Origin of the sequence: uncultured Xylophilus sp., from assembly GCA_913776965.1 — a bacterium.
Classification (GTDB): Bacteria; Pseudomonadota; Gammaproteobacteria; order Burkholderiales; family Burkholderiaceae_C; genus Xylophilus.
In genome coordinates this window covers 55,082-111,837 of record CAJYQL010000109.1, presented here as the reverse complement: position 1 = coordinate 111,837, position 56,756 = coordinate 55,082, and the positions used below count along the sequence as shown (strand labels likewise).

Here is a 56,756-nt window from a genome sequence, read left to right as displayed (position 1 = left end):
CGGCGGCGTAGAGCGCGTCGCGCTGCGCGAGCAGCCAGTCTGCGGGTAGCGGGTGGTCTGTGCCCATGTCGGGCCAGAGCGCGGCCCAGGGAGCGATCGCGCCGTCCACCGCGCCAGCACCGTCGGCAAGGGTGAATTCGACCCGCCGCTGCAGCGCCGCATGGAGCGCTTTCTGCGTCTGCGAGCGGCCGTGCTCGGCCACCAGCTCCTGGAAGTCGGCATGCAGCGCGTCGTCGGCCAGCACCGCGCCGTGGAAGCGCCGCCAGACCCGCGCGACCGCCTCGCTGTCGTCCTCGAGCAGGTCGTAGCTGGTCGGCAGGCCGAGCTGCTCCAGCACTGCGATCGGCGCGGTGCGCAGCAGCGCCGCGAACCAACTGTGGAAGGTGCGGACCTGCACCGGCCGGCCGGCCGCGAACAGCATTTGCTGCAGATTCGATAGCTGCTTGCGCAGGCCGGGCGTGCCCGCAGGGCCTGCAGAGGCCTCGATCTCCGCCTGCGGCACGCCGCGGTCGCGCAGCGCCGACGCCAGCGCCTCGGGCGTCAGCGTGGCGAAGTCGGCCAGCCATTCCTGCAGCCGCTGCCGCATCTCGCCCGCCGCCTTTTTTGTGAAGGTGATCGCCAGGATCTCGTGGGGTGCACAGCCGGCCAGCAGCGCCCGCACGATGCGCGACACCAGCATCCAGGTCTTGCCGGCGCCGGCGCAGGCCTCCACCGCGACACTGCGCCGCGGATCGCAGGCGATCGCATAGAAGCGCTCGCGCGGCACCCGCCGGCCGTTGTGTTCGTAGGCCAGATCGTTCACGGCACGCTCCACCAGTCCTTGCGGCACAGACCGCGGGCAGCACACCAGTCGCACACCGGCCCCTCGCCCAGCGCCGGCAGCACGTCGCCCGCCCCGATCCGCGCGAAGTCGCCGAGGATGCCCTCGACCAGCGCGTCGCGCGCCTCGACCACATCTTCCTGCGGCACGTCGGTGGTCAGGCCCTTCTCGCCGATGTTCAGGTAGGCGGCCTGCAGCGCGTCGTCCTCCAGCAGCGCGGCATAGAAGGCGAGCTGGGTGTCCTCGCCCCGGCGGCGCAGCCGGTCGCGGGTGGTCTGCAGGCCTTCGGTCTTGTAGTCGATGACCAGGGGCTGCGGCGCAGCGCCAGCGCCGGCCGGCACGGTGTCCATTCGGTCGATCTGGCCGATCAGCGTCATCCGGCCCAGCGGCTGCTCGCGCCAGGCCTCGGCCCAGGCGAAGCGCGCCCCGCCGGCCTCGTGGCCGGCCAGCCAGGCGAGGTAGCCGTCGCGGGTGGCGGGCCAGGTGGCGGCGAACGGCAAAAAATCCTCCTGCGCCAGGCCGCGCAGGTGCGAGGCAGTCGCGGCGGCGGCATCGAGCCGGTCGCGGCGTTCGGCCGCGTCGTCGGTCGGCGCCTCGGCCAGGGCCTCGTGGAAGGTGCGCAGCACGTCGTGCAGCCAGAGGCCGAAGTCGCGCTTGTCGATCTCCGCGTCCAGCTCGTCGGCCTCGCGCAGGCCGAGCTGGCGCAGCGCGAAGAAGCGGTAGGGGCACTTGCGCAGATCCTCGTAGGCGCTGGCCGAAAGCTGGTCGACCGGCAACCCGTCGCCGCGCGGCTGCGGGGGCCGGACCGGCTGCACCGCCACCTGCCGCAGCGCGCGCGGATCGTCCGCCGCGCAGACGGCGCCGGGGCGTGCTTGCAGTGCCTGCACCAGCGGGCTGGGCAGCAGCGGCTCGCCGCCTTCGTCGCCGGCACGCCAGAGGACATCGACCTGCGGCCCGCGCAGTGCCTCGTCCCAGGCGGCGGCCGTGGCCGCCTGCAGCGCTTCGCGGGTCGGCAGCCCGAGGGCGACACGCTGCGCGCCCGACCAGTTGCCGGCCGGCTCGGGCGAGGCCGGCAGTCGCAGTTCGTCGCAGCCGGGCAGCACGACCGCCCCGAAGCGCCGTGCCAGCAGTTGCGGCAGCGGCACCACGACCACGTCGGCATCGGCGGTCGGGCCGTCCATCTCCGGAGTGAAGTTCGCGGCCTCCAGCACCTGACGCGCCCACTGGGTGAAGGCGGCGAGGCCGAGTCGCCGGGCGGCCCAGGGCGAGGCTTCGAGCTGCTGCGCAAAGGCCTCCTGCGCGGCCGGCTCGAGCCGCAGCACGGCGATGACCCGCTTGCCCGCAGGGTCCTCCGCCAGGCTGTCCCATGCGCCGCCCGCCTGCAGCAGCGCGCGCAGACCGGCCAGCCATTCCGGCAGCGGACGGGCGCGCTGCATCGCTTCGCGCAGGGTGGCGATGTCGTCGGCCAGCCCGCGCAGGCCGGCCGGGTCGGCGGTACCCTCGCGCGGGGCCCGCCAGCCGCTCCAGTCGCGTACACCGTCGCGCCGCAGCGCCGCTTCCAGGGCCTGCACCCGTGCAGCGCCGAACGTCTCGGCGGCGGGCTTGAGCCAGTCGAGCACGTCGTCGGCCGACGCGGTGCGCGGGCAGGCCCGCAGGGCGCTGGCGACCAGCGCGGCCGCCCGGGTGGTCGACAGTTTCCAGCCGCTCTCGTCGCGCAGCACCAGGCCGCGCGCCCGCAGCATGGCGCCGATCCGCCGGGTGAGCGCCCGGTCGTTCGCCACCAGCGCGACCGGGCGGCGGCCGGCTTCGGCATGGGCCAGCACGCAGGCGGCGGCGCGCTCGGCTTCGTCCTCGGCATCGGCGACGGACTGCAGTCGGGCAGGCGGCGTGCCGCCGGTCGCTGCCGGCGTACGCAGCGCGATCCGGCCGACCGGCAGGCCGGCAGACTCCCAGTGGCGGGCCAGCGCCTCCGCGAGCGGATCGGCCTCCAGTCCCTCGCCCACGACCAGGCAGCGCACGCCGCTGGCGCGGGCCGCATCGGTGAACAGCACGTCGGTCGCGCAGGACGATGCCAGCGCCCAGGCCAGCGCCACCCGCGCGGTCGCGGCCTCTAGCTGCAGCACCGCCGCATCGGTGCCGGCGCCGATCGCCTCGACTGCGGCAGCGCCCCAGACCTCGCGCTCTGCCGGCGGGACGGCAGCCATCGCGCGGTGCAGCTGGCAGGCAGCGTCGGCCAACGGCCCGGCAAGCGTCTCGGCATGCCGGCGCAGCACCGGCACTTGGTCCAACAGCGCCCGCGCCTGCAGCAGGTCGCAGGCGGTGTCGCCGACGACGCAGCCCGCCGTCGCGTCGTCCGGCGGCGCCAGGCTGCGCGCCCAGCCGGCGCAGGTCTCGAACCGCGGCGCAAAGCCGGAGGGCCGGCGCCGTGACCAAGCGCGCCGCGCCTCCGCCAGCAGGGCAGGAAACGGCAGCAGCACCACCGCCTCGCTGGCCACCACGCCGAGCTGTGCGAGCAGGGCTTCCAGCCGGGCCATCGGGCCGTCGTCCGCCTCCAGCCAGGGCCTGCCGGCAGCGTCGCCGCCATGGGTTTTGGCTATGCCGGACATAGCAGGCATGACCCTTCTCTACACTTGGGTTCTGTCACAATGGCCGCCACTTTAGCGGCTCCCCATCCCATACAAGGAAGACTCCATGGCCAGCGATCTCATCAAACACATCTCGGATGCCTCCTTCGATGCCGACGTGCTCCAGGCCGACAAGCCGGTGCTGGTGGACTACTGGGCCGAATGGTGCGGCCCGTGCCGGCAGATCGCGCCGATCCTCGACGAAGTCTCGGCCACCTATCAGGACAAGCTGCAGATCGCCAAGATGAACGTCGACGAGAACCGCGAGATTCCGGCCAAGTTCGGCATCCGCGGCATCCCGACGCTGATGCTGTTCAAGAACGGCCAGCTCGCTGCGCAGAAGGTCGGCGCACTCAACAAGGCGCAGCTGACCGCCTTCCTGGACCAGCAACTCGCCTGATCCGTTTCCGCCGGGGCCTGCTGCAGGGCCCGGCACCGCGCCGCCGCCCGCATCCGCGGCCCGGCGGCGCACCGGCAGCGCTTTTTTTGCTGTCATAATCCCCCGCAGACTCGCCGGCGCGCACCACCCCATGCCCGCCCGGTTCGACACCCCGGCTCGCGAGGCCTCCTCGCCCTGCCCCCTCCCCCCTGGATTTTTCTCTCTTTGTGAACTCCGCGCAGGAGTAGTCCTATGCACCTAAACGAACTCAAGGCACTGCACGTGTCCGAAGTCCTCAAGCAGGCGGAAGAACTCGAGATCGAGAACACCGGCCGCATGCGCAAGCAGGAGCTGATGTTCGCGATCATCAAGAAGCGTGCACGGGCGGGGGAACAGGTCTTCGCCGACGGCGTGCTCGAGATCCTGCCCGATGGCTTCGGCTTCCTGCGCAGCCCCGACACCAGCTTCACCGCCAGCACCGACGACATCTACATCTCGCCGAGCCAGGTGCGCCGCTTCAACCTGCACACCGGCGACATGGTCGAGGGAGAGGTCCGCACGCCGAAGGACGGCGAGCGCTATTTCGCGCTGACCAAGCTTGACGCGGTGAACGGCGGTCCGCCCGAGCAGAACAAGCACAAGGTCATGTTCGAGAACCTGACCCCGCTGTTCCCCAAGGAGCAGATGAAGCTCGAGCGCGACATGAAGGGCGACGAGAACATCACCGGCCGGATCATCGACATCATCGCCCCCATCGGCCGCGGCCAACGCGCGCTGATCGTCGCGCCGCCCAAGAGCGGCAAGACGGTGATGATGCAGCACATCGCCCATGCGATCACCGCCAACAACCCCGACGTACACCTGATGGTCCTGCTGGTGGACGAGCGGCCCGAGGAAGTGACCGAGATGCAGCGCACCGTCAAGGGCGAGATCATCGCGTCCACCTTCGACGAGCCCGCCGCGCGCCACGTGCACGTGGCCGAGATGGTGATCGAGCGCGCCAAGCGCCTGGTCGAGCTGAAGAAGGACGTGGTGATCCTGCTGGACTCGATCACCCGCCTGGCCCGGGCCTACAACAACGTCGTGCCGTCGTCCGGCAAGGTGCTGTCGGGCGGTGTCGATTCCAACGCGCTGCAGCGGCCCAAGCGCTTCTTCGGCGCGGCCCGCAAGGTCGAGGAAGGCGGCTCGCTGACCATCATCGCCACCGCGCTGGTCGACACCGGCAGCCGCATGGACGAGGTGATCTTCGAGGAGTTCAAGGGCACCGGCAACAGCGAGGTGCACCTGAACCGTCGCCTCTACGAGAAGCGCGTGTTCCCGGCCATCGAGCTCAACAAGAGCGGCACCCGGCGCGAGGAGTTGCTGCTGCCGCCGGAGATCCTGCAGAAGACCCGCATCCTGCGGCAGTTCATGTACAACATGGACGAGATCGAGAGCATGGAGCTGATGATCAAGAACATGAAGGCGACCAAGACCAACGTCGACTTCTTCGACATGATGCGCCGCGGCGGCTGATCGCCCGCTCGCCGGCGCACGCATGACGGAACGCCCCGCACCGCGGGGCGTTCCGCTTTTCAGCCCACGGCGAAGCGGCGGTCGAGCGCGCTGCAGCCCATGCCCTCGCCTTTGCGCACCCGGATCTGCCCCGGAATGCGCTCCTTCAGCGCCTCGACGTGGCTGATGATGCCGATGGTCTTGCCGCCGGCATGCAGGTGGTCCAGCGCATCGAGCGCGATCTCCAGCGTCTCCGCATCGAGGGTGCCGAAGCCCTCGTCGAGGAACAGCGAATCGATCCGGGTCTTGTGGCTGACCAGATCCGACAGCGCCAGCGCGAGCGCCAGGCTGACGAGGAAACTCTCGCCGCCCGACAGCGTGCGGGTATCGCGTGCGATGTCGGCCTGCCAGGTATCGACCACCTCCAGTTCCAGTTCGCCGAGCGACCGGCGGGCCAGCCGGTAGCGGCCGTGCAGCCGGCCGAGCTGGCGGTTGGCCAGATGCAACAGATGGTCCAGCGTGAGGCCCTGCGCGAACTTGCGGTACTTGGCGCCGTCGGCCGAGCCGATCAGGCCGTTGAGGTGCTGCCACAGGTCCACGTCCGCCGACTGCGCCGCGATCTCCGCCTGCAGGGCCTGCAGGCCCGCGCGCCGGGCCGTGTCCTCGGCCAGCCGGCTGTCGATCCCGCCTTGGCGCTGCGCTGCGGCGGTGAGTTCACCGTCGAGCTGCGCCAGCTGTGCGTCGATGGTCTCTGCGTCGCGCTGCGTGGCGGGGCTCGCCAGCAGGAGGTCGACAGCGGCCTGCGCCGCACGGTGCAGCGCGTCGGCGTCGCCGACGGCGCGGTCTAGCGCCTGCAGCTTTGCCTGCAGGCGGTCGCGTTCGGCCTCCTCGATGCAGGCGGTCTGGAAAGCCGCGGCATCGGCGAATCCGCTGGACGTTAGGGCTGCCTGCCAACCCCGCTGTGCCGTAAGGGCGGCACGGCAGGCGTCGGCCTGCTGCGGCTCCAGCGTTCGCAGGGCCCCATCGCAGGCCGTGACCTCGCGCTCCGCGGCCTGCCAGGCGGCAGCGGCGTCGGCGTCGGCGTAGTCCGCAGCAGACGCAAAGGGCTCCGCAGCGGCCTCCTGCGACGGCACCGGCAACCCGGCATCGCGGCAGCGCGCGGCCCAGGCCACGGCCGCCTGATCGGCCGCATCGGCAGACTGCCGCAGCGTGACCGCTTCGGCCCGCAAGGCGTCGTGGCGTGCCTGCAGGGCCTGCCAGGCGCGGTAGTCAGCGGCACGGGCGTCGATCCACGCGCGGCTGTCGGCCGGCACCGTGGTGGACCAACCCTGCAGTGCAATGAGGAGGGCCGCCTCTGCCTGCGCATGGTCGGCCTGCAGACGCGCCGCCTGCGACGACCAGGCGTCGCCCGCGCTGCGCTGGGCGGCGAGCGCCTGTGCGCAGTCGGCCTGGCGCTCGCGCGCTGCATGGTGCAGCGCGACGGCGCGGCGGCTTTCGGCCTGGGCCTGGGTACAGGCGTCCTGCGCATGGGTCCAGGCGCTCCAGTGATGCCGCGCGGCCGCCAGCGCCTGCGCATCGGCCGCCTCCGCGTCGCGCAGCGCGGCATCGTGCCGCCGGTCGGCCGGCCAGGCCATCGTCTCGGCAGCCGTCGCCCAGGCTGCGTGCAGGTCCCGCAGTGCCGTACCGATGTCGGCCCGTTGTGCAGACAGCTGTTCGCGCTGGGCAGCCAGCCGGTTCGACAGGTCGCGCTGCGCGTGGCCCTCCGCCTCGGCCGCATCGCGCCGGGCGCGCAGCGCCTCCAGTGCCAACTCGGTCGCGGAGACGTCCAGCGCCTCGTAGGCGGCGATGGCCGGGTGGGTATGCGAGCCGCAAAGCGGACAGGCCTCGCCCGGCTGGAGGGCGTGCCGATGGCTTTCCAGGTCGCGGATGCGCTGCTCCTGCCGCAACAGCGTTTCCTTGTCCCGCACCTGCTGCTGCAGGGCCTGGAACTGCTGGCGCAGCAGCTGCAGCCATTCATCGGCCGTCTGCCCATGCTGCGCTGCCTCGGCGAGGGCGGTGTCTACATGCGCCGCGCGTGCCTCGTGTTGCCCGATCTCGCGGCACAGGCGCCGCAACTGCCCCCAGCCGTGGCCGCGGGCGACCAGCTGCAGCTCGGCCGAGCGCAGTTGCTCGGCATCGCGACCGGCTGCCAGCTGCCGCAGGGCCGCATCGGCTGCTTCCTCGACGGCGCGGGCCCGCTCAGCAGCCGCACCTGCTGCCGCGGTGCCGTCCGCGAGCACCTGCAACTCGGTCTGGCCGGCAGCGATCGCACGGTCGGCCTCGTCGCGCCGCGCCTGCAGTTCGGCCTGCGCCGCAAGACGCTCGGCGCGGCCCTGGAACGCCGCACGCCATCCGGCGAGTTGCTCGCCGAGGGCGGCGTGGTGCGCCCGCGCCGTGCGCTCGGCCTCCACGGCGGCGCAGGCGTCGTGGCATTGCTGCAGCGCCGCGGCCTGTTGCCGGGCCACGGCGGCAGATGCTGCGGCAGCCCGAGACAGCGCCGCATCGGCCCGCTCGCGCGCCTGCCGGCGCCGATCCCGCATATGCGCCAGCCGCGCAGTGCCGTCGGCCTCGGCCGCCGTCGCCGCCTGCCACGCGGCATGCACCGGCCGCAGCCGCTCTGCCGGACCGCTGGCCGCGAGGCGTGTCCGCTCCGGTGCGGCATCCTCCCAGGCCCGTCGCGCTTCCGCGGATTGCCGTTCTGCGGCGGTGCGACGGGCCAGCGCGCCGTCACGCGCCTCCAGCCACTGCCGCTCCGCCATCAGGCCGCGGCGCTCGTCCTGCCACTGCACGATGCGTGCTCCCAGCGCCGCGGATTCCGTCACCAGCGCGTCGCGGGCGGCATCGTCGAGGAAATCGATACCGCCGGCTCGTGCGCGCAACTGGTCGAGCACAACCCGCGCATCGCGGGTGCGTTCGTAGACCTGCTGCGAGATCCGCCCATACACATCGGTGCCGGTCAGTTCCTCGAGCAACTCGGCCCGCTCGCCGGCACTGGCCTTGAGGAAGGCCGCGAAGCCTCCCTGCGCCAGCAGCATCGATTTGGTGAACCGGCCAAAATCCAGGCCGGTGAGCGCCTCGGTCTGGCGCAGCTTGTCCTGCACCCGGTCCGTCAGGATGGTGCCGTCGCCTGCGGCCAGTTCGACCTTCGCGGGCTGCAGGGCGCCATCGGCGCGGTCGCGCGCGCGGCGCTGGCTCCAGAACGCGCGGTAGCGTGCGCCCCGGACCTCGAATTCCACTTCGGCGAGGCAATCCGCGGTGTGCCGGCTCATCAGCTCGTTGCCGGCCTGGGACACCGCACCGATCCGCGGCGTCTGGTGGTAGAGCGCCAAGCAGATCGCATCGAGCAGCGTGGTCTTGCCGGCGCCGGTCGGGCCGGTGATCGCGAACAGGCCGCTGCCGGCGAAGGGTGCGGCCGTGAAGTCGATGCGCCACTCGCCCCGCAGCGAATTCAGGTTCTTCAGCCGCAGGCTCAGGATGCGCATGCGCCGCCCTCCGCGTCGAGGCCGGCCCGCACCGCGCGGTGGCATGCCCGCAGGCGTTCGACCAGGCCCGGGTCCAGCGTTTCGACGGCCAGCCGGCGGTCGAACACCTGGTCCGGGTCGAGGTCGTCCAGCGTCGCGCCGGGCGCCGCGTCCAGCCGGCCGGCGGCGGTGCCGCGCGCACGCCGCACCCGCAGCAGCTCCACCGGGAGGCCGTCGGCCAGCGCGGCGACGCGCTGCGGCAGGTCCGGCAGATAGTCGTCGGTCGCGACCTCGACATCGATCCACACGGGGCCGGGTGCGCCGGCGGCCGCCACGGCCGCCTGCAATGCGGCCGGCAGCTCGGCTAGCGTGCCGCGTACGGTCGCGAGCGCCTGGAAGCACGGGACCGGCACCGGCGTCACCGCCTGGAGACCGGCGAGGTCGAAGTCCACCACCAGCACCTCCTTCACCTGCCGCGCCTCGTCGAACCCGAGCGGAATCGGCGAGCCGCTGTAGCGGATGTGTTCCAGGCCGCCGACCTTCTGCGGCCGGTGGATGTGGCCGAGCGCGATGTAGTCGGCCGGCGGAAAGGCGGTGGTCGGGAAGGCCTCGAGCGCGCCGACGTAGATCTCGCGCACCGCCTCGCTGGCGCTCGCACCGACGGTGGTCAGGTGGCCGGTGGCGACGATCGGCAGGCCGCCGTGCGCGGCGCTCTGCTCCACTGCGAGCGCATGCAACTGCGCGTAATGGTCGCGGATCGCGTCCTGCAGCGCGCGCTGCTTGTCCTCGGCGCTGTCGCCGGCACGGCTGAGCAGCAGATCGCGGGCGCGCAGGAAGGGCACGGCACACAGCATCGCCCCCGGCGATCCATCGCGGCGGCGCAGCAGCAGGACCTGCTCGGCCAGCGGCTCCGCCCGGGCGGGCACGACATGGGTGCCGAGCCGGCGCAGCAGCCGGCGGTTCTCGCCCAGCATCGCGACCGAATCGTGGTTGCCGCCCAGCACCACCAGCGTCGCGCTGGCATCGTGCACCAGTTCCACGCAGTGGTTGTAGAGCTCCCGCGCATGGCTCGGCGGTGCGCCGGTGTCGAAGATGTCGCCGGCGACCACGACGGCGTCGACCGACCGGTCCAGCACCGTGGCGACGAGCCAGTCGACGAACGCCCGGTGCTCGGCCTGGCGGGACTTGCCCATGAAATGCTGGCCCAGGTGCCAGTCGGAGGTGTGCAGCAGGCGCAAGGCGGAAACTCAGTGGCGGCAATCGGTCATTTTCGCCGCCCTGTGCGATAATCGCAGGCTTTTTCAGCGGAAAGTGCGTCGCAATGGGTGCGGCGTGGCTGCCGCAGCAGACCCCAAGGAAGACGGCCATGGCCAAAGAAGGCATTCACCCCAACTACCGCGAAGTGCTCTTCGTGGACCTGTCCAACGGTTTCAAGTTCGTGACCCGCTCCTGCGTGAACACTAAAGAAACCGCCAAGGCCGACGACGGCCGCGAGCTGCCGCTCTTCAAGCTCGATACCTCCAGCGAATCGCACCCCTTCTACACCGGCACCCAGAAGTCGGTGGACAACATGGGCGGCCGCGTGGAGCGTTTCCGCAACCGTTTCGGCAAGACCGCCGCCAAGTAAACGGTCCGCGGCGCGCGCCCGGCAGGGCGCTGCAGCCCGACAAAAGGCAGCCCGGGCATCCCCGCGCTGCCTTTTTGCTTTCTCCGTCTATCCTTCCGCGCGACGCCTTCCGACCTCCGTGAACCGCCCCACCCCCGCCATCGTCGCCCAGAGTGCCGTACGCCGCCTGCCGCGCTGGGCGCTCGTGCTGTTCTGCACCGCCTACGTGCTGGCCGGCTTCGTGGGGCGCGGGCCGTGGAAGAACGCGGACATCTCGGCCTTCGGCTACATGCTGGAACTGGCGCAGGGCCGCACCGACTGGCTGCAGCCGGTGCTCGGCGGTCTGCCGCCCGAGACCGAAGGGCTGCTGGCCTACTGGCTCGGCGCCTGGGCGCTCCGGATCGCGCCGTCGTGGGTCTCGTCCGACCTCGCGGCGCGGGTACCGTTCGGCCTGCTGCTGGTGCTGACCCTCGCCGCGACCTGGTATGCGGTCTACAGCCTGGCCCGCAGTCCGCGCGCGCAGCCGGTGGCCTTCGCTTTCGGCGGCGAAGCGCAGCCGCGGGACTATGCCCGGGCGATCGCCGACGGCGGGCTGCTGGCGCTGATCGCCTGTCTGGGACTCGCGCAGCTGTCGCACGAGGGCACCGCCTACCTGACGCAGCTCGCCTTCACGACGCTGGCCTTCTTCGCACTGGCGGTGGCGCCCTACCGGATGCGGCTGGCCACGGCGTCGCTGGTGACGGGACTGGCCGGCCTGTCGCTCTCCGGTGCGCCGACGCTCGCGCTGCTGTTCGGCACCGGGGGTGCGTTGCTGGCCGCTGCCGAATCCCGGCAGGACCTGGAATCCGCGCCGATCCTGCGGCGCTGGGCGATGCTTGCTGCCGCGGTCACCCTGGCCGTCGCGGCCCTCGCCGCGGGTCTGCACCTGTGGCACTGGCGGATCGATCCGCCCACCGGCGGCGAATGGCGCAGCGTCGGCCGCCTGCTGCTCTGGTTCACCTGGCCCGCCTGGCCGTTGGTGCTGTGGACGCTCTGGCGCTGGCGCCGGCAGCTGGCCAGCCGCGAACTGCATCGCCACCTGCTGCTGCCGGCCGGGTTCGCCGCGGTCGCGGTGCTGGCGACCCTGACCACCACGCCGGCAGACCGGGCCCTGCTGCTGGCGCTGCCGGCGCTCGCCACGCTGGCCGCCTTCGCACTGCCGACGCTCGGCCGCAGCGTCGCCGCCCTGGTGGACTGGTTCACCCTGCTGTTCTTCACCGGCGCGGCGGTGATCGTGTGGATCATCTACATCGCCATGCACACCGGCTGGCCCCGCCAGCCGGCGGCCAACGTGGCCAAGCTGGCGCCCGGCTTCGTGGCGGAGTTTTCGCCCTGGCTGCTGGCCATCGCCCTGGCCGCGACGCTTGCCTGGGGACTGCTGGTGCGCTGGCGGGTCGGCCGGCAGCAGCATGCCCTGTGGAAGAGCGTGGTCCTGCCCGCCGGCGGTGCCGGCCTCGCTTGGCTGCTGCTGATGACGCTCTGGCTGCCGCTGCTCGACTACGCCCGCAGCTATGCGCCGCAGGTGCAGCGGGTCGTCGCCGCGATGGACGGACCCACGCCGTCCTGCGTCGAATTCACCGGCTTCAGCCGGGCCCAGGTGGCCGCCTTCCAATACCACGGCGGCCTGCGGCTGCAGCCTGCGCGCCGCGAGCCGGCCTGCAGTTGGCTGCTGGTCGACGTCGGCGCCCCGGGCCCGGCGCTCGAAGCCCAGGCCGATCCCGCCGCCTGGACCCTGGTCGCCACGGTGGCGCGGCCGGCCGACCGCAAGGACACGGTCCAGCTCTACCGCGCCCGGCCGGCGGCGTCCGCCCGGCCCGCGGGACGATGACATGACCGCCGCAGCGTCCCCGGCCGACGGCTGGCGCGGCGAATTCCCGGCCATCGCCCGCCACGCGGTGACGGTGCTGGCCGGCCAGCTGGCCGTGATGGCCTTCGGCGTGACCGACACGGTCATGGCGGGTCGCCATTCGGAAACCTCGCTGGCGGCACTGTCGGTCGGCTCGGCGATCTTCGTCAGCGTGTACGTCGCGCTGATGGGCGTGTTCCAGGCACTGCTGCCGGTCTGGGCCGAGCAGCGTGGCGCCGACCGGCCGCAGGACGTGGGCCGGTCGGTGCGGCAGTCGCTCTACCTGTGGCTGGTCCTGTCGCTGCTGGGCATGGCGGTGCTGTCCTCCCCCGGTCCGCTGCTGCGCTGGGCGTCGGTGCCGCTGGCGCTGCAGGCCGAGGTCGGGCGCTATCTGGGTGTGCTGGCCTGGGCACTGCCGGCCGCACTGCTGTTCCGCATCTTCAGCACGCTGAACCAGAGCCTGGGCCATCCGCGGCTCGTCACCTGGCTGCAGATCGGGTCGCTGGGTCTGAAGATTCCGCTGTCGGCCTGGTTCGCGCTCGGCGGTCCCGGCGTCGCGCCGATGGGTGCGGTCGGTTGCGCCGTGGCGACGCTGCTGGTGCACCAGGTGATGCTGGTGATCGCCGTCTGCCTGGTGCGCTCGCAGGCCCGCTACCGGCCCTACGCGCTCTGGCAGCCGCTGGAGCGGCCGGATGGCGCACAGCTGAAGCTCTTCCTGCGGCTCGGCGTGCCGGCCGGAATGGCGATCCTGGTGGAGGTGACTTCCTTCACGCTGATGGCCCTGTTCATCGCCCGCCAGGGCACGCTGCCGACCGCCGGGCATCAGATCGCGACCAGCATCGCCGCCCTGCTCTACATGGTGCCGCTGTCGCTCGGCATCGCCGCCAGCGCCCGTGTCGGCTACTGGTTGGGCGCGGGTGCGGCCGCACGGGCGCGGATGGCGGTTTCGGCCGGTTTTGTGCTGCTGGCGCTCTCCGCATCTACGCTCGCAGCTATTATTTTCATAGCAAGAGGTGTACTGCCGGGCTTCTACACCGGGAACCCGGCGGTCGCCACGGTGGCCTCCGGGCTGCTCGCCTGGGTCGCGGTGTACCACCTGGCCGATGCGCTGCAGTGCTTCTGCGTCTTCGTGCTGCGCTGCTACCGGATCACCTTCTCGGCCCTCGCGGTCTACGGGGTGATGCTGTGGGGCGTGGGACTCGGCGGCGGCTATGCGCTGGCCTACCGCGGCGTCGCCGGTATGGCCGCCCAGCCGGCGCCCGAAACGTTCTGGATGTCCAGTGCCGCCGCGCTCTGGGTGACGGCCGCCGTGTTCGTCGTCATGGTGCGCTGGGCGGTCCGCCGGCGCACCTGACGCCCCCCTTGCGGCTTCAGGCCGGTGCCGCGAGCGGCGCGGCCTTGCCGGCCGCCGCGGCATTGTCGGCGCGGACGCGGCTGGCAGGAAACACCAGCGCGAAGCGCGAGCCGACGCCCGGCACGCTGTCGATCAGCAGCCGCCCGCCGTGGCGCTGCAGCACATGCTTGACGATCGCCAGGCCCAGACCGGTGCCGCCGGTCTCGCGCGACCGGCTGCGGTCCACCCGGTAGAAGCGCTCGGTGAGCCGCGGAATGTGCTCGGGCGCGATGCCGGGGCCGGTGTCCTCGACGACGAATTCACCTTCGCCGGCGCTGCCGCGGACCGGGTCGCCGCCGTCCAGCAGCGTCCAGCGGATGCGGATCGTGCCGCCGGCGGGCGTGTAGCGCACCGCGTTGCCGACCAGGTTGGACATCGCGCTCTGCAGTTCGTGCTGCGACCCGGCCAGCGCGCCCGCCGCCGCCATCTGCGCAGCCGACGGGAATTCCAGCACATGCCGGCGCCCCAGCAGTTCGGACAGCGCCCGGCCCTCCTGCTCGCAGTGCGCGAGCAGCGCCTGCACCGGCACCCACTCGGCCCGGCCGGGGGGCGGACTGCCTTCCAGCCGCGACAGCGTCAGCAGGTCGTTGACCACGTTCTGCATGCGGCCTGCCTGCTGCGCCATTAGGCCGAGGTAGTGGTGCCGCTCGCCCTCGTCGAGCGGCAGCGTCTGCAGGGTTTCGACGAATCCGGTCAGCACCGTGAGCGGCGTGCGGATCTCGTGCGAGACGTTGGCGACGAAGTCGCGCCGCATCGCATCGGCCTGCTCCATCGCGGTCACGTCGCGCGACAGCAGCAGCGTGCGGCCGGTGCCGTAGGGATTGAGCTTGACCGACAGCGTGAACGGCCGGCCCGGCGTGTGCCGGCGGCCGGGCATCTGTATGTCGTGGCCGAAATCGCGGCCCGACCAGTAGGTCGCGAATGCCGGGTCGCGCACCAGGTTGCCGATCGATTGCAGCCGGTCGCGCTCCACGTCGATGCCGAAGTGGTCGGCCGCGATCTGGTTGCACCATTCGATGCGGCCCTGTTCGTCGAGCAGCATCACGCCGTTGGGCGAGACCTGCAGCGCCGCCAGGATGTCGTCCGCGCGGGCACGGCCTTCCTGGGCCAGCAGTTCGCCCCGGCGCGCCCGGCGCCGGGCCCGGTCGCCCGCTTCGCCCCAAAGGCCGCGCACCGCGGGTGCGTCGGCCGCGGACAGCTCGTCGTTGCGCAGCCAGGCCAGCACCCGGCGCGCCCGCTGCGCATCGACGACGAAACCCAGCCAACTCGCCAGCAGCACGCCGGCGAGTGCACCGCAGGCGCCCCAGGCAGTCCACGCATGGCTGAAGTCGGAGTGGCCGCGCCACACCGTGCCCGCCGTCCAGCCGGCCACCGCGCCGACGATCTGCAGCAGCGCGAACGCCAGATACCGCGAAAACATGCAGCCCGGATGCTCAGTGCGCCTGCGCCACCGGGGCCAGCGCGGTCACGCGGTAACCGGCGCCGCGCACGGTCTCGACCATCGTGCCGGCGACGCCGAGCGACTCGCGCAACCGCTTGACGTGCACGTCCACCGTGCGCTCCTCGATGAACACATGGTCGCCCCACACCTTGTCGAGCAGCTGGGCCCGGCTGTGCACCCGCTCGGCATGGCGCATCAGGTAATGCAGCAGCTTGAACTCGGTTGGGCCGACCTTCAGCGGCTGGCCCTGGAAGGTGACCCGATGCGTCGCGGCATCGAGCACCAGCGCGCCGATGGTGACCGCCTCGCTCAGCTGCTCCGGCGCACGGCGGCGCAGCACCGCCCGGATGCGGGCCAGCAGTTCCTGGGTGGAGAACGGCTTGGTGATGTAGTCGTCAGCGCCTGCGTCGAGCCCCGCCACCTTGTCCGGCTCGTCGCCGCGAGCGGTCAGCATCAGGATCGGCACCGCCTTGGTCCGGGCGTCGGCGCGCCACTTGCGCGCCAGCGTCAGGCCGCTCTGGCCCGGCAGCATCCAGTCGAGCAGGATCACGTCCGGCAGCACCGCGTCGAGCTCGCGCTGCGCCGACGCGCCGTCTTCCGCCCACACCGGCTGGAAGCCGTTGTGGCGCAGGTTCACCGCGATCAGCTCGGCGATCGCGGGCTCGTCTTCGACGATCAGGACCAGGGGCAGCTTCTTCATCAGCGGATGGCGGATTCGATCTGCGCCATGGAACTGTGGCGCACGTCGGTACCCTTGACGATGTAGATGATGAACTCGGCGATGTTCTTCGCGTGGTCGCCGATGCGCTCGATCGCCTTGGCGAGGAACAGCAGGTCCAGGCTCGGCGAGATCGTGCGCGGGTCTTCCATCATGTAGGTGATCAGCTTGCGCACGAAACCGTCGAACTCCTGGTCGATCTGGTCGTCCTCCTTGAGGATCGACACGGCGGTGGAAACGTCGAGCCGCGCGAACGCGTCGAGCGCCTTGCGCAGCAGGCCGGACGCCAGGTCCGCTGCCACCCGCAGGTCGGAGGACGGCAGCGCGCGCGACGAGCCGCTCTCGATGATCGACTTGACCATGCGAGCGATCTTGGTCGCCTCGTCGCCTACGCGCTCCAGGTTGGCGGTGGTCTTGGAGATGGCGATCAGCAGGCGCAGGTCGCGGGCGGTCGGCTGGCGGCGCGCGATGATGGTGGAGAGGTCGTGGTCGATCTCCATCTCCATCGCGTTCACGCGCGCTTCGGTCTCGACCACGTCGTCGGCCACGTCGGCGCTGAACTGCGACAGCGCGTAGATCGCCTGGCGGATCTGCGACTCCACGAGGCCGCCGAGCTCCATCACGCGGGAGGAGACGCCGTTGAGTTCGCTGTCGAACTGGCTGGAAAGATGCTTGTCGGGCATGGTGTCTCCTGGGGTTCAGCCGAAGCGGCCGGTGATGTAGTCCTCGGTCTCCTTGCGCTGCGGCTTGAAGAACATCTGCTCGGTATCGCCGAACTCCATGAGGTCGCCGAGGTACATGTAGGCGGTGTAGTCGCTGCAGCGGGCGGCCTGCTGCATGTTGTGGGTCACGATCACCACCGTGTAGTCGTTCTTCAGCTCGGCGATCAGCTCTTCCACCTTGGCGGTGGAGATCGGGTCGAGTGCCGAGCACGGCTCGTCGAGCAGCAGCACTTCGGGCTTGATCGCGATGCCGCGGGCGATGCAGAGCCGCTGCTGCTGGCCGCCGGAGAGACCGGAGCCGCTCTGGTGGAGCTTGTCCTTCACCTCGGTCCAGAGCGCTGCCTTGCGCAGCGCCCATTCGACGCGCTCGTCCATGTCGGTGGCGTTCAGGCTCTCAAACAGCTTTACGCCGAAGGCGATGTTGTCGTAGATCGACATCGGGAACGGCGTCGGCTTCTGGAACACCATGCCGACCTTGGCGCGGATCAGCGCCACATCCTGCTTGCTGGTCAGCAGGTTCTCGCCGTCGAGCACGATCTGGCCTTCGGCCCGCTGCTCGGGGTACAGCTCGAACATGCGGTTGAAGGTGCGCAGCAGCGTGGACTTGCCGCAGCCCGACGGACCGATGAAGGCCGTGACCTTGTTGGCCGGAATGTCCAGGTTGATGCCCTTCAGGGCGTGGAACTTGCCGTAGTAGAAGTTCAGGTCGCGCACCGAAATCTTGGCGGGTGCTGCTTGCGTGGCGATGGCGTTCAATCGATTCTCCGTTCGGGGGCCACCCTGGGCCGGCGTCGCCGGACCGATGGTGGCGCCCACTTGAGGGGGAAGCGCCGCAGGCGCTTCGGGAGTTACTTTTGGCGGGTGAGCACCCGGGCGAGGATGTTGAGGCCAAGCACGGCGACAGTGATCAGGAACACGCCGGCCCAGGCCAGCTGCTGCCAGTTCTCGTACGGGCTCATCGCGAACTTGAAGATCGTCACCGGGAGGCTGGCCGTCGGCTTGGACAAATCGGCGTTCCAGAACTGGTTGGACAGCGCGGTGAACAGCAGCGGCGCGGTTTCGCCGGCGATCCGGGCCACGGCCAGCAGCACGCCGGTGATGACGCCGGCGCGGGCTGCCCGCAACGTGACCAGCGTGATCACTTTCCACTTCGGGGTGCCGAGCGCGTAGGCCGCCTCGCGCAGGCCGGCGGGCACCAGCAGCAGCATGTTCTCGGTGGTGCGGATCACCACCGGAATCACGATCAGCGCGAGCGCCACGATGCCGGCATAGCCCGAATAGCTCTTGAAGCGCGCGACCACCACCGCATAGACGAACAGGCCGATCACGATCGACGGTGCCGACAGCAGGATGTCGTTGACGAAGCGGGTGACCGACGCGAGCCAGCCGCGCGGGTCGTACTCGGCCAGGTAGACGCCCGCCATGATCCCGATCGGTGTGCCGACGCAGGTGGCGAGCAGCACCATCATGGCCGAGCCGAAGATCGCGTTGGCGAGGCCGCCGGCCTCGTTGGGCGCCGGGGTCGATTCGGTGAACAGCGCGATGCTCAGGCCGCCGAGGCCCAGCCGGAGCGTTTCCCAGAGGATCCAGACCAGCCAGAACACGCCGAAGGCCATGGCGGCCAGCGACAGCGCCAGGGCGATCTGGTTGACCCGCTTGCGGGCGGCGTAGCGGGCGCGCCGGGTTTCGGCGAGCGCGGCCGCGTCGAGCAGACGCTGGCTGGTGGAAGCGGTAGTGGCGGTATTCATCACGATTTCGCGCCTTCGCTCTTCTTGAGTTTCAGCAGCAGCAGCTTGGACAGGCTCAGCACCACGAAGGTGATGAAGAACAGCACCAGGCCCAGGTAGATCAGCGACGCCTGGTGCAGGCCTTCGCCGGCTTCGGCGAATTCGTTGGCGAGCGCCGAGGTGATGCTATTGGCGGCCTCGAAGACCGACAGCGAATTGAGCTGGTTCATGTTGCCGATGACGAAGGTCACCGCCATCGTCTCGCCGAGCGCACGGCCGAGGCCGAGCATGATGCCGCCGAGCACGCCGGTCTTGGTGTACGGCAGCACGACCTTCCAGACGACTTCCCAGGTGGTGGAGCCGAGGCCGTAGGCCGACTCCTTGAGCAGCGGCGGCGTCACCTCGAACACGTCGCGCATCACCGAGGCGATGAACGGGATGATCATGATCGCGAGGATGATGCCGGCCGACAGGATGCCGATGCCCACCGGCGGGCCGGAGACCAGCGTGCCCAGGAACGGCACGCCCGCGAGCAGCTTCTGCAGCGGCTGCTGCACCCAGGTGGCCAGCAGCGGGCCGAACACCATCAGGCCCCACATGCCGTAGACGATCGACGGCACGGCGGCGAGCAGTTCGATCGCGGTACCGAGCGGCCGCTTGAGCCAGGCGGGCGAGAGTTCGGTGAGGAAAAGCGCGATGCCGAAGGACACCGGCACCGCGATCGCCAGCGCGATGAACGAGGTGGCCAGCGTGCCGTAGATCATCACCAGGCCGCCGTAGTCGTTCTGGACCGGGTCCCAGACACTGCGGGTGAGGAAGCTCAGGCCGTACTGGCTGATCGAGGGCCAGGCGCCGATGACCAGCGAGCCCAGGATGCCGACGAGCAGCGCGAGGGTGAGCAGCGCAGCGCCGCGGGCGGCGAGGCCGAACAGGCGATCCGCCAGCACGCCGGTCAGGCGCGAGCGCGGAGCAGGAGAAGGATTCATGGTGGCACCACGCCCCGCGGTGCGGGCGGGTGCATGGGTGATCGGCAGTGTAGAGGACACGTCGCAGGCCTCGGTAGGACTTGGAAGGGGTCTGCGCCATCGCGGACAGGGGCCCCGGAGGGCCCCCTGTCCGCATCGGCGATCAGCGGTAGGAGATCGTCTTGCCCGCCGTGTCCTTCACCTCGTCCCAGGACTTCAGCACGATCTGCTTCACGCTGTCGGGCATCGGCACGTAGTCGAGGTCGGCAGCGGTCTTGTCCTGCTTGTAGGCCCAGTCGAAGAACTTGAAGACCGTGGCGGCCTGGACCGGCTTGTCCTGCGTCTTCTGCAGCAGGATGTAGGTGGCCGTGGTGATCGGCCAGGCATCCTTGCCGGGCTTGTTGTTCAGAATCTGGTAGAAGCTCTTGGCCCAGTCGGCACCGGCAGCGGCGGCCTTGAAGGTCTCGTCGTCCGGCGACACGAAGGCGCCGCTCTGGTTCTGCATCTGCACGTACGTCATCTTGTTCTGCTTGACGTAGGCGTACTCCACGTAGCCGATCGAGTTCGGCAGGCGGCCGACGAAGGCGGCAACGCCCTCGTTACCCTTGCCGCCGGCGCCCGTCGGCCAGTTCACTGCGGTGCCTTCACCGACCTTGCTCTTCCATTCCGGGTTGACCTGGCTCAGGTAGTTGGTGAACGCGAAGCTGGTGCCCGAGCCGTCTGCACGGCGCACCGGGGCGATCGGCGCATCCGGCAGCTTGGCCGACGGGTTCAGCGCCTTGATGGCGGCGTCGTTCCAGTTGGTGATCTTGCCCAGGTAGATGTCGCCCAGGACCTGGCCGTTCAGGCGCAGTTCGCCCGGCTTGATGCCGGCGATGTTGACGACCGGCACCACGCCGCCGACCACCGTAGGGAACTGCACCAGGCCCTTTGCCTTCAGTTCATCGTCCTTCAGCGGAGCGTCGGACGCGCCGAAGTCCACCGTCTTGGCTTCGATCTGCTTCAGGCCGGCACCGGAGCCGACCGACTGGTAATTGATCTTGACGCCGGTGGCCTTGTTGTAGTCGGCGGCCCACTGGGAATACCGCGGCGCCGGGACGCTGGCGCCGGCGCCGGTGGCTTCTTGCTGCGCCCATGCGGAGTTGGCGGCCAGGGAAGCGGCGGCCAGGACGGCGAGCAGGGACTTGTTCATGAAGACATCCTTTATGCGATTGGCAGGTAACGGGATGAAGCGGACTGTAGGGAGGCTTCGTGACAATCCTGTGACGCCCCTTCAGCGTCACCTGCACTGCGCGACGATGCGTCACGGAACTGTCACGACTGCAGCCGCCCATTGAGAGCAAAATAGCGCTCCCGCGCCCGCCCCTGCTGCGCAATCAGCTACTCTTTCGATAGCAAACCATCCAGGCTCTCCAGTCCATGCACGACGGTACCCTCCTCGCCGCGGTCGATCTCGGCTCCAACAGCTTCCGGCTCGAAATCTCGCGCCTCGACCACGGTCGGCTCCACCGCGTGCAGTACCTGAAGGAAACGGTGCGCCAGGGCAACGGCCTCGATGCCGACGGCCGCCTGACCGACGAGGCGATGCGCCGCGGCTGGGACTGCCTGGCCCGCTTCGGCGAACGGCTCGCCGGCTTCGACCGGCCGCAGGTGCGCGCCGTCGCCACGCAGACGCTGCGGGAGGCGGTGAACCGCGAGGTGTTCATCCAGCGCGGCGCGCAGTTGCTCGGCTTTCCGATCGACGTAATTTCCGGGCCCGAGGAAGCGCGGCTGATCTACCAGGGCGTCGCCCACCTGCTGCTGCCGTCGGACGAACGGCGGCTGGTGATCGACATAGGCGGCCGGTCGACCGAGCTGATCCTCGGCCGGCAGCTGGCGGCCGACACGGTCGCATCCTTTCCGGTCGGCAGCGTGGCCTGGTCGCAACGCTTCTTTCCCGAAGGCCAGTTCACCGCCGCCGCGTTCGACCGGGCCGAGGTGGCGGCGCAGGCGGTGCTGGAAGAAGCGCTCGAAGCCTATCCACGCAGCGCCTGGGACACCGCCTACGGCTCCTCCGGCACGGCGGGGGCGGTCGGCGACATCCTGACTGGGATGGGCGGACCGGCCGGCCTGATCACCCGGTACGGGCTGGACGAACTGCGCGACCGGCTGATCCGCGCGCGTAACGCGGACCGGCTGCAGCTCGGCGCCCTGAAGGAAGACCGGCGGCCGGTGATCGGCGGCGGCGTCAGCGTCCTGCGGGCGGTGATGCGGCTGCTCGACATCGACCAGATGACCGTCGCCCAGGGCGCCCTGCGCCAGGGCGTGATCTACGACCTGCTGGACCGGGAGCATCCGCAGACCGACCTGCGGGCCGCGACGGTGTCGATGCTCGGCAGGCGCTTCGGCGTGGACGCCGCGCAGGGCGCGCGGGTCGCGCGGGTGGCCTGCGCGCTGTTCGGGGCGCTGCTGCCGCCGGCGACCGCACCCGACCTGCGCGAACGCATGGTGCGCAAGCTCGGCTGGGCGGCGCAGCTGCACGAGATCGGGTGCCTGGTGTCGCACAGCGACAGCCACAAGCACGGCGCCTACATCCTGGACAACACCGATGCACCCGGCTTCGCGCTGCCGGAGTTGCACCGCCTGGCACAGCTGGTGCTGGGCCAGCGCGGCAAGCTGCGCAAGGTGGAGGCGGAACTGTCCGACCCGATCTTCCTGGCGATGGTGGTGGCCCTGCGGATCGCGGTCGCGCTGTGCCACGCCCGCCGCGATCCCGACCTCGGCGGCGTGGCGCTGGCGCCGCTGCCGCGCGGTGGCGGCTGGGCGCTGGCGGTGCAGCCGGCCTGGGAATCCACCTTCCCGCAGTCGCTGCACCTGTTGCGCGAGGAAGCGCTCTGCTGGCAACGCACGCCTTGGCGGCTGGACGTCGTGTCCGCCGCCCGCGCCGCACTCGCACGCTGACCGCCGGCGGCTTGGAGCGATGCGCGCCTAGAGGAATTCGGGCGTCTGCACCGTCACGATGACGGTCTGCTCGGTCGGCTCGGTGCCGTCGCGCTGGCGCTGGCGGCGGCGCAGCCACCAGATCGCGCCCTTGCGCACGCTGCAGTCGCTCTGCTGCAGACCGACCAGCTGCGCGATCGTCTGGCCGAGCACCGGCTGGTGGCCGACCACCAGCACCGCGCCGCGGGCGTGCGGCCACTGCACGACCGACAGCAGGTCCTCGCAGGAGCCGTCAGGCGACAACTCGTCGCGCAGCTTGTACTTGCGGCCGAGGGCGAGTGCGGTCTGCTCGGTCCGTACCGCCGGGCTGCTCATGACCCGCAGGCCCTCGGGCAACTGGCGGTCGAGCCAGGCGGCCATGCGGGCGGCCTGCTTCTCGCCGCGGTGCGTCAGCTTGCGCTCGAGGTCCGACAGGCCGTCGCGCTCGTCCTCGGCTTCGGCATGGCGCCACAGGATCAAGTCCATCATCGGTTTCCTCTCCCCGCCGCGGCGGGCTGGTAACGCACCATGAGGGCCGCCTGCGCACTGGCGCTGCAGGCCTCGCCCGGCGGCGTGGCGCGGCGGTACCGGCCGTCGCCGCCCAGTTCCCAGGCATCGCAGTTGTCGTACAGGTAGGCGACCAGGCATTCGTCGACGATGCGCTGGCGCAGCTTGGGGTCGAGCACCGGCCAGGCCAGTTCCACCCGCCGCAGCATGTTGCGGCTCATCCAGTCGGCGCTCGACAGGTACAGGTCCTCGCGCTCGCCGTTGCGGAAATAGAAGACCCGCGAATGCTCCAGGAAGCGGCCGATCACCGACCGCACCCGGATGTTGTCGGTCTGGCCGGGCCGCTGCGCCGGCAGCATGCAGGCGCCGCGCACCACCAGGTCGATCTTCACGCCCGCCTGCCCGGCCTCGATCAGCGCCCGCACCAGGCGCTCGTCGGTCAGCGCGTTCATCTTCGCGACGATGCGGGCGTCGCCGCCGGCCCGTGCGGTAGTGGCCGTCTCGGCGATCTTGTCGGCCATCAAATCCTGCAGGTGGAACGGCGCGATCGACAGGCGCTTGAGCTCTGGCAGGCGGTTCTGGCTGGCCAGATGGCCGAACACCGCGTCCATGTCGGCGGTGAGCGCCGCATCCGCGGTCAGGTAGCTGATGTCGGTGTAGAGCCGGGCGGTGCGCGGGTTGTAGTTGCCGGTCGACAGGTGGCCGTAGCGGCGCAGCCGGGTGCCTTCCCGCCGGGTTACCAGCAGCATCTTGGCGTGGGTCTTCAGGCCGACGACGCCGTACACCACCTGCGCGCCGATGGATTCGAGCATCTCGGCCCAGTTGATGTTGGCCTCCTCGTCGAACCGTGCCTTCAGCTCGACCACCGCCGTCACTTCCTTGCCGCGGCGCACCGCCTCGCGCAGCAGTTCCATCAGCTCGGAATCGGAGCCGGTGCGGTAGATCGTCTGCTTGATCGCCAGCACTTGCGGATCGTTCACCGCCTCGCGCAGGAAGGCGAGCACGCCGTCGAAGCTCTCGAACGGCTGGTGCAGCACCACGTCGCGGTGGCGCAGCTGCTGTAGGATCGGCAGGCTGGGCCGCAGGCCAGACGGACGAGCGGGCTTCCACGCCGGGAACGCCAGCGTCGGGTCGTCGACCAGGTCGACCATCTGCGTCAGCCGCACCAGGTTGACCGGCCCGTGCACACGGTACAGCGCGGCGGTCGGCAGGTTGAACTGCTGCTGCAGGAAATCGAGCAGGTGCTGGGAGCAGCCCGAGGACACCTCCAGCCGTACCGCCTGCCCGTAATGGCGCAGCGTGAGGCCCTGGCGCAAGGCGCTGCGCAGGTCGGCCACTTCTTCCTCGTCCACCGACAGGTCGGAATTGCGGGTGACGCGGAACTGGGAGAACTCGGTCACCTCGCGTCCGGGAAACAGTTCCGACAGATGCGCCCGCACCACACTCGACAGCATCACCACGTCGGTGCCTTTGGCCACGTCGTCGGGCAGGCGGATCACCCGCGGCAGCACCCTCGGCACTTTCACGATCGCGATCTCGTTTTCGCGGCCGAAGGCATCGCTGCCCTTCAGGCGCACGATGAAATTCAGCGACTTGTTCGCGACCTGGGGGAACGGATGCGCCGGGTCGAGCCCGACCGGCACCAGCAGCGGCGCCACCTCGCGTTGGAAATAGTCGCGCACCCAGCGCCGCTGGGCGCCATTGCGCTCGCCGTGCGAGAGCATGCGGATGCCGCGCGCATTGAAGGCCGGCATCAGCGCGTCGTTGTACAGGGCGTATTGCCGGTCCACCAGATCGTGGGCCGCCGTGGAAATCGCCTCGAACGAGGCCTGCGTGTAAGTGCCCTTGTCGTCGTGGGCCTGCGCCGCGGCCAGGTGAGGCGCCATCCGCACCTCGAAGAACTCGTCGAGGTTGGAAGAAACGATGCAGAGATACCGCAGCCGCTCGAGCAGCGGCACATCATCGCGACGCGCCCAGTCGAAGACGCGTTCGTTGAAGGCGAGGATGCTGTGGTCGCGGTCCAGCAGGCGCAGCGGGCCGTCGGATGGCGGCACCTCGGACACAGCCTCGGCTCCAGTCGGCTCGGCGTCGACCTGACGCGGCGGTGAATCTTCTGCGGGTGCGGCAGTGGAGAACGTCACGGCTGCATGCGCCACCGCCTCGCCCGCTGCCGCATCCGGAAGGGTGGATGGGGTCGGAGCCGGGGTCTCGTTCTTGTGCAGCATGGTCGGGAGTCGGAAGCCTTCAGGCCGGAGTCATGCAGCCACAGGTCCCGGCTGCCCAGAACTGAGCATGCCGCAGGACGGTGACAGATTCATGACATTCTGATGAAACTACGCGGCTGCCGTGTGTCACGCTGCTCAGGTGCCGAGGAAATGCTTGCGGTAGCGCGCGGGAAGGTCGGCGATGCGCATCAGCATCGGCAGGTCGGCACTGTTGAAATCCGGATCCCATGCCGGCGCACCCAGCACCCGGGCGCCCAGGCGCAGATAGCCGCGGATCAGAGCAGGTGGGTCGATGGCGAGCGTGTCGTCGAGTTGCTCAACCGGCAGCGGCAGGCGCGGCCGGACCTGCCATTCGAACGGCGCCATGTGCGTCTGGCTCAGCTGGCGCCAGATGCTGGCCGCCACATCGCCGCTCACCACGCCGTTGTGCAGCATCGGGATGCTGGCGCAGCCGATCATCGTGTCGAGCCGGTTGCGAACCATGAAATCGGCCAGCGCACCCCAGAGGGCCAGGATCACCCCGCCCTGCCGGTGGTCTGGGTGCACGCAGCTGCGGCCGAGTTCGACCATGCGCTCGCGCATGCCGCGCAGCCGGACCAGATCAAATTCGGTATCGCTGTAGGTACTGCCGATACGGCGCGCCTGCGCCGGCGTGAGCACCCGGTAGGTGCCGATCACCGGGCCCTCGGCGCCGTCGCGCACCAGCAGGTGTTCGCAGTAGTCGTCGAACAGGTCGATGTCGTAGCCGGCGAGCCGCGGGTCGAGCTGCTTCGGGAGACGGGCACCCATCTCGCCGCAGAAGATGTCGTAGCGCAGCCGCTGCGCCTCGCGTACGTCGTCGAGATGGCGGGCCCACGACACGTGGGGACCGGACGATGCCGGCACGAGCGCCGGTGCCACCGGCCGGAACAGCGCCGCCACGGCGCCGGGCGCATGTCCGCTGCGGTGCAGGGGTACCGTCGGCAGCGAGGCCGTGCGGGCGGTGACGGAGATCGGCTGGGCGGTCGTCGGCAATGTCATGGGCGCTCCTTCGAAGGGATGCGCCGCAGTCTGATCAGGCGGAATGACGCACGCATGTCGGTGCCGTGACAGTTTATTGACGCTGGAGCCCTCCAGCGCCCGACGCACCTGCCTAGTGTGCTACGTTTTCAGTAGCACCGGAGCAGGCGCGTCAGATCGCCGCCACCGTCGCCGCCAGCCTTTCGGCACAACGGCGGCCCTGGTCGCCGTCGCGGGCTTCCACCATCACGCGCAGCAGGGGCTCGGTTCCGCTCGGCCGGATGAGCACCCGGCCGCTGTCGCCGAGTTCGGCCTCCACCCGCCGGGTTTCGTCGGCCAGTGCCGTGTTGGCGCGCCAATCCTGCCCCAGCGCGAGCCTCACGTTCAGCAACGTCTGAGGGTACAGGCTGACGCCCTCCAGCAGTTCCGCCAGGCTCTTGCCGCTGCGCAGACAGGCCTGCAGGACCTGTAGTGCGCTGATCAGGCCGTCGCCGGTCGTGTGTTTGTCCAGTGCCAGCAGATGCCCGGAGCCTTCCCCGCCGAGCAGCCATCCCCGCGCCTCAAGTTCTTCCAGCACGTACCGGTCGCCGACTTTGGCGCGCACGAACTGCACGCCGCGGGCGCGCAGAGCAGACTCGACCGCCAGGTTGGTCATCAGCGTACCGACCACGCCGGGTGCCGTTTCGCTGGCGCTCGATGCGACCAGCGCATCTCCCTGGGCCAGGCGCGCACTGGCGACGATGTAGAGCAACTGGTCGCCGTCGTAGAGGCGTCCCTCGGCGTCGACGATCTGCAAGCGGTCGGCATCGCCGTCGAGGGCCACGCCGACATCCGCACCATCGGCCTTCACCGCGGCCACCAGCGCCTCCGGATGGGTCGCGCCGACCCCCTTGTTGATGTTGAGCCCGTCCGGCGCGACGCCGATCGCGCTCACGTCCGCACCCAGTTCATGGAACACCTTCGGCGCGATGTGGTACGCCGCGCCATGGGCCGCATCCACCACGATGCGCAGGCCGCGCAGCGTCAGGTCGTTGTCGAAGGTGCTCTTGCAGAATTCGATATAGCGCCCGGCCGCGTCGTCCAGCCGGCGGGCCTTGCCGATCGCGGCGGAGTCGGCCCAGACCGGCGGCTCTTCCAGCGCCGCTTCCACCGCCAGTTCCCAAGCGTCGTCGAGCTTGGTGCCCTGGGCGCTGAAAAACTTGATGCCGTTGTCGCCGAACGGGTTGTGGCTGGCGCTGATCACCACGCCCAGGCTGGCACGCAGCGTGCGGGTTAGGTAGGCGACGCCGGGCGTCGGCAGCGGTCCGAGCAGCACCACGTCCACGCCCGCAGAGTTGAAGCCGGACTCCAGTGCGCTTTCCAACATGTACCCGGAGATCCGCGTGTCCTTGCCGATCATCACCCGCGGCCGTGCCTCGGTACGCCGCAGCACCCGGCCGACCGCATGGGCAAGACGCAGGACGAAATCGGGCGTGATCGGCGGCTGGCCGACAGTGCCGCGGATGCCGTCGGTACCGAAGTATTGGCGTTTCATGGAAAAGTCTCTTTTCGTTTCGAATCAGGCGATGGTGCGTTGTGGTGGTGAACCGCCCGAAGGATTGCCAGCGCATCGGCGGTAGCCGCCACATCATGCACCCGGACCACCGCTGCTCCGCGCTCGACCGCCAGCAGCGCTGCCGCAATGCTTGCCGCCATGCGGTCCTGGACGCTTCGTCCCGTCACGGAGCCCAGCGACGACTTGCGCGACCAGCCGGCGAGGATCGCATACGGCAGGGGCACCGCTGCCCGCTGGTGCGCCAGCAGATGAAAATTCTGCTCGACTGTCTTGCCGAAGCCGATACCGGGATCCAGCACGATGCGGTCCGCGGCCACACCCTGCGCCTGCAGGGCCGCGCCCCGGTCGGCCAGAAATGCATGAACTGCAGGTACCACGTCGCCCTCCATGGGTGCGGTCTGCATGCTCGACGGATCGCGGTGCATGTGCATCAGGCAAACCCCGCAGGACGGATGGCCCGCCACGGCGTCCTCGGCGCCGGCCTGGCGCAGGGCCCAGACATCGTTCACGATGTCAGCCCCGGCATCGAGCGCCGCCCGCATCACGGCCGGCTTGTAGGTATCCACTGAGAGAGGCACACCGAACGGCACAGCCGCCTGCACGACGGGCAGCACACGGCGCAGTTCCTCCGCTTCGTCGACCGGCGGACTACCCGGGCGCGTCGATTCACCGCCGATGTCGAGGATGTGGGCGCCTTCCCGCAGAAGTTGCTCGGCATGCCGGAGAGCCGACGTGGCGTCCGCGTGATGCCCGCCGTCGGAGAACGAGTCGGGCGTGACGTTCACGATGCCCATGACCCGGGGCTGCGTCAGGTCGATCACAAAGCGTCCGGCCTGCCACACCTGCGTCACCGCCGAACTGCCGTTCTCAACGCGCGTCACGATCGGCCCCACGCAAAAACGGGGCCGAAGCCCCGTACTGTTCTAGCGCCTGCACGTTCAGGCAGCCGTCGGCGAAGGATCGGTCGCCACCGCAGTGCCGCCACCGCCCGGCTTGTCGCCACCGGCCGGCGGGACGCGCGGCGTCCAATCCTTGGGCGGACGCGGCTCGCGGCCTGCCATGATGTCGTCGATCTGCTCGGTATCGATGGTCTCCCAGTCGAGCAGCGCCTTCGCCATAGCGTGCATCTTGTCGCTGTTGTCCTCGATGAGCTTGCGCGCGAGGTTGTACTGCTCGTCGATGATCCGGCGGACCTCGCCATCGACCTTCTGCATCGTCTGCTCGCTCATGTTGGTCGTCTTGGTAACCGAGCGACCGAGGAACACTTCGCCTTCGTTTTCCGCATAGACCATCGGGCCCAGCGCATCGGTCATGCCGTAGCGCATCACCATGTCGCGCGCGATAGACGTGGCCCGCTCGAAGTCGTTGCTGGCGCCGGTCGTCATCTGGTTCATGAAGACTTCTTCCGCGATACGGCCACCGAAGAGCATGCTGATCTGGTTCAGCATGTACTCGCGGTCGTAGCTGTAGCGGTCGCCTTCCGGCAGGCTCATCGTCACGCCCAGCGCACGGCCGCGCGGAATGATCGTGACCTTGTGCACCGGATCACACTTGGGCAGCAGCTTGCCGATCAGGGCGTGGCCGGCCTCGTGGTAGGCCGTGTTGCGGCGCTCGCTCTCGGGCATCACCATGCTCTTGCGCTCGGGGCCCATGAAAATCTTGTCCTTCGCCTTCTCGAAGTCCTGCATCTCCACGGTGCGGGCGTTGCGGCGGGCAGCCATCAGCGCAGCCTCGTTGCAGAGATTGGCCAGATCGGCGCCCGACATACCCGGCGTGCCGCGGGCGATGATGGACGCGTTCACGTCCTGGCCCAGCGGAACCTTGCGCATGTGCACATTGAGGATCTGCTCGCGGCCGCGGATGTCGGGCAGCGTCACATACACCTGGCGGTCGAAACGGCCCGGGCGCAGCAGTGCCGCATCCAGGATGTCCGGCCGGTTGGTGGCCGCGACCACGATCACCCCCAGGTTGGTCTCGAAGCCGTCCATCTCGACCAGCATCTGGTTGAGGGTCTGCTCCCGCTCGTCGTTGCCGCCGCCGAGGCCGGCACCGCGCTGACGGCCGACCGCGTCGATTTCGTCGATGAAGATGATGCAGGGCGCATTCTTCTTGGCGTTCTCGAACATGTCGCGCACCCGGGCCGCGCCCACGCCGACGAACATCTCGACGAAGTCCGAACCCGAGATCGAGAAGAACGGCACTTTCGCCTCGCCGGCGATGGACTTGGCCAGCAGTGTCTTGCCGGTACCCGGCGGGCCGACCAGCAGCAGACCGCGCGGAATGCGGCCGCCGAGCTTCTGGAATTTCTGCGGGTCCTTCAGGAAGTCGACGACTTCCTTCACTTCTTCCTTGGCCTCGTCGCAACCGGCAACGTCGGCGAAGGTGACCTGGTTGTTGTTTTCGTCGAGCATGCGGGCCTTGCTCTTGCCGAAGCTGAACGCGCCGCCCTTGCCGCCGCCCTGCATCTGCCGCATGAAATAGACCCATACCCCGATCAGCAACAGCATCGGCCCCCAGCTGACCAGCAGCGTCATCAGTAGCGAGCCTTCTTCGCGCGGCTTGACGTCGAACTTCACGTTGTTGGCGATCAGGTCACCCACCAGTCCGCGATCGAGATAGGTGGCCGTCGTGCGGATCTTGCGGTCGTCGGTGGTGATCGCCACGATCTCGCTACCGCCCTGGCCTTCCTGAATGGTGGCGCTCTTGATGCGGTTGCCGCGAACTTCCTCCAAGAAGTCCGAATAGCCGACCGTGCCACCGCCCATGCCGCCGCGCGAGTCGAACTGCTTGAATACCGTGAACAGCACCATGGCGATCACGAGCCATACGGCTACCTTGGAAAACCATTGATTATTCAAACGAGACTCCGATGGGGAACGTGGGGATCATGGTGACGTATCTGTGACGCATTCTAGGTGTTTCAAGCCGGCGGACAGATTCGGTTACCCGGTCGCGGCCCTGCCGTCCGACGGGCTATTCGGCGGCCCCAAACCCTGTCGGGCACAGGCTCATCCGTGTGCCGAAGGCTTCAGGCCGATGCCCACCAGGAAGGTTTCGGACGACTTGTCGCGCGAGGCTTTCGGCTTGAACGGCTTCACCACCCGGAAGGTGTCGCGGAACAGCGCCACCATCGGCTCGTAGGCCCCGCCGTGGAAAAGCTTGACCACCAGCGCACCGTCCGGCCGCAGGTGGCGCACCGCGAAATCCACCGCCAGTTCGATCAGCAGTTCGATGCGCGCCGCGTCCGTCGCGCCGATGCCCGACAGATTGGGCGCCATGTCGGACACCACGACGTCTACCGGCCGCCCCTGCACCGCCTCTTCCAGGCGCGCCAGCACGTCGGCCTCGCGGAAGTCGCCCTGGATGAAATGCACGCCCTCGATCGGCTCCATCGGCAGGAGGTCGAGCGCCACGATCGCGCCATTGAGCGCACCGGCGGCGGCGCCGTCGGGCGAGAGGCGCCGGCGCACATACTGGCTCCAGGCGCCCGGCGCAGAGCCCAGGTCCACCACCACATGGCCGGGCCGGATGAGGTCAAGGCTCTCGTCGATCTCCTGCAGCTTGTAGGCCGCGCGGGCGCGGTAGCCCTCCTTCGCGGCCAGCTTGACATAGGTATCGTTGACGTGCTCGTTGAGCCAGGCCTTGTTGACCTTCTTGCTTTTGGTCTTGACTTTCATGCGGCACCGATAATACGGGGATGCCCCAGATTCCATTGACCCCCGTCCAGCGCCGGGAATACCGCGCCGAAGCCCACCACCTGCAGCCGGTGGTGATGATCGGCTCCGACGGCCTCACGCCGGCGGTGCAGAAGGAGATCGGCGCCGCGCTCGACGCCCACGGCCTGATCAAGGTCCGTGCCGCGCTCGACGACCGCGTCGCCCGCGAAGCCCTGTACCAGTCCCTCGCCGACGAACTCGGCGCCGCCCCCGTCCAGCACATCGGCAAGCTGTTCGTGCTCTGGCGCCCCCGGCCCGAGAAGGAAAAGGCGGCCGACGCCGACCGTCGTCCCGGTCCGCGCGAAGTCAAGATCCTGAAGCACGGCCGTGGCGGCCAGCGGCCGGAGGTGAAGATCCTGCGGGTGCTGGGCAACCAGCGGCTGACCTCGGGCGGCCAGATCAAGCGTGCCAAGCCCAAGAAGACCTCGATCAAGAAGCGCCAGTCCGACTAGAAGCATGGCGACAGCGGTTCCGGACGCACGGATCGTCCTGTGCATGAAATGGGGCACCAAGTACGGCCCCTCCTATGTCAACAACCTCTACGGCATGGTCCGCCGGCACCTGCGCGGCGACTTCCGTTTCGTCTGCCTGACGGACGACGGCAGCGGCATCCGGCCGGAGGTGGAATTCCATCCGATCCCGGCGTTCGCCATCAAGCCGGAGCGCCCCGGTGTGAACGACCGTGCCTGGCGCAAGCTCACCACCTTCAGTGCCGACCTGCGCGATCTGTACGGCCTGAAGGGCACGGCGCTGTTCCTCGACGTGGACGTGGTGGTGGTCGGAAGTCTCGACAGTTTCTTCGAGCATCCGGGCGACTTCCTGATCATCAAGGACTACAAGCGGCCCTGGCGCGTCACCGGCAACTCGTCGGTGTACCGGTTCCGGATCGGCGCCCATACCGACGTGCTGGACTACTTCGGTGCCCACGAGGATGCGGTGCGCAGACGTTTCCGCAACGAGCAGGCCTTCCTCTCGGACTACCTGCACCGGCAGGGCCGGCTGCAGTACTGGCCGGCCGCCTGGTGCCCGAGCTTCAAGTACCACAGCATCCCGCCGTGGCCGCTCAATTACTGGCAGGCGCCCCGCATACCCGAGGATGCACGGGTCGTGATCTTTCACGGCGAATGCAATCCGCCGGATGCCCTCGCGGGGCGGCGCAACCGGCGTTTCCGTTTCATCCGGCCCGCCCAATGGGTGGCCGAGCACTGGCGCAGCTGACGCTGCGCCGGATCGTCAAGCGCCGACCAGCTTCTTGAAGGAGCCGAGGACGGCGGCACCGTTGAACGGCTTGACGATCCATCCCTTGATGCCCACCGCCTTGCCACGCTCCTTCATGGCGGGCGAATTCTCGGTCGTCAGCATGACGATCGCGACGCTGCTGTTGCGCAGATCGCTGCGTACCTTCTCGGCCATCGTCAGGCCGTCCATGTTGGGCATGTTGACGTCGCACACCACCAGCTTCACACCCGGGTCCGCCTGCAGCTTGGCGAGGCCGTCGCGGCCGTCCACCGCGAAGGACACGCTCAGGCCGTTCTGCTTGAGGAAATCGCCCACTTCGTTGCGGACGGTGCTGGAATCGTCGACGACGAGGATCTGCGCCATGAAAAATCTGCCTTGTGAAAAGAAATGCTGCGGAAATCGCGGTGTCAGAAAAGTTCGAGTTCACCAGCCTCGACCAGGCTGTCGGCCGAGGCGGTGTTCTCGCGGAAGTCGTCCGGCGACCAGTCCAGGCTGAACACGAAGCGCTGGTAGATCGTTACCGGCTCCATCTGCGGATCGCTCGGTGCATGCAGCACGCAGCGGAAGCACAGCTGCGGATCGGTCGACCCGAACGAGATGTAGCGGTGCAGGTGGTTGACGACGATCGGCACCTGCGACAGCGTGCGGCTGCGCGGTTGATGGTCGTCGTACCGGTTGCGGAAGCCGCCCCACACCAGGTTGGTGATCTCGCCCAGGATGCCGTTGAGGCTGCGGAAGTCGTCGGCGTCGGCCGGAGCCAGCGCGGTATGGCCGCCGCGCACCAGGCGCTGCAGGGCGGCCTCCTCGGTCTGCAGCGTCATGAAGCCGCGGCACCAATGGCTCTCGATCGGGATCAGCGTGAAGATCTCGCCGTAAATCAGCCGGTCGCGCACGATGAACGGCGGGTCCATCTGCAGATCGAGGCCGCGGAACTGGCTCTCGAGCGACGATCGTGTGATCTCCGCGATGCCGCGGACCAGCGCTGGCGGATAGACCAGACTGAAGATCGTCTGCTGCACCAGCGGCACCAGCTCGTCAATCGATGTCCTAACGTAGACCGCGGCGAAGCAGCGGCGCGCGTCATTGGGCAGCGCCTGCGCATCCGCGGCCGTCTCGGCCCGCAGGAAGATCGGCAGCTCCGGCCGCACCGCATGGATGTGCCGTCCCAGCGAAATGCCCGCGTGGGCGTCGTCGCCGATCCGGTTCGACAGGAAGATCGCACCCAGGTCGATGTTGGAGCGCAGCACCGCAAGTATGTTGTCGGCGCGCACCTTGTGCGGCTGCAGACGCTGCGCGGCGCAGAAGGCGGCGATGGTGGCTTGGCAGGCAGCGTCGGTGTCGAGCACCAGCACCTTGCTGACGGGCATCGGAGGGGTTTCGGCAAGCATGGGCAAAAGGCCGTCGTTGCGGCGGTCAGAAGAGTTCGAGTTCGCCCGTCGTATCCGGAGCCGTCTCCGGCTCCCAGACAAAGTCCATCGGTGTGTGGGCGAAGGCGCACAGGCTGGCGTGGAAGACCGCTCTGTACTCGGCCACGATCCGGTAGTGGCGCAGATGGTGGTGGGTGAGCCGGTCGAGGTGCGGGCCGCTGCGGCTGTCGATGATGTGGGGCGTCGACATGCCGGTGTAGTCGAAGAACCGGCCGATCTCGCGGTTGATCGCCCCGCAGCACATGTTGGCGCTTTCGGAGATCGCATCGTCGAACGCCTGGGCCGACGGATCGCCGGCCGTCATGCGGCCCAGGCGTTCGAAGTGCGCGCGCACCGCATCGGTTCGCGGAAAGTGCAGCGCGGTGACGATGCGGAAGCCGTGCGACGCGATCATCAGCACGACCATCGACGAGGCCGGCCCGGCCGCCGCCGGCGGATCGCCGCGCGCGATGTCCAGCGCCCGACCTTCGGCCGGTTCGAGCGCCGTCCGCAGCCCCATCTCCAGCAGCCGGTCGAGGCTCGCCTGTGCGTTGGCGCCGATCATGCAGGGCTGCCGCTGCCCGAGAGCAGCGCGAGGCTCTTGCGGTTGGTCAGTTCCAGCCCGCGCACCGCGCCGATGATCATGCGGCCGCTGGCCTGCATGTCCTGGAAGGTGGTCGCGGTGATCAGGTCGTTCTCGTACAGCGTCTTGCGGTAGTCGCCCGACAGCGCCTCGGCACGGGCCGACAGGTCGCGCATCTCGTTGGCGACGATCGCGAATCCGCGCCCGACGGCGCCGGCACGCGCGGCCTCGATCGAGGCATTGAGGGCGACGATCACCATCTGCCGCACGATCGAGGAGAACTCGTCGTTCTTGTGGTGCATGCCCCGGTTGTGGTCCAGCAGCACTTTCATGCCGGTGTTCCAGCGGTCGAAGGTCTGTTCGCTGCGCTGCAGGGCCGCGATGGCGGCCGCGAGATCGTCGGCATGCCGCCGCACCCCGGTATGCCTGCCGAGCGCTTCGGCCGCCGTGGTCTGCAGCCGCTCTTCGTAATCGGCGCGGGCATCGGTCCACTGCGCTTCGCGTGCACTGACCTCGGCCCGGAAACGCTGCTCCAGCGCGTCGATCTCGGCCTGCAGGTCGGTCGCGGTCGGCTCCAGCGCCCGCACGGCGGACACCGCAGCGCCGTCGGCCGCGGCGCGTTGCAGCGCACGGCGGGCGGCCACCAGGAACGGCGCCATCACCGCTGCGCCGGCGGCGATCCCGCCGAGGAAGACCAGCACCTCGTTCATGCGGCAGCCTCGGTTTCCGCGGCCTCGACCACGCCGAACTCGGCCGGCAGGCTGAGCACCGTTTCGAAGGCGTAGGCGCCGTGGCCGTTCGTACCGTGCAGCACGATCTCCACGCTGCCGCCCTCGGCTTCGATGAAGCCCTGCACCGCATCCATGCCGACACCGCGGCCGGACACGTTGGTGACCGTCGCGGCGGTCGAGAAGCCGGGCGCGAGGATCAGCCGCGCCACGTCCGCCGGCGCGGGATCGGCATCGGCGGCCAGCAGCCCCTGGGCGATCGCCTTCTGGCGGATCGCGTCGATATGCAGCCCGCGGCCGTCGTCCTGCAACCGCAGGCGCATCATGTCGCGGTCCATCTCCAGCACCAGCCGGATGTGGCCGATGGCGCTCTTGCCGCGGGCGATGCGCACCAGCGGTTCCTCGATGCCGTGGTCCACCGCGTTGCGCAGCAGGTGCATGCAGGCATTGCGCAGCACGCCCGACAGCTGGCTGCGGATCGCGATGCCGCCGTCGTCGACCAGCACCTGCGGCGGCTCCTTGCCGAGTTCCTCGGCCAGCGCGGGCAGGCTGTCGGTGACGCCGCGCAGGATCGCCTCCAGGCGCTCGGTGCCGGCCCGCCGCAGCGTGCGACGGACCTGGCGGCTCGCCGCGAGCAGCCGTTCGCCGCCTGCCGCCTCGCCGGCGTCCAGATGCGCGAGCACCGCCTGCAGATCGTCGCGGGCCATCAGCACGAACTTCTCGCTGTCGCCGCGCCGGCCCGGGCCGGTGCGGCCGAGCGTGCCGCTGTTGATCTGGGTGTATTCCGCCAGCACCTCTTGCGCAGCCGACAGATCGGCGCAGAGCGTCGCGGTCGACCATTCGGCCTCGCCGCTGCGCAGCGCGTCGTAGGTCTGCTCCGCACGGTGCATGACGTCGGCGAGGTGGCGCAGGCCGTAGGTCCGCGCGTTGCCCTTGACGGTGTGCATGTTGCGAAACAGCAGACCGACGGCCGACGCGCGCGCCTGCGCACCGGCCTGCGCCGCTTCACGGACGATGCGGTCGTTGGCCTCGATCAGCTCCCGCGCACTCTCGACGAAGCCGTGGAACTTCTCGTGCTGCACCGCGAGGATCTCGCCGATGATGTCGAGTTCGCGCTTCTGCTGACCGGCGGCCAGCGCCAGCGCACGCAGTTCGGTCACGTCGCGCACGCAGAGCATCACGCGCAGCAGCGTGCCGTCGTCCTGCGCGATCGGCGACCAGCCGAGCTCCAGCACCTGGATGCGGCCGTCCGCATCGACCCGGCGGATCTCGGTGGGCAGCAGGTGCGCGTTGAAGTCGAAGTTCATCGCGTCTTCCCCGATGCAGGCGTGCAGTGCGGCCTCGGCCTGGGCCAGCGTGTCGGCGCTCAGGTCGGCGTCGGCCAGCACGAGCTGCACCGCGTCGCGGCCGGCGATGTCGGGCGTGCCGAGGATCGCCGGCAGATGCGCGGAATATTCCGGATGCACGGTGCCGCCCGCCTCGACCGTCAGGATGCCCTGCGGGATGTTCTGCAGCAGCGCCTGGATGTCCGCCGCCTTCTGGCGCACCAGCGCCGTGCTTTCCTCGATACGCTCGACCATCGCGTTGAAGGCGGTCATCGACCGGCCGATCTCGTCGTTGCGGCCGACGCTCAGGCGGTGGGTGAAATCCTGGCTGGTGGCGATCTCGGTCATCTTCGCCTCCATCTCGCCGATCGGGTGCACCACCTGGCGGTACAGCAGCCAGCCGATCACCCCGAGCCCGAGCACCGCCACGGCGCTGATCACCGACAGCGCCACCGTGGTGTCGCCGAGGCGGCGGTTCAGGCCGTCGATCGCGGCGTCCTTGCTGCGGCGTTTCTCGACCTGCACCGCGTCGATCATCTGGCCCTGCTCCCGCAGGTACTGGTCCACGGTCGCGCCCATCGTGGCCTCGGCCAGCGCGGTCTGGCCGGCGAGCTTGAAGCCGGCGGTGTCGTTGATCGCGTCGAAATAGTTGCGCAGGCTTTCCTGCGCCTCCTTGATCAACCCGCGCTGAGCGTGGCTGTCGGCCTGGCCCAGCTGCTCGTCGAGCATGCGCTGCAGGCCCGCCTTCTTGGCGTTCAGTTCCTCCAGCAGGCGGCGCGCGGTGTCGACGTCGGGTGCGGCCACCATCGACAACGCGGCGATCTGCACATCCTTCAGCTGCGTCATCAGCTCGACCGACTGGATCGCGCTGGGCACGACGCCCTCGGTGACGGCGCGGACCTCGACCGAACTGCTGCGTGCCTGGTGGACGGCGTAGCCGCCGATCAGCGCGAGCGTGGCGAACACGAGGGCGACCAGGAAAACGATGCGTTGACGAATGCTCATGGTGGAACGACGCACCGCGAAGCACGCCGGACTGAAATAATTTGCAACGAATCATCGGAGCGGTCGATGGCAGTTTCGTGAAGCCCCTCGGGTAGCAGCGGAACGCCGCGCGTATATTGGCGCCCCTCTCCGCAACGCCCGACAGCCGCCCATGCAGATCGCCACCTGGAACGTCAATTCGCTCGCCGTCCGCCTGCCGCAGGTGCTCGACTGGCTCGCCGCCAACCCCGTGGACGTGCTGTGCCTGCAGGAGCTGAAACTCACCGACGACAAGTTCCCGCTCGATGCCCTGCAGGCCATCGGATACCAGTGCGCGACCTTCGGCCAGAAGACCTACAACGGCGTGGCGATCCTCAGCCGTGCGCCGCTGGCGGACGTGGTGCGCAACATCGGCGGCTTCGAGGACGAACAGTCGCGCGTCATCACCGCCACGGTGGATGCGGCGAGCGGCCCGGTGCGGGTGGTGAACGCGTATTTCGTGAACGGGCAGGAGCCGGGCAGCGACAAGTTCGCCTACAAGATGCGCTGGCTCGACGCACTGCGGGCGCGGGTGCAGGCGGAACTCGCGGCGCATCCGCGGCTGGTGCTGCTCGGGGACTTCAACATCGCCCCGGAGGACCGCGACAGCTTCGATCCGGTCGGGCTGCGCGAGACGATCCACCACACCACCGAGGAGCGCGCGCACTTCCAGGCACTGATAGACCTCGGGCTGACCGACGCCTACCGCCTCTTCCCTCAGCCCGACAAGAGCTTTTCCTGGTGGGACTACCGGATGCTCGGCTTCCAGAAGAACCGCGGCCTGCGCATCGACCACATCCTCGTCAGCGCGGCACTGGTGCCGTCGGTCACCGCCTGCACCGTCGACCGGGCGCCGCGCAAGAACAAGCAGCCGAGCGACCATGCGCCGGTGGTCGCTACGCTGGCCTGACGCTACAGATTCGATAGCTTCCCGTGCAGGCAGAACGGGCGCTGGAGGCCGATTTACTTAAGAAACGAGCCGCTGGCGGCCGTCCCCGTCTCAGCTGCCTGCGCACCGGTCCGTTAGTCCAACGCGCCGCCCACCGCGCTTCACTCCAGACCCAGCTCCTGGATCTTGCGGGTGATGGTGTTGCGGCCGATGCCGAGCTTCTGCGCGGCTTCGATCCGCCGGCCGCGGGTGTTCGACAGCGCGGTCAGGATCAGCCGCGATTCGAAGCGGCGCGACAGCTCGTCCCATACGTCGTGGCGGCCCTGGTTGAGCAGCGCGAGCGCCTCGTGCTCCAGGCCCTGCTCCCAGCCGTCGGTGCCCGCCACGGGGGCGAGCGTAGTGCCGACGGCCGGTCCCTCGGCGGCGGGGCCGGCCTGCGGCCAGCGCGGTACGGCGGCGACGGCCGGCGCCGTGTCCACCGCGGGCGCCGGTGGTGGTGCCATGCCGGCGTGCATCGGCGCAGCGCCGGGGGCGTCCAGCACTTCCGGCGGCAGGTCCTTCGCCTCGATCACCTGCGACGGCGCCATCACCGTCAGCCAATGGCAGATGTTCTCCAGCTGCCGCACATTGCCCGGGAAGCCGAACTGGCCGAGCCGCGCCAGCGCTGCATCGGCGATGCGCTTGGGCTCGACGCCGAGCTGCTTGGCGCTCTGCTGCAGGAAGTGCCGGGTGAGCATCGGCACGTCCTCGCGGCGTTCGCGCAGCGCGGGCAGGCGCAGGCGGATCACGTTCAGGCGGTGGAACAGGTCTTCGCGGAACACGCCGTCCTTCACCCGCTGCTCCAGGTCCTGGTGGGTCGCGGCGATCACGCGCACGTTGGCCTTGACGGCGCTGTGGCCACCGACGCGGTAGAACTGCCCGTCCGACAGCACCCGCAGCAGCCGCGTCTGCAAATCGAACGGCATGTCGCCGATCTCGTCGAGGAACAGCGTGCCGCCGTCGGCCTGCTCGAAGCGGCCGCGGCGCATAGTCTGCGCACCGGTGAAGGCGCCGCGCTCGTGGCCGAAGAGCTCGGACTCCAGGAGGTCCTTCGGAATCGCCGCGGTGTTGATCGCGACGAACGGGCCGCTCGCCCGCGGCGAATGCTTGTGCAGCGCCCGGGCCACCAGCTCCTTGCCGGAGCCGGATTCGCCGGTGATCATCACCGTCACGTTGCTCTGGCTCAGCCGGCCGATCGCGCGGAACACATCCTGCATTGCCGGAGCCTGGCCGAGCATCTCGGGCGTGGCGGCCATGCGTTCCTCGGCCACCTCCTCGCGCTGGCTTTCCTCGACTGCGCGACGGATCAGTTCCACCGCCTTCGGCAGGTCGAACGGCTTGGGCAGGTACTCGAAGGCGCCGCCCTGGAAGGCCGACACGGCGGAATCGAGGTCGGAGAACGCCGTCATGATGATGACCGGCAGCCCCGGCATGCGCGCCTTGACCTTATCCAGCAGGTCGAGGCCCGAGCCGCCGGGCATGCGGATGTCGCTCACCAGGATCTGCGGGCCGCGGCCGTCGGCATCGTCTTCGCCGAGGTCTTCGAGCGCCGCCAGCACCTCGCGCGGATTGGTGAAGCTGCGGGTGGGCAGTTCTTCGCGGAGCAGCGCCTTTTCCAGCACGAAGCGGATGGATTGGTCGTCATCTACTATCCAGATCGGCTTCATGTCCTGCGCATCCCTCAAATCAATCGGTGGTCTGTCATGGCAGGGGAATCAGGAGTTTGAAGTCCGTCTTCCCCGGGACGCTTTCGCATTCGATCAAGCCGTGGTGCTGCTGCACGAATGTCTGTGCCAGCGTCAGCCCCAGGCCCGAACCGCCTTCCCGGCCCGAGACGAGCGGATAGAAGATGCGGTCCTTGATCGAGTCCGGCACGCCGGGCCCGTTGTCGATCACATGCAATTCCAGTGCCAGTCGGTAACGCTGCTTGCCGAAGGTCACCTGGCGCGCGATGCGGGTCCGCAGCACGATGCGACCGTCGCCTTCCGCGATACGTTCGGCCAGCGCCTGTGCGGCGTTGTGGGTGATGTTGAGGACCGCCTGGATCAGCTGTTCGCGGTCGCCGCGGAACTCGGGGATCGAGGTGTCGTAGTCGCGGACCACGCGCAGGCCGCGCGGGAATTCGGCCAGGATCAGGGACCGCACCCGCTCGCAGACTTCGTGAATGTTCACGTCGCCCACCACGTGCGGCCGGCGGTGCGGAGCGAGCAGCCGGTCCACCAGCGTCTGCAGCCGGTCGGCCTCGTGGATGATGACCTGGGTGTATTCGATCAGGTCGCGCGACTCGACCTCCATCTGCAGCAGCTGCGCCGCGCCGCGGATGCCGCCGAGCGGGTTCTTGATCTCGTGCGCCAGGTTGCGGATCAGCTCCTTGTTGGCCTGCGCCTGGTCGATCAGCCGTTCCTCGCGGTCCTGCTTGGCCTGCTGCTCCAGCGGCAGCAGCTCGACCACGACCTCCCCACGCCGCTCGGTCTGCGCGACGATCGCATGGACCGGGAAGGTCTCGTGGTTGGCGCGCTTGACGATCGCTTCGTAGCGCAGCGCCGCGAATTCGTTGCCGGCGGCGCCGTCGAGCGCGGTGCGCAGCGTCGCCGGCTCGGCGAAGAAGTCGAAGAACGGCGTGTCCTCGATCGTGCGGCGGGACGTGCCGAGCGCATCCTCCAGGGCTGCATTGGCGAAGACGACGGAGCCATCGACCCGGACCACCGCGATCAGCGTGGCCAGCATGTCGAAGGCGGCATACGGCGACGGCTTGGGCTTGCGGCGGCCCACGCCCGGGATGCGTAGGCTCATCGTGCGGGCAGGCGCGCCAGTTCGCGCTTGATGCCGGCAATGTCGTTGTCGTTTCGGGCGATGGCGGCCTTCAGGTCCGCGACGCGGTCGAGGTATTTCTGGTGATTGCGGGTCTCGGCGCCGAGCTTGTCGGGCTCGCCGTTGTTGTATTCCTTGAGCAGCTCGGCCTGGCGCGCTTCGGCGCGGCGCAGTTCCGATTCGAGGATCGCACGGGCATCGGCATCGCGGGTGCGCTGCTCGGCGGTGTCGATGCGCGAGGCCGCGGGCGGCGCCGTGACGACCGGGGCCGATGCGGGCCCGATGGATGAGGACGATGACGATGGTGCGGGCCCGGCCGACGTGGGCCGGGTGCCCGGAACGATGGTGATGTTGCCGCCCTCCATCAGCTTGCAGTCGCGCTGCTTGGCCACGGCGGCGTTGTTGGTGTATTCGCTGCCGCAACGGTAGATGCGGTCCTGTGCCGCGGCCGGCGCGGCGGCCAGGCACAGGAAGGCGGTGGAGCAGAAAAGTACGACGTGTTTCATGGCAGTACGCGCGGCAAGGGCGCTGGACGGTCCGGCGCGGGCCAGTATCACGCAAATCCTGCGGGGCCCGGCGTAACCCGGTGCAAAGCCACGTGCGGGTGCCCGCCCATAAAAAAAGGCGACCGAAGCCGCCTTTTCGTTTGCTGCCGATCCGGAGATCAGAGCGAGTAGTACATGTCGAATTCGACCGGGTGCGTCGCCATGCGGAAACGCGTGACTTCCTGCATCTTCAGCTCGATGTACGCATCGATGTAGGAGTCGGTGAACACACCGCCCTTGGTCAGGAAGGCGCGATCCTTGTCCAGGTGCTCCAGCGCCTGGTCGAGGCTGTGGCAGACGGTCGGGATCAGCGCGTCTTCTTCCGGCGGCAGGTGGTACAGGTCCTTCGTGGCGGCTTCGCCCGGATGGATCTTGTTCTCGACGCCGTCTAGGCCGGCCATCAGCAGCGCGGCGAAGCCCAGGTACGGGTTCATCAGCGGATCGGGGAAGCGGGCTTCCACGCGACGGCCCTTCGGGTTCGCCACGAACGGGATGCGGATCGAGGCCGAGCGGTTCTTGGCCGAGTAGGCCAGCTTCACCGGGGCTTCGAAGCCGGGGACCAGGCGCTTGTAGCTGTTGGTGCCGGGGTTGGTGATCGCGTTCAGCGCGCGGGCGTGCTTGATGATGCCGCCGATGTAGTGCAGCGCGTACTCGGACAGGCCGGCGTAGCCGTCGCCTGCGAACAGGTTCTTGCCGTCCTTCCAGACCGACTGGTGCACGTGCATGCCGGAGCCGTTGTCGCCGACGATCGGCTTGGGCATGAAGGTGGCGGTCTTGCCGTAGGCGTGGGCCACGTTGTGGATCACGTACTTCTGCAGCTGCACCCAGTCGGCGCGCTGGATCAGCGTGCTGAACTTGGTGCCGAGTTCCATCTGGCCGGCGTTGGCCACTTCGTGGTGGTGCACTTCGACCGGGATGCCCAGCGATTCGAGGATCAGGCACATCTCCGAGCGCATGTCCTGCATCGAGTCGACCGGGGGCACCGGGAAATAGCCGCCCTTGACCGCCGGACGGTGGCCGGTGTTGCCGTGCTCGTATTCCTTGTCGGTGTTCCAGGACGCTTCTTCGGAGTCGATCTTCACGAAGCAGCCGGACATGTCGTTCTTCCAGCGCACGCCGTCGAACACGAAGAATTCGGGTTCCGGACCGAAGTAGGCGGTATCGCCCAGGCCCGAGGCCTTCATGTAGGCTTCGGCGCGCTTGGCGAGCGAACGCGGATCGCGCTCGTAGGCCTTGCCGTCCGCCGGATCGACCACGTCGCAGGTCAGGATCATCGTCGGCTCTTCGAAGAACGGATCGATGTTGGCGGTGTTCGGATCGGGCATCAGCTGCATGTCCGATGCCTCGATGCCCTTCCAGCCGGCGATGGACGAACCGTCGAACGCGTGGCCGGACGTGAACTTGTCTTCGTCGAAGTGCGACACCGGCACGGTGACGTGCTGTTCCTTGCCGCGGGTGTCGGTGAACCGGAGGTCGACGAACTTGACTTCGTTCTCCTTCACCATCTTCATCACGTCTGCGACGGTCTTGGCCATCAGAAATCTCCAGGGTTGAATGCGCGTTGAAAAATCAGCAACGGGGGCTGGGAATGCAGTTTTTGTGCCAAAGCTGGTGCATCGCCCGCCCCGGCAGCACGCATTCTGCCTTGTCGGCCGTGCGCATTCGGACGATGCACCTACAAAGACAGGCTCTCTTGTCCTGCAAATCGCCACAGCTGCAACCCTGTGTTGACGACTGGCGTGGGCGCACCTATTCGGTGCAAATTCATCGCACCAATTCAGGGCCCAAAGACGCACCAAAAGCATGCAGGCCCGCCAGCAGTGCGGGATAGGCATCCGCGACGGCTGCCGATGCCCCCTTCACGCCCAGTTCGATATGCCGGCCGTGCACCGGATGGTCCACGCTCGGCAGGCTGAACACCCGCACGGACGCATGCTCCCGTTCGATCCGCTCCATCAGCGGGGTTAGCGCGGCCTCGATCGAGCCGTAGACGATCACCGACCGCTCCTCCACCGTGTGGCGGTCGAACAGGTGCGCATACTGCTGATCCAGCACCCATTCGATCATCGGCCACGCCATCACCGGGAAGCCCGGCACGAAATGCACGCTGCCGCCGCCCGGGCCGTGGCAGCTGAAGCCGGGGATCTTGTTGTACGGATTCGGGATGATCCTCGCCGACTGCGGGAACACGCCCATGTTGAGCCGGTGCACGTTGTCCGGTCGGTCCGGCTCGTAGGCGACGCCCTGCTCGCGGGCGGTGTCCTGCATGCGTTCGCGGATCAGCGCCTCGGCATCGGGATGCAGCACGAGCGGCTCGCCGAGCGCGCGGCCGGCGCACTGGCGGGTGTGGTCGTCCGGCGTGGCGCCGATGCCGCCGCAGCTGAAGACGATGTCGGGCCCCGCGAAGGCACGGGCGAGCGTGGCGGCGAGGCGGTCGGGCGCGTCGCCGACATAGTCCGCCCAGGCGAGCTGCAGGCCGCGGGCGGCCAGCAGTTCGACCAACTTGGGCATGTGCTTGTCGGCGCGCTTGCCGGACAGGATTTCGTCGCCGACGACGATCAGCCCGAACGGCGGCGGGCCCTCAAGCGTCGGGCGGGGAACGGCCGGTATCGCGGCCGGGGAAAGGGGCGGTGTCGGGGTCATCCGCCAATGCTAGCGGCAGGGTACCGCCCGCCCCGGTAACCGCCTGTGGAGCGCTGCGCTCGGCCCGCAACGCCTCCAGTGCCGCAAGGCCGAAGTGCAGAAACCAGAGCGACGAGAAGGCGAACACCAGCGTGTAGATCCACACCGCGATCGGCACCAGCACGATGAAAGCCGCCGCGAACAGCGCGCCCGACGCCCAGACGATGCTCGGCGCCGCGCCCAGGTAGCCGCAGGCGATGCCGATCAGCAGCAGCCGGCCGCGATGCCGGCGGAAGATCTCGCGGCGCTCCTCGGGATCGGCATGGGTGGCCAGCGCGTCGAAGGCCATCACCCGGTAGGTCAGCCAGCCCCAGATCAGCGGCGGCAGCAGGAGGATCAGCGGCGGCACCAGCCAGAACGGCAGGCTGACCACCAACGCGACCAGCGCCGCCAGCGTCGAGCCGAGCGACCACGCCAGGCTGTGCAGGAACGACGCGCCGTGCCGCCGCTCCAGCGCCGGAAAACGCCGCGCGGCCACCATGCCGGTGAGGGCCGGCGTCATGCACAGGGCCACCACCAAGAGCGACAGCAGGATGATCGCCGGCGTCACGGTGAAGATCACCAGCAGCGGCGCCACCACCGCCTTCAGCCGGCCGGCACCGATCGCGTCGAGCCAGCGCCAGAAGCCGTGGAGCAGATCGGACGCGTCGAGCATCGTGCGCGTCCAGTCGAGCGCGGCGTCCCAGTAAAAATAGCCGAGCCCGAGCGTCGCGCCGACGGTGATCGCCAGCGGCAGGAAGGACAGCGCGACGACGCGCGGATGCAGGCAGTAGGCGGCCGCGCGCCAGAAGGAATCGAGGAGCAGTCGCATGGGTGGATGTCCGTGGCGCGGCGGCGCTCAGGCGCGGCCGACCAGCCGCTTCAGGCCGAGCCACTGCTGCGCCCAGAAGCCGCGGCCGTAGTCGCGCACCCGGCCCCGCGCATCGGGCTCGACCTGGTCGCGGATGCCGGTCGGGTCGTAGCGCACGGTGAAGTCGGCAGTGCCGAACAGCATGTCCCACCACGGCAGCAGCACGCCGAAATTGCAGCCGCCGAGCCGGGTGCCGACCTGCGGCACCTCGTCGCCCGTGTGGGCGCCGACCGGCCGGGCACCGGGACCGTCGGCCTGTACCGCCGCCGGCCATTCGTGGCCGATGCCGATGCTGTGGTGGCGCCGGTGGAACCGCGGGCTCACCCACAGCCGCTCGCCGAGCCGGCCGAACCACATCCGCAAGTTGGCATGCTGGAAGTTCTCGCTCAGCTGCATGATCGCCACCACCGCGATGAACTGCCCCGGCGCGATGCCGATCAGCTGCGCCACCACCACCACGATCGCGTCGTGCAGCACCGAATCGAGCAGGTGGTTGCGGTTGTCGCTCCACATCGTCATCTGCCGCTGCGAATGGTGCAGCGCATGCAGGTTCCACCACCACTGGAGCTGGTGCTGCCCGCGGTGGATCCAGTACTCGAGGAAGTCGAAGACGACGAGGTACAGCGCCAGGCTTACCAGCGGCAGGTCGGTGACCCCGGGCCAGACCTCGTCGAGATGGAAGGTGCGCAGCCCCTCAACCCGCAGCCAGCCGAAGCCGCTGTCGAACAGCGGCTCCACCAGGAAGAACAGCGCCACCCTGAACAGCCCGAGCCGGTGCAGCAGCGTGTAGAGGATGTCGGTGCGGATCGCGGCCCGGTCGACCACCGGCTCGGCCGGACGCCAGCGCTGCAACGGCGCGATCACCGCGATCATCACCGCGAGCTGCAGTAGCCCGACCAGCAGCCAGCCGGTCGCGTCGTAGGCGTCTTCCAGCAGGTTGCCCATCCCGAGGGCGAACATCGCGGGCTGCACGGCCGTTTCGAACAGCCACTGCTGGGCGGCGGAGAAGACATCGGTGAGCCAGTTCACGGGCGGGAACGTCCTCGGCAAGGGAAACGGGAAAGCGTCAGGGATGCCGGGCGATCCAGTCGCGGTAGTCCGGATGGTCGCGCAGCGTGGCGAAGCAGAAGCCCTTTTGTTTCAGCCCGACGATCAGAGGTTCCAGCACCGCCGGCGCCCACGGGTCTTTGCGCGACCAGATACCCAGGTGCGCGAGCAGGATGTCGCCGGGCCGGATGTCGCGCAGCGCCTTCTGCAGCAGCGCGGCATTGCTCGACGTTTCGCTGGGCAGCTCGTCGCCCAGGAAGCCGGCGGGCGACCAGCCGACATGCGCATAGCCGCAGCTGCGGGCCGCGGCCAGCAGGGCCGGCGAGGTCTTGCCGCCCGGGGCACGGAACAGCGGCAGCGGCTTCTGCCCGGTGATCTCCTGCAGCCGGTCGGCGGCGCGGCGGATCTCGGCGCAGTAGCCGGCGGTACCGACCACATAGCTGCGGCCCTCGTTCGGACCGGCCGACGGGCGCAGCCGGAACTGCGGCGGCTGCCCGGCCGTCTTCACGTCGCCGCGCCAATAGGCGTGGTCGTAGGTGTGCGAGGCAAACGCGTGGCCTTCGGCGGCGCGCGCTTTCCACCACGGTGCCCAGTGGTTGCCGAGGCTGCCGTCGCCCTCCTTCGTGCGCTCGTTGGCGCCGAAGAAGGTCACCTTTACCTGCTGGCGCTGCAGCACCTCGGCGACCAGCGGAGCGACGCCCATGTGGCCGGTGTCGAGCGTCAGGTACACCGGCCGCGCACAGCTTTCCGATGCTTTTGGCGCCTGAGCGCCCGCCGGACCTGCGCAAGCAGCTATCGAAACGATAGCAAGCAGGAGGGCACGGCGGGGCGATGCCATCTCAGCGCCGCGCATGGTCGAGCGTCCAGACGCCGTGCGGCGACCGTCCGACATTCACCTGCCGGACCACCTGCTTCGTCTGCGTGTCGATCACCGTCAGCTTCCGCGCCCAGCGCGAGGTGACCAGGATGTAGCGACCGTCGGCCGACAGGTCCATGCAGTCGGGGCCGCCCGGCGCAGGGTAGCTCTCCACCGCCTGCTGCGTCTGCATGTCGATCTTGCTGATCGTGTTGGCCACCCGGTTGCTGACGAAGAGGTACCGGCCGTCGCCCGCGCTGCGGAACGCGTGGGCGCCCTTGCCGGTGGGGATCTTCCTGATCGACTTCGGCTCCGCGCCGCCCACGTCGAACACCTCGACGCCGTCGCCGCCGGTCAGGCCGAGGAACAGCGTGCGATCGTCCGGCGCGAGGTAGACGTCGGCCGGCATCGGGCCGGTTTTGGTGCGCCACTTGATCGTCTGCGTCGCCATGTCGATCGCGACCAGCTCGTCGCTGTCCTGCATCGACGAATACACCGTCGTGCTCTTGCTGTTGATATAGAGGTGGCTGGGCGTCTTGGCGGTGGAAATGCGTTTGGCGAGCGTCAGGTCCTTACCGTCCCAGCGGTAGATGTCGACGTGGTTGAGCCGGTTGGCCGCGGTCACAAACCACTTCATGTCGGGCGAGAACTGCAGCTGGTACGGATCGACGATGCCGCGCACCGTGCGCTGCACCTCGGCGGTCCGCGGGTCGAGGAAGGTCAGCGAATCCGACAGCGCGTTGGCGACGATCAGCGACTTCTCGTCCGGCGTGAGGTAGAGGTGGTGCGGCTCCTTGCCGGTGGGGATGCGCTCCTTTTCGGTCCAGGTGACCGGGTCGATCACGCTCACGTTGGCATCGAGCGAATTGAGCACGAAGACCGGATGGCGCAGCGCGGGCGCCGCCGGTGCTGCGGCCGCTCCGTCGGCGGCCGGCGATGCGGTCCGCGAAGGACCGCGGACAGGCGCCTGCGCGTGGGCCGACGATGCGGCGGCAGCGGCCGCAAACAGCGTGAGCGCATGGCGTCGGGAAAAGCGGGAAAACGGCATCGGTCTGGTGATCGGAAGCGGTCGTAGTAGGAGGAGGAACGGCAGGGAGATCGGGCGCCGGCCCCGGACGGGCGCGCGCGGCACCCTGGTGAAGCGGTCGAGTGTACCGGCGGCCCTCGCGGCGCTGCAGAATATCCCGGCAGACGCGACGGCTTGAACGGCCGCCCTGATCGGTCAGGCCTGCACCGGGCGCAGCGCTTCCAGGTCGGCGGCAGTCAGCCAGCGCCATCCGCCCGGCGGCAGATCGTCCGGTAGAGCCAGCGCGCCGATCCGCGAGCGGTGCAGCCCTTCCACCCGGTTACCGACCGCCGCCACCATGCGCTTGACCTGGTGGTACTTGCCTTCGGTCAGGGTGAGGCGCAGGTGCTGAGACACGCCGGGTTCGCCGACGATGTCGCAGGCGGCAGCACGTACCGGCTTCGGATCGTCGTCGAGCACCACGCCCTCGCAGAGCCTCTGCACCTGCGCCGCCGTCACCGGATGCTTGGCCGCCACCTCGTAGACCTTGGGCAGGTGCTTGCGCGGAGAACTCATGCGGTGGATGAACTGCCCGTCGTCGGAGAGCAGCAGCAGCCCGGTCGTGTCCTGGTCGAGCCGGCCTACCGCCTGCACGCCCTGCACCGCGCCCTTGGTCGGCCGCTGCCGCAACGGACCGGGCAGCAGGGTGTAGATGCTCGGATAGGTGGACGGCTTCTGCGAACACTCGGTGCCGGCGGGCTTGTGCAGCATCAGGTAGGCCTTCGCATGCACCTCCCAGTCGGTGCCCTGCACACGCAGGCACAGACCGTCCGGGTCGAAGGACGCAGCCGCATCGGTCACCCGCACCGGCGGCGCATCCGGCTCCCGGTAGACCTCGACGAAGCCCTGCTGCACCAGCCCGGCACAGACGCGGCGGGTGCCGAAACCCTGCGAATAGAGAATGTCCTGGAGTTGCATGGCGTACGCCGCTGATGGAATGAGCAAAGCAAAAGGGCCGCCGGTGACGGCGGCCCTTGGGCAGGATGTGGTGGAGCTGGCGGGATTCGAACCCGCGTCCGCAAGCCTTCCTCGCGCAGATCTACATGTTTAGCGGTCTGATTTGAGTCTCGCCACCGGCAGCGCGCAGTCGCACGCTCTACCGGCCGCCAGTACCCTTAAATCTCGCCCCGACCCAAGGTACCCGGATCGGAGCCAGCCCATGTAGTTATCCTTGCAGCCGGGAGGCGCCGGTTACCCGGTACCCCCTTGCCCAGCCCATCGGCCAACTGTTGCAAGGCTCACCGGCAATTAAGCGGCGAGTGCGAAACGTTCGTCGTTTGCAGTTAGTTTGTTTGAATCTGTTTTACGAGCGCATTCAGCTCGACATGCACCACAGCGATTCCGAACCCACGTCGAAACCAGTGCAGCCCCAGGGCATCCATTTTAGGCGGCTTCGAGGCATTGCAAGACCTCGGCAGGAGATTTTGCGACCGCATGCGCTCCCCATGCGTCCGGCCCGGCACCGCCGCCGAGGTAGCCCCAGGCCGCAGCTACCGTCCCCATGCCGGCTGCACGGCCGGCGATGATGTCGCGCTCGTCGTCGCCGACGTAGATGCAGCGCTCGGGCGCGATTCCCATGCGGCGTGCCGCTTCGAGCAGCGGCGCGGGATGGGGCTTGGAATGCGGCGTGGTGTCGCCGCTCACCACGGCACCGGCGCCGCCGAGCACCGGCATCAGGCGCACCAGCGGATCGGTGAAACGCGCCGACTTGTTGGTGACGATGCCCCAGCGTTGTCCGCGCGCTCTCAGCGCCGCCAGCATCGCCGCCACGCCGTCGAAGACCCGGGTGTCCGCCGTCATCCGCCGTTCGTAGCGCACGAAGAATTCCTCGCGCATCGTCGGAAAGTCCGGATGCTCCGGCGCCATGCCGAAGGCGATGCCCAGCATGCCGCGTGCGCCGGCACCCGCCATCGGCCGGTACTGGTCCAGCGGTAGCGACGGCAGGCCGCGTTCGATCCGCATCGCGTCTGCGGCGGCACCGAGGTCGGGGGCGCTGTCGATCAGGGTGCCGTCTAGGTCGAACAGCACGGCGTCGATGTCGCGGAACATCTCAGACCTCCTGCGCGCCGGCAGCGGGCTTGCGGGTCGCGATCATGTAGTTCACGTCCGTGTTGCCGCTCAACCAGTAGCGTCGGTTCAGCGGGTTGTATTCCAGCCCGCTGCTCCGGTCGAGCGCCAGGCCGGCCGCGCGGCAGTGGGCTGCCAGTTCGCTCGGCCGCAGTAAGCGTGCATATTCATGCGTGCCCCGCGGCAGCATGCCCAGCACGTATTCCGCCCCGACGATCGCGAAGAGAAAGGACTTCGGATTGCGGTTGATGGTCGAGAAGAAGATCCAGCCGCCCGGCTTGGCCATTGCGGCACAGGCGCGGACGACCGATGCAGGATCCGGCACGTGTTCCAGCATCTCCATGCAGGTCACCACGTCGAACTGGCCCGGGCGCTCCTCGGCCAGCGCTTCTGCGCTCACCTCGCGGTACTCGACCCGGGGTGTCTGCACTTCCAGGGCGTGGAGCCGCGCCACCTTGAGCGACTTGCTGGCCAGGTCGATGCCGAGCACGTCGGCGCCCCGGCGCGCCATCGCATCCGAGAGGATGCCGCCGCCGCAGCCCACATCGACCACGGTTTTTCCGGCCAGCGGCACGCAGGATTCGATCCAGTCCAGGCGCAACGGATTGATCTGGTGCAGGGGCCGGAATTCGCTTTCGGTATCCCACCACCGATGGGCTAATTCGGAGAATTTGGCGAGCTCTGCAGGATCGACATTCAGGTTTTGCGACATGGCGGTATTTTCACTCCCCAAAAAGAAAAAGCCCGCAGGACATCGCCTGCGGGCTTCTGCATTAATCGCGAGGATTAATTGGCGCGGGTACCGACGACTTCGATTTCCACGCGGCGGTTCTGAGCACGGCCGGCTGCAGTCTTGTTATCTGCGATCGGCTGCTTCTCGCCCTTGCCTTCCGTGTAGACCCGGTTGCGCTCGATGCCCTTGGACACCAGGTAAGCCTTCACGGCTTCTGCACGGCGGACCGACAGGCGCTGGTTGTAGGCATCGGTGCCGACCGAGTCGGTGTGGCCGACGGCGATGATGACTTCCAGGTTCACGTTGCGGACCTTGCTGACGAGGTCGTCGAGCTTGGCCTTGCCTTCCGGCTTGAGAACCGACTTGTCGAAGTCGAAGAAAGCGTCAGCAGCGTAGGTCACCTTGCTGGCGGCCGGCGGTGCGGGAGGCGCAGCGGGAGCCGGAGCAGCAGGTGCGCCCGGGACGACGGCTGCCGGAGGAGCAGCGACCGGCACCAGCGCGCCGTCGCAACCGACGGCTGCGGTGGCAGGCGTCCAGTTGGCATCGCGCCAGCAGTATTCGTTGGTACCGTTTTTCCAGACGAGTTCGCCGGTGCCGTTTTGCCAGTTGTCGATGACATTACCACCGTTAGCAGCGGTCACACGGGTCTGCGCGCCAGCGGCAGTGGCGATCGCAGCGACTGCAAACAGCATCGCTACTTTGTTGAGTTTCTTCATGGTTCTCCTCTTGGGGAAAAAGCCGCAGCCGCGCTGCGATCCGGTACGTCGTCAGTGACCATCACCAAAAACGTTGAAAAGATTGTGCCATAGCGACTTTGGCAATCGTTGCCAAAACGGTACGGATGCCGTAGGACGGAACCTCATTTCCCCCTTTGTGTTGCACATGCGCGACAGGCTCGGTGCACCTAAAATCAGCAGCTTCTCCGCCCTCCCGGGACCGCACGCTCCATGACCCAGTTCGCCAAAGAAACGCTGCCGATCAGCCTCGAAGAGGAGATGCGGCGCAGTTATCTGGATTACGCCATGAGCGTGATCGTGGGCCGCGCCCTCCCCGATGCGCGCGACGGCTTGAAGCCAGTCCACCGGCGCGTGCTGTATTCGATGCACGAGCTCAACAACGACTGGAACCGGCCGTACAAGAAATCGGCCCGTATCGTCGGGGACGTGATCGGTAAGTACCATCCGCACGGAGACAGCGCTGTCTACGACACCATCGTGCGCATGGCCCAGGACTTCTCGCTGCGCCACATGCTGGTCGACGGCCAGGGCAACTTCGGATCGGTCGATGGTGACAACGCCGCGGCGATGCGCTATACGGAAATCCGCCTCGCCAAGATCGCGCACGAGATGCTGGCGGACATCGACAAGGAAACGGTCGATTACCAGCCGAACTACGACGGCAGCGAGCGCGAGCCGGCCGTGCTGCCGAGCCGCCTGCCCAACCTGCTGGTCAACGGCTCGGCCGGTATCGCGGTCGGCATGGCGACCAACATTCCGCCGCACAACCTCAACGAGGTGGTGGACGCGTGCCTGCACATGCTGCGGCACCCCGAGGCGTCGATCGACGATCTGATGGAGATCATTCCGGCGCCCGACTTCCCGACCGCCGGCATCATCTACGGCATCAACGGGGTGAAGGACGGCTACCGCACCGGCCGCGGCAAGGTGGTGATGCGCGCCAAGTGCCACTTCGAGGACATCGACCGCGGCCAGCGTCAGGCGATCATCGTCGACGAGCTGCCCTACCAGGTCAACAAGAAGACGCTGCAGGAGCGGATGGCCGAGCTGGTCCACGAGAAGAAGATCGAGGGCATCAGCCACATCCAGGACGAGTCCGACAAGTCGGGCATGCGGCTGGTGATCGAGCTGAAGCGCGGCGAAGTGCCGGAGGTGGTGCTCAACAACCTCTACAAGCAGACCCAGCTGCAGGACACCTTCGGCATCAACATGGTGGCGCTGGTCGACGGCCAGCCGCGCCTGTGCAACCTGAAGGACCTGATCACCGTCTTCCTGAAGCACCGCCGCGAAGTGGTGACGCGCCGCACCGTATTCGAGCTGCGCAAGGCGCGCGACCGCGGGCATGTGCTGGAAGGCCTGGCGGTGGCGCTGGCCAACATCGACGAATTCATCCGGATCATCCGCGAGTCGCCCACCCCGCCGGTCGCCAAGGCCGAGCTCATGGCCCGGTCGTGGGACAGCCAACTGGTCCGCGAGATGCTGACCCGCACCCGCGCCGACGGCGGCATCGTCAATGCCGACGACTACCGGCCCGAGGGTCTGGAGCGCAGCTACGGCATGGGCAACGACGGCCTGTACCGGCTGTCGGACATCCAGGCGCAGGAGATCCTGCAGATGCGGCTGCAGCGCCTGACCGGCCTGGAGCAGGACAAGATCGTCGCCGAATACAAGGACGTGATGGCGGTCATCGAGGACCTGCTGGACATCCTGGCCAAGCCGGAGCGTGTCTCGGTCATCATCGGCGAAGAGCTCACCGCGATCCGCACCGAGTTCGGCCAGACCAAGCTGGGCGCGCGCCGCAGCCTGGTGGAGCACAGCTCCTTCGACCTCTCCACCGAGGACCTGATCACGCCGACCGACATGGTGGTCACGCTCTCGCACAGCGGCTACATCAAGAGCCAGCCGCTCGGCGAGTACCGGGCGCAGAAGCGCGGCGGCCGCGGCAAGCAGGCGACGGCAACGAAGGAAGACGACTGGATCGACCAGCTCTTCATCGCCAACACGCACGACTACATCCTGTGCTTCTCCAACCGCGGCCGGCTGTACTGGCTGAAGGTCTGGGAAGTGCCGGCAGGCTCGCGCGGTTCGCGCGGCCGGCCGATCGTCAACATGTTCCCGCTGCAGGACGGCGAGAAGATCAACGTGGTGCTGCCGCTGACCGGCGAGTTCCGCAGCTTCCCGGCCGACCACTACGTGTTCATGGCGACACGCATGGGCACGGTGAAGAAGACCGCGCTCGACGAATTCAGCAACCCGCGCAAGCTGGGCATCATCGCGATCAACCTCGACGAGGGCGACTACCTCGTCGGCGCCGCGCTGACCGACGGCCAGCACGACGTGATGCTGTTCTCCGATGGCGGCAAGGCGGTGCGTTTCGACGAGGGCGACGTGCGGGCGCTCGGACGCAACACCCGCGGCGTGCGTGGCATGGACCTGCCCGAAGGCCAGAGCGTGATCGCGATGCTGGTCGCCGAGGACGGCGAGCAGTCGGTGCTGACCGCCACCGAGAACGGCTACGGCAAGCGCACCTCGATCACCGAATACACCCGGCACGGCCGCGGCACCAAGGGCATGATCGCGATCCAGCAGAGCGAGCGCAACGGCAAGGTCGTGGCCGCGACGCTGGTGCGGCCGGACGACGAGATCATGCTGATCACCGACCGCGGCGTGCTGGTGCGCACCCGGGTAGCGGAGATCCGCGAACTCGGACGGGCGACCCAGGGCGTGACGCTGATGAACCTCGACGAAGGCTCCCGGCTGTCCGGCTTGCAGCGGATCGTCGAGAACGATGCGCAGGCCGCCCTGGCGGCCGCGGACGATGCCGCGCCCCTCGAGAGCGATGCCGATGCCACGCCCTCGACCGACGGCGAACCGCCGGCGGCCGACTGACACGCGCCGGCGGCCCGTCCGCAAGGCCTTCGCGGCTGCAGCGATGCAGCCGCTTCACTTTTGATAGCAACCCGCGCAGGCTGCACCTGCGCAAACGGCAGATTTGCGCATCGACACCATGAACCGTCCGTACAACTTCTCCGCCGGCCCCGCCGCGATTCCCGAAGCCGTGCTGCAGCAGGCCGCCGCCGAAATGCTCGACTGGCAGGGCAGCGGCATGGGCGTGATGGAAATGAGCCACCGCGGCAAGGAGTTCATCTCGATCTACCAGCGGGCCGAAGCCGACCTGCGCACGCTGCTGGCGGTGCCGGCGAACTTCAAGATCCTGTTCATGCAGGGCGGCGGCCTGGGCGAGAACGCGGTGGTACCGCTGAACCTGTCGCGCGCCGGCACGGTGGACGTGGTCGTCACCGGCAGCTGGAGCCAGAAGTCGGCCAAGGAAGCCCGCCGCTACGCCAGCACGGTCAACATCGCGGCGAGCAACGAGGCCGACGGCCACCGGTCGATCCCGGAGGCGTCCGGCTGGCAGCTGAGCCGCGGCGCGAGCTACGTGCATCTGTGCAGCAACGAGACGATCCACGGCGTCGAATTCCAGACGCTGCCTGATCTGCAGGCGCTCGGCAGCGACGCGCCGCTGGTCATCGACTTCTCGTCGCACGTCGCGTCGCGGCCGGTGGACTGGTCGAAGGTGGGACTGGCCTTCGGCGGCGCGCAGAAGAACCTTGGCCCGGCGGGCCTCACGCTGGTGGTGGTGCGGGAGGACCTGATCGGCCATGCCCTGCCGATCTGCCCGAGCGCCTTCGACTACCAACTCGTGGCCGACAACGACTCGATGTACAACACGCCGCCGACCTGGGGCATCTACGTGGCCGGCCTGGTCTTCCAGTGGCTGCTGCGCCAGACGGAGGGCGATCTGACCGGCATCGCCGCGATGGAGGCACGCAACATCGCCAAAGCCCGGCGGCTCTACGACTTCATCGACGGCTCGCAGCTCTACATGAACCCGGTGGCGCCCGAGGCGCGCTCGCGGATGAATATCCCCTTCCTGCTGCGCGACGAAAGCCGCAACGACGCCTTCCTGGCCGGCGCCAAGGCGCGCGGCCTGCTGCAGCTCAAGGGCCACAAGTCGGTCGGCGGCATGCGCGCCAGCCTCTACAACGCGATGCCGATGGCCGGGGTGGAAGCGCTCGTCGCCTACCTGCGCGATTTCGAGAAGGAACAGGCATGAGCCACGACCTGCCCGCCGGCCTCACGCTGGCCGAGCTGCGCGAGCGGATCGACGCGCTCGACAGCCAGCTGCTGCGGCTGCTCAACGACCGGGCGCTGGTCGCCGAGGCGGTCGGCGAACTGAAGAAGCGGGAAGGCACGCCCTTCTTCCGCCCCGACCGGGTGGCCCAGGTGATCGAGAAGATCCAGACCGCCAACCCCGGCCCGCTGAAGAGCCAGCACGTCGCCGCCGTGTGGCGCGAGATCATGTCGGCCTGCCTGGCGCTGGAATCGCCCCAGCGGGTCGCGGTGCTCGGCCCGGCCGGCACCTTCTGCGAACAGGCGGCGGTCGAGTTCTTCGGCGGTGCGGCCGACCTGGTCTACTGCGCCAACTTCGACGAGGTGTTCCACGCCACCGCCGCGGGCAGCGCCCAGTACGGCGTGGTCGGTGTCGAGAACTCGGTGGAGGGCGTGGTCACCCGCTCGCTCGACCTGTTCCTGCACACGCCCTGCCATGTAGTCGGCGAAGTCAGCCTGCTGGTGCGCCACAACCTGCTGCGCACGACCAACACGCTCGACGGCGTCGAGGCGGTGCTCGCCCATCCGCAGGCGCTGGCGCAGTGCCAGGGCTGGCTGTCCAAGCACCTGCCGCATGCCGAACGCCGCCCGGTGTCGAGCAACGCCGAAGGCGCGCGGCTCGCGGCCACCAACCCGGCCTGGGCCGGTATCGCCAGCGAGCGCGCCGCGACCCAGTTCGGCCTGCACATCGTGGCCCACGCGGTCCAGGACGACGCCTACAAC

The 56,756-nt window shown here is 68.8% G+C and carries 48 protein-coding genes and 1 other RNA gene (2 of these 49 running past the window's edge); 12 read left to right on the top strand and 37 right to left on the bottom strand.

Going from position 1 to position 56,756, the window contains the following annotated elements; all coding sequences use genetic code 11:
• Together QZ500_RS15720 and QZ500_RS15715 are read right to left on the bottom strand one after the other, a co-directional pair.
• Positions 1–802: part of an exodeoxyribonuclease V subunit beta coding region (locus QZ500_RS15720; RefSeq protein WP_295856389.1), annotated on the bottom strand (this coding region is incomplete at its 3' end). Its footprint begins 657 nt before the window's first position; the window shows 802 of its 1,459 annotated nt.
• Positions 799–3,426 carry a PD-(D/E)XK nuclease family protein gene (locus QZ500_RS15715; RefSeq protein ID WP_295856387.1) on the bottom strand — a complete coding sequence of 876 codons (2,628 nt, stop codon included), beginning with the start codon at positions 3,424–3,426 and terminating at the stop codon, positions 799–801. The genes QZ500_RS15720 and QZ500_RS15715, both read right to left, overlap by 4 nt.
• Before the next feature lie 85 nt (positions 3,427–3,511).
• Here QZ500_RS15715 and trxA point away from each other — a divergent pair, with 85 nt between their 5' ends.
• Together trxA and rho are read left to right on the top strand one after the other, a co-directional pair.
• Complete coding sequence (gene trxA, locus QZ500_RS15710) at positions 3,512–3,844, top strand: thioredoxin TrxA (RefSeq protein WP_295856386.1); 333 nt, start codon at positions 3,512–3,514, stop codon at positions 3,842–3,844.
• Positions 3,845–4,075: 231 nt separating this feature from the next.
• Positions 4,076–5,338, top strand: a complete 1,263-nt coding sequence (rho, locus tag QZ500_RS15705) for a transcription termination factor Rho (RefSeq protein WP_295856384.1) — start codon at positions 4,076–4,078, stop codon at positions 5,336–5,338.
• A 59-nt stretch (positions 5,339–5,397) separates the two neighbouring features.
• Here rho and QZ500_RS15700 read toward each other — a convergent pair whose 3' ends face one another.
• Positions 5,398–8,838, bottom strand: coding sequence for an AAA family ATPase (locus tag QZ500_RS15700; RefSeq protein ID WP_295856382.1), 3,441 nt, complete (start codon positions 8,836–8,838; stop codon positions 5,398–5,400).
• The gene (gene sbcD / locus QZ500_RS15695) at positions 8,826–10,055 is read right to left on the bottom strand and encodes an exonuclease subunit SbcD (protein WP_295856380.1); all 1,230 of its coding nucleotides are present in this window, start codon (positions 10,053–10,055) and stop codon (positions 8,826–8,828) included. Before sbcD ends, QZ500_RS15700 begins: the two co-directional genes overlap by 13 nt.
• 128 nt (positions 10,056–10,183) lie before the next feature.
• On the opposite strand from sbcD, the gene QZ500_RS15690 reads away from it, so the two are divergent.
• The 3 genes from QZ500_RS15690 (at position 10,184) to QZ500_RS15680 (ending at position 13,662) form a co-directional block, all read left to right on the top strand.
• Positions 10,184–10,444: a type B 50S ribosomal protein L31 gene (locus QZ500_RS15690; RefSeq protein WP_295856378.1), complete on the top strand. Its 261-nt coding sequence runs from the start codon at positions 10,184–10,186 to the stop codon at positions 10,442–10,444.
• A gap of 118 nt (positions 10,445–10,562) precedes the next feature.
• On the top strand, positions 10,563–12,290 hold the full coding sequence (locus QZ500_RS15685) for a hypothetical protein (protein WP_295856376.1): 1,728 nt from the start codon (positions 10,563–10,565) through the stop codon (positions 12,288–12,290).
• 1 nt (position 12,291) lies between these two features.
• Complete coding sequence (locus QZ500_RS15680; RefSeq protein WP_295856374.1) at positions 12,292–13,662, top strand: MATE family efflux transporter; 1,371 nt, start codon at positions 12,292–12,294, stop codon at positions 13,660–13,662.
• 16 nt (positions 13,663–13,678) lie between these two features.
• On the opposite strand, the gene phoR is transcribed toward QZ500_RS15680, so the two are convergent.
• From phoR to pstS, 7 genes are all read right to left on the bottom strand, one after another.
• Positions 13,679–15,121, bottom strand: a complete 1,443-nt coding sequence (gene phoR, locus QZ500_RS15675; RefSeq protein ID WP_295856372.1) for a phosphate regulon sensor histidine kinase PhoR — start codon at positions 15,119–15,121, stop codon at positions 13,679–13,681.
• Positions 15,122–15,134: 13 nt separating this feature from the next.
• Positions 15,135–15,842, bottom strand: a complete 708-nt coding sequence (gene phoB, locus QZ500_RS15670) for a phosphate regulon transcriptional regulator PhoB (RefSeq protein ID WP_295856370.1) — start codon at positions 15,840–15,842, stop codon at positions 15,135–15,137.
• Complete coding sequence (gene phoU / locus QZ500_RS15665; protein WP_295856368.1) at positions 15,842–16,543, bottom strand: phosphate signaling complex protein PhoU; 702 nt, start codon at positions 16,541–16,543, stop codon at positions 15,842–15,844. Before phoU ends, phoB begins: the two co-directional genes overlap by 1 nt.
• A 15-nt stretch (positions 16,544–16,558) precedes the next feature.
• Positions 16,559–17,338, bottom strand: coding sequence for a phosphate ABC transporter ATP-binding protein PstB (gene pstB, locus QZ500_RS15660; protein WP_295856367.1), 780 nt, complete (start codon positions 17,336–17,338; stop codon positions 16,559–16,561).
• 92 nt (positions 17,339–17,430) lie between these two features.
• A complete protein-coding gene (gene pstA / locus QZ500_RS15655; RefSeq protein WP_295856365.1) occupies positions 17,431–18,330 on the bottom strand; it encodes a phosphate ABC transporter permease PstA in 900 nt (299 codons plus the stop codon).
• On the bottom strand, positions 18,330–19,295 hold the full coding sequence (pstC, locus tag QZ500_RS15650; protein WP_295856363.1) for a phosphate ABC transporter permease subunit PstC: 966 nt from the start codon (positions 19,293–19,295) through the stop codon (positions 18,330–18,332). Before pstC ends, pstA begins: the two co-directional genes overlap by 1 nt.
• Positions 19,296–19,437: 142 nt before the next feature.
• Positions 19,438–20,466, bottom strand: coding sequence for a phosphate ABC transporter substrate-binding protein PstS (pstS, locus tag QZ500_RS15645; protein ID WP_295856361.1), 1,029 nt, complete (start codon positions 20,464–20,466; stop codon positions 19,438–19,440).
• Between the two features lie 227 nt (positions 20,467–20,693).
• On the opposite strand from pstS, the gene QZ500_RS15640 reads away from it, so the two are divergent.
• A complete protein-coding gene (locus tag QZ500_RS15640; RefSeq protein ID WP_295856354.1) occupies positions 20,694–22,214 on the top strand; it encodes a Ppx/GppA phosphatase family protein in 1,521 nt (506 codons plus the stop codon).
• 27 nt (positions 22,215–22,241) lie between these two features.
• Here the strand turns inward: QZ500_RS15640 and QZ500_RS15635 are convergent, their stop codons facing one another.
• The 7 genes from QZ500_RS15635 to QZ500_RS15605 all read right to left on the bottom strand — a co-directional run bounded on the left by QZ500_RS15635 (position 22,242) and on the right by QZ500_RS15605 (position 31,195).
• Positions 22,242–22,721: a histidine phosphatase family protein gene (locus QZ500_RS15635; protein WP_295856352.1), complete on the bottom strand. Its 480-nt coding sequence runs from the start codon at positions 22,719–22,721 to the stop codon at positions 22,242–22,244.
• On the bottom strand, positions 22,718–24,964 hold the full coding sequence (ppk1, locus tag QZ500_RS15630; RefSeq protein WP_295856350.1) for a polyphosphate kinase 1: 2,247 nt from the start codon (positions 24,962–24,964) through the stop codon (positions 22,718–22,720). The genes QZ500_RS15635 and ppk1 overlap by 4 nt, the downstream gene beginning before the upstream one ends.
• A 135-nt stretch (positions 24,965–25,099) precedes the next feature.
• Positions 25,100–25,984 carry a GNAT family N-acyltransferase gene (locus QZ500_RS15625; protein WP_295856348.1) on the bottom strand — a complete coding sequence of 295 codons (885 nt, stop codon included), beginning with the start codon at positions 25,982–25,984 and terminating at the stop codon, positions 25,100–25,102.
• Between the two features lie 151 nt (positions 25,985–26,135).
• Positions 26,136–27,497: a phosphoglucosamine mutase gene (glmM, locus tag QZ500_RS15620; protein WP_295856346.1), complete on the bottom strand. Its 1,362-nt coding sequence runs from the start codon at positions 27,495–27,497 to the stop codon at positions 26,136–26,138.
• Positions 27,494–28,312 (bottom strand): dihydropteroate synthase, encoded by an 819-nt coding sequence (gene folP, locus QZ500_RS15615; protein ID WP_295856400.1) that lies wholly within the window; start codon positions 28,310–28,312, stop codon positions 27,494–27,496. Before folP ends, glmM begins: the two co-directional genes overlap by 4 nt.
• A gap of 144 nt (positions 28,313–28,456) precedes the next feature.
• Positions 28,457–30,376, bottom strand: a complete 1,920-nt coding sequence (gene ftsH / locus QZ500_RS15610; protein ID WP_295856343.1) for an ATP-dependent zinc metalloprotease FtsH — start codon at positions 30,374–30,376, stop codon at positions 28,457–28,459.
• A 150-nt stretch (positions 30,377–30,526) separates the two neighbouring features.
• Complete coding sequence (locus QZ500_RS15605; RefSeq protein WP_295856341.1) at positions 30,527–31,195, bottom strand: RlmE family RNA methyltransferase; 669 nt, start codon at positions 31,193–31,195, stop codon at positions 30,527–30,529.
• A 20-nt stretch (positions 31,196–31,215) separates the two neighbouring features.
• On the opposite strand from QZ500_RS15605, the gene QZ500_RS15600 reads away from it, so the two are divergent.
• Both QZ500_RS15600 and QZ500_RS15595 read left to right on the top strand, forming a co-directional pair.
• Positions 31,216–31,686, top strand: coding sequence for a YhbY family RNA-binding protein (locus tag QZ500_RS15600; RefSeq protein ID WP_295856339.1), 471 nt, complete (start codon positions 31,216–31,218; stop codon positions 31,684–31,686).
• A gap of 4 nt (positions 31,687–31,690) precedes the next feature.
• Positions 31,691–32,452: a glycosyltransferase gene (locus QZ500_RS15595; RefSeq protein WP_295856338.1), complete on the top strand. Its 762-nt coding sequence runs from the start codon at positions 31,691–31,693 to the stop codon at positions 32,450–32,452.
• Between the two features lie 15 nt (positions 32,453–32,467).
• Here the strand turns inward: QZ500_RS15595 and QZ500_RS15590 are convergent, their stop codons facing one another.
• From QZ500_RS15590 to QZ500_RS15570, 5 genes are read right to left on the bottom strand one after another with little or no spacing between them, the layout of a single operon-like run.
• Positions 32,468–32,836, bottom strand: coding sequence for a response regulator (locus tag QZ500_RS15590; RefSeq protein WP_295856336.1), 369 nt, complete (start codon positions 32,834–32,836; stop codon positions 32,468–32,470).
• A gap of 44 nt (positions 32,837–32,880) precedes the next feature.
• Complete coding sequence (locus QZ500_RS15585; protein WP_295856334.1) at positions 32,881–33,840, bottom strand: chemotaxis protein CheX; 960 nt, start codon at positions 33,838–33,840, stop codon at positions 32,881–32,883.
• A gap of 46 nt (positions 33,841–33,886) precedes the next feature.
• Positions 33,887–34,444: a hypothetical protein gene (locus QZ500_RS15580; protein ID WP_295856332.1), complete on the bottom strand. Its 558-nt coding sequence runs from the start codon at positions 34,442–34,444 to the stop codon at positions 33,887–33,889.
• Positions 34,441–35,172 (bottom strand): methyl-accepting chemotaxis protein, encoded by a 732-nt coding sequence (locus QZ500_RS15575; protein ID WP_295856329.1) that lies wholly within the window; start codon positions 35,170–35,172, stop codon positions 34,441–34,443. Before QZ500_RS15575 ends, QZ500_RS15580 begins: the two co-directional genes overlap by 4 nt.
• Positions 35,169–37,520, bottom strand: coding sequence for a HAMP domain-containing protein (locus QZ500_RS15570; protein WP_295856327.1), 2,352 nt, complete (start codon positions 37,518–37,520; stop codon positions 35,169–35,171). Before QZ500_RS15570 ends, QZ500_RS15575 begins: the two co-directional genes overlap by 4 nt.
• A 151-nt stretch (positions 37,521–37,671) precedes the next feature.
• On the opposite strand from QZ500_RS15570, the gene QZ500_RS15565 reads away from it, so the two are divergent.
• Entirely contained in the window at positions 37,672–38,448 is a 777-nt protein-coding gene (locus QZ500_RS15565) for an exodeoxyribonuclease III (RefSeq protein ID WP_295856324.1), read from the top strand.
• A gap of 140 nt (positions 38,449–38,588) precedes the next feature.
• Here QZ500_RS15565 and ntrC read toward each other — a convergent pair whose 3' ends face one another.
• The 14 genes from ntrC to ompA all read right to left on the bottom strand — a co-directional run bounded on the left by ntrC (position 38,589) and on the right by ompA (position 51,839).
• Entirely contained in the window at positions 38,589–40,133 is a 1,545-nt protein-coding gene (gene ntrC / locus QZ500_RS15560) for a nitrogen regulation protein NR(I) (protein ID WP_295856322.1), read from the bottom strand.
• 34 nt (positions 40,134–40,167) lie between these two features.
• Complete coding sequence (glnL, locus tag QZ500_RS15555) at positions 40,168–41,193, bottom strand: nitrogen regulation protein NR(II) (protein ID WP_295856398.1); 1,026 nt, start codon at positions 41,191–41,193, stop codon at positions 40,168–40,170.
• A gap of 62 nt (positions 41,194–41,255) precedes the next feature.
• Complete coding sequence (locus QZ500_RS15550; protein WP_295856321.1) at positions 41,256–41,783, bottom strand: hypothetical protein; 528 nt, start codon at positions 41,781–41,783, stop codon at positions 41,256–41,258.
• A gap of 158 nt (positions 41,784–41,941) precedes the next feature.
• The gene (glnA, locus tag QZ500_RS15545; RefSeq protein ID WP_295856319.1) at positions 41,942–43,357 is read right to left on the bottom strand and encodes a type I glutamate--ammonia ligase; all 1,416 of its coding nucleotides are present in this window, start codon (positions 43,355–43,357) and stop codon (positions 41,942–41,944) included.
• A gap of 229 nt (positions 43,358–43,586) precedes the next feature.
• Positions 43,587–44,465, bottom strand: a complete 879-nt coding sequence (locus tag QZ500_RS15540) for a molybdopterin-binding protein (RefSeq protein WP_295856317.1) — start codon at positions 44,463–44,465, stop codon at positions 43,587–43,589.
• Positions 44,404–45,315, bottom strand: a complete 912-nt coding sequence (locus QZ500_RS15535) for an EI24 domain-containing protein (RefSeq protein ID WP_295856315.1) — start codon at positions 45,313–45,315, stop codon at positions 44,404–44,406. Before QZ500_RS15535 ends, QZ500_RS15540 begins: the two co-directional genes overlap by 62 nt.
• 27 nt (positions 45,316–45,342) lie before the next feature.
• Complete coding sequence (locus QZ500_RS15530) at positions 45,343–46,383, bottom strand: sterol desaturase family protein (protein ID WP_295856313.1); 1,041 nt, start codon at positions 46,381–46,383, stop codon at positions 45,343–45,345.
• Between the two features lie 37 nt (positions 46,384–46,420).
• Positions 46,421–47,254: a polysaccharide deacetylase family protein gene (locus QZ500_RS15525; protein ID WP_295856311.1), complete on the bottom strand. Its 834-nt coding sequence runs from the start codon at positions 47,252–47,254 to the stop codon at positions 46,421–46,423.
• Entirely contained in the window at positions 47,241–48,305 is a 1,065-nt protein-coding gene (locus QZ500_RS15520) for a cytochrome D1 domain-containing protein (RefSeq protein WP_295856309.1), read from the bottom strand. The genes QZ500_RS15525 and QZ500_RS15520 overlap by 14 nt, the downstream gene beginning before the upstream one ends.
• 174 nt (positions 48,306–48,479) lie before the next feature.
• Positions 48,480–49,241: a 16S rRNA pseudouridine(516) synthase gene (locus tag QZ500_RS15515; RefSeq protein WP_295856308.1), complete on the bottom strand. Its 762-nt coding sequence runs from the start codon at positions 49,239–49,241 to the stop codon at positions 48,480–48,482.
• Positions 49,242–49,309: 68 nt separating this feature from the next.
• Positions 49,310–49,694, bottom strand: a transfer-messenger RNA (tmRNA) gene (gene ssrA, locus QZ500_RS15510).
• A 12-nt stretch (positions 49,695–49,706) separates the two neighbouring features.
• Complete coding sequence (gene gph, locus QZ500_RS15505; RefSeq protein WP_295856306.1) at positions 49,707–50,372, bottom strand: phosphoglycolate phosphatase; 666 nt, start codon at positions 50,370–50,372, stop codon at positions 49,707–49,709.
• Position 50,373: 1 nt separating this feature from the next.
• Positions 50,374–51,102, bottom strand: coding sequence for a bifunctional 2-polyprenyl-6-hydroxyphenol methylase/3-demethylubiquinol 3-O-methyltransferase UbiG (gene ubiG / locus QZ500_RS15500; protein WP_295856304.1), 729 nt, complete (start codon positions 51,100–51,102; stop codon positions 50,374–50,376).
• A gap of 74 nt (positions 51,103–51,176) precedes the next feature.
• A complete protein-coding gene (ompA, locus tag QZ500_RS15495) occupies positions 51,177–51,839 on the bottom strand; it encodes an outer membrane protein OmpA (protein WP_295856303.1) in 663 nt (220 codons plus the stop codon).
• Between the two features lie 231 nt (positions 51,840–52,070).
• Between ompA and gyrA the strand changes: the two genes are divergently transcribed.
• From gyrA to pheA, 3 genes are all read left to right on the top strand, one after another.
• Positions 52,071–54,749, top strand: a complete 2,679-nt coding sequence (gene gyrA, locus QZ500_RS15490; protein ID WP_295856302.1) for a DNA gyrase subunit A — start codon at positions 52,071–52,073, stop codon at positions 54,747–54,749.
• Positions 54,750–54,867: 118 nt separating this feature from the next.
• Positions 54,868–55,977, top strand: a complete 1,110-nt coding sequence (gene serC / locus QZ500_RS15485) for a 3-phosphoserine/phosphohydroxythreonine transaminase (RefSeq protein ID WP_295856301.1) — start codon at positions 54,868–54,870, stop codon at positions 55,975–55,977.
• Positions 55,974–56,756: the 5' portion of a prephenate dehydratase gene (pheA, locus tag QZ500_RS15480; protein WP_295856300.1), read on the top strand. The gene runs 318 nt beyond the window's last position; 783 of the gene's 1,101 nt are visible here — the first part of the coding sequence; it begins with the start codon at positions 55,974–55,976; its stop codon lies off the right edge, out of view. The genes serC and pheA overlap by 4 nt, the downstream gene beginning before the upstream one ends.

Excerpts from the sequence above, each read along its gene's own strand:
- QZ500_RS15715 (WP_295856387.1), bottom strand. The coding sequence starts at position 3,426 with ATGTCCGGCATAGCCAAAACCCATGGCGGCGACGCTGCCGGCAGGCCC.
- trxA (WP_295856386.1), top strand. The coding sequence starts at position 3,512 with ATGGCCAGCGATCTCATCAAACACATCTCGGATGCCTCCTTCGATGCC.
- rho (WP_295856384.1), top strand. The coding sequence starts at position 4,076 with ATGCACCTAAACGAACTCAAGGCACTGCACGTGTCCGAAGTCCTCAAG.
- QZ500_RS15700 (WP_295856382.1), bottom strand. The coding sequence starts at position 8,838 with ATGCGCATCCTGAGCCTGCGGCTGAAGAACCTGAATTCGCTGCGGGGC.
- QZ500_RS15690 (WP_295856378.1), top strand. The coding sequence starts at position 10,184 with ATGGCCAAAGAAGGCATTCACCCCAACTACCGCGAAGTGCTCTTCGTG.
- QZ500_RS15680 (WP_295856374.1), top strand. The coding sequence starts at position 12,292 with ATGACCGCCGCAGCGTCCCCGGCCGACGGCTGGCGCGGCGAATTCCCG.
- phoR (WP_295856372.1), bottom strand. The coding sequence starts at position 15,121 with ATGTTTTCGCGGTATCTGGCGTTCGCGCTGCTGCAGATCGTCGGCGCG.
- phoB (WP_295856370.1), bottom strand. The coding sequence starts at position 15,842 with ATGAAGAAGCTGCCCCTGGTCCTGATCGTCGAAGACGAGCCCGCGATC.
- phoU (WP_295856368.1), bottom strand. The coding sequence starts at position 16,543 with ATGCCCGACAAGCATCTTTCCAGCCAGTTCGACAGCGAACTCAACGGC.
- pstA (WP_295856365.1), bottom strand. The coding sequence starts at position 18,330 with ATGAATACCGCCACTACCGCTTCCACCAGCCAGCGTCTGCTCGACGCG.
- pstC (WP_295856363.1), bottom strand. The coding sequence starts at position 19,295 with ATGAATCCTTCTCCTGCTCCGCGCTCGCGCCTGACCGGCGTGCTGGCG.
- pstS (WP_295856361.1), bottom strand. The coding sequence starts at position 20,466 with ATGAACAAGTCCCTGCTCGCCGTCCTGGCCGCCGCTTCCCTGGCCGCC.
- QZ500_RS15640 (WP_295856354.1), top strand. The coding sequence starts at position 20,694 with ATGCACGACGGTACCCTCCTCGCCGCGGTCGATCTCGGCTCCAACAGC.
- QZ500_RS15635 (WP_295856352.1), bottom strand. The coding sequence starts at position 22,721 with ATGATGGACTTGATCCTGTGGCGCCATGCCGAAGCCGAGGACGAGCGC.
- ppk1 (WP_295856350.1), bottom strand. The coding sequence starts at position 24,964 with ATGCTGCACAAGAACGAGACCCCGGCTCCGACCCCATCCACCCTTCCG.
- QZ500_RS15625 (WP_295856348.1), bottom strand. The coding sequence starts at position 25,984 with ATGACATTGCCGACGACCGCCCAGCCGATCTCCGTCACCGCCCGCACG.
- glmM (WP_295856346.1), bottom strand. The coding sequence starts at position 27,497 with ATGAAACGCCAATACTTCGGTACCGACGGCATCCGCGGCACTGTCGGC.
- folP (WP_295856400.1), bottom strand. The coding sequence starts at position 28,312 with ATGGGCATCGTGAACGTCACGCCCGACTCGTTCTCCGACGGCGGGCAT.
- QZ500_RS15605 (WP_295856341.1), bottom strand. The coding sequence starts at position 31,195 with ATGAAAGTCAAGACCAAAAGCAAGAAGGTCAACAAGGCCTGGCTCAAC.
- QZ500_RS15600 (WP_295856339.1), top strand. The coding sequence starts at position 31,216 with ATGCCCCAGATTCCATTGACCCCCGTCCAGCGCCGGGAATACCGCGCC.
- QZ500_RS15595 (WP_295856338.1), top strand. The coding sequence starts at position 31,691 with ATGGCGACAGCGGTTCCGGACGCACGGATCGTCCTGTGCATGAAATGG.
- QZ500_RS15590 (WP_295856336.1), bottom strand. The coding sequence starts at position 32,836 with ATGGCGCAGATCCTCGTCGTCGACGATTCCAGCACCGTCCGCAACGAA.
- QZ500_RS15585 (WP_295856334.1), bottom strand. The coding sequence starts at position 33,840 with ATGCCCGTCAGCAAGGTGCTGGTGCTCGACACCGACGCTGCCTGCCAA.
- QZ500_RS15580 (WP_295856332.1), bottom strand. The coding sequence starts at position 34,444 with ATGATCGGCGCCAACGCACAGGCGAGCCTCGACCGGCTGCTGGAGATG.
- QZ500_RS15575 (WP_295856329.1), bottom strand. The coding sequence starts at position 35,172 with ATGAACGAGGTGCTGGTCTTCCTCGGCGGGATCGCCGCCGGCGCAGCG.
- QZ500_RS15570 (WP_295856327.1), bottom strand. The coding sequence starts at position 37,520 with ATGAGCATTCGTCAACGCATCGTTTTCCTGGTCGCCCTCGTGTTCGCC.
- QZ500_RS15565 (WP_295856324.1), top strand. The coding sequence starts at position 37,672 with ATGCAGATCGCCACCTGGAACGTCAATTCGCTCGCCGTCCGCCTGCCG.
- ntrC (WP_295856322.1), bottom strand. The coding sequence starts at position 40,133 with ATGAAGCCGATCTGGATAGTAGATGACGACCAATCCATCCGCTTCGTG.
- glnL (WP_295856398.1), bottom strand. The coding sequence starts at position 41,193 with ATGCTGGCCACGCTGATCGCGGTGGTCCGGGTCGATGGCTCCGTCGTC.
- QZ500_RS15550 (WP_295856321.1), bottom strand. The coding sequence starts at position 41,783 with ATGAAACACGTCGTACTTTTCTGCTCCACCGCCTTCCTGTGCCTGGCC.
- glnA (WP_295856319.1), bottom strand. The coding sequence starts at position 43,357 with ATGGCCAAGACCGTCGCAGACGTGATGAAGATGGTGAAGGAGAACGAA.
- QZ500_RS15540 (WP_295856317.1), bottom strand. The coding sequence starts at position 44,465 with ATGACCCCGACACCGCCCCTTTCCCCGGCCGCGATACCGGCCGTTCCC.
- QZ500_RS15535 (WP_295856315.1), bottom strand. The coding sequence starts at position 45,315 with ATGCGACTGCTCCTCGATTCCTTCTGGCGCGCGGCCGCCTACTGCCTG.
- QZ500_RS15525 (WP_295856311.1), bottom strand. The coding sequence starts at position 47,254 with ATGCGCGGCGCTGAGATGGCATCGCCCCGCCGTGCCCTCCTGCTTGCT.
- QZ500_RS15520 (WP_295856309.1), bottom strand. The coding sequence starts at position 48,305 with ATGCCGTTTTCCCGCTTTTCCCGACGCCATGCGCTCACGCTGTTTGCG.
- QZ500_RS15515 (WP_295856308.1), bottom strand. The coding sequence starts at position 49,241 with ATGCAACTCCAGGACATTCTCTATTCGCAGGGTTTCGGCACCCGCCGC.
- gph (WP_295856306.1), bottom strand. The coding sequence starts at position 50,372 with ATGTTCCGCGACATCGACGCCGTGCTGTTCGACCTAGACGGCACCCTG.
- ubiG (WP_295856304.1), bottom strand. The coding sequence starts at position 51,102 with ATGTCGCAAAACCTGAATGTCGATCCTGCAGAGCTCGCCAAATTCTCC.
- ompA (WP_295856303.1), bottom strand. The coding sequence starts at position 51,839 with ATGAAGAAACTCAACAAAGTAGCGATGCTGTTTGCAGTCGCTGCGATC.
- gyrA (WP_295856302.1), top strand. The coding sequence starts at position 52,071 with ATGACCCAGTTCGCCAAAGAAACGCTGCCGATCAGCCTCGAAGAGGAG.
- serC (WP_295856301.1), top strand. The coding sequence starts at position 54,868 with ATGAACCGTCCGTACAACTTCTCCGCCGGCCCCGCCGCGATTCCCGAA.